Origin of the sequence: Streptomyces termitum, assembly GCF_014650175.1 — a bacterium.
GTDB classification, from domain to species: Bacteria; Actinomycetota; Actinomycetes; order Streptomycetales; family Streptomycetaceae; genus Streptomyces; species Streptomyces termitum.
The window spans coordinates 57,672-112,296 of sequence record NZ_BMUL01000019.1; the positions used below are offsets into that span (position 1 = coordinate 57,672).

The 54,625-nt window shown below is 73.4% G+C and carries 57 protein-coding genes and 1 pseudogene (1 of these 58 running past the window's edge); 25 read left to right on the plus strand and 33 right to left on the minus strand.

The features are described from left to right. The first annotated feature begins 39 nt into the window (after positions 1–39). Positions 40–165: a hypothetical protein gene (locus IE219_RS32345; RefSeq protein WP_268256865.1), complete on the plus strand. Its 126-nt coding sequence runs from the start codon at positions 40–42 to the stop codon at positions 163–165. A 16-nt stretch (positions 166–181) separates the two neighbouring features. Here IE219_RS32345 and IE219_RS27410 read toward each other — a convergent pair whose 3' ends face one another. Both IE219_RS27410 and IE219_RS27415 read right to left on the minus strand, forming a co-directional pair. Beyond that, positions 182–850 (minus strand): LppU/SCO3897 family protein, encoded by a 669-nt coding sequence (locus IE219_RS27410; protein WP_189982281.1) that lies wholly within the window; start codon positions 848–850, stop codon positions 182–184. Positions 851–985: 135 nt separating this feature from the next. After that, the gene (locus IE219_RS27415; RefSeq protein WP_189982283.1) at positions 986–2,536 is read right to left on the minus strand and encodes a FadD3 family acyl-CoA ligase; all 1,551 of its coding nucleotides are present in this window, start codon (positions 2,534–2,536) and stop codon (positions 986–988) included. A 90-nt stretch (positions 2,537–2,626) separates the two neighbouring features. On the opposite strand from IE219_RS27415, the gene IE219_RS27420 reads away from it, so the two are divergent. Genes IE219_RS27420 through IE219_RS27430 form a run of 3 tightly spaced genes read left to right on the plus strand, consistent with a single transcriptional unit; the run spans position 2,627 to position 4,993 of the window. After that, positions 2,627–3,769 carry a lipid-transfer protein gene (locus IE219_RS27420; RefSeq protein ID WP_189982284.1) on the plus strand — a complete coding sequence of 381 codons (1,143 nt, stop codon included), beginning with the start codon at positions 2,627–2,629 and terminating at the stop codon, positions 3,767–3,769. A gap of 4 nt (positions 3,770–3,773) precedes the next feature. Next, positions 3,774–4,199, plus strand: a complete 426-nt coding sequence (locus tag IE219_RS27425) for a Zn-ribbon domain-containing OB-fold protein (RefSeq protein WP_189982286.1) — start codon at positions 3,774–3,776, stop codon at positions 4,197–4,199. After that, complete coding sequence (locus IE219_RS27430) at positions 4,196–4,993, plus strand: enoyl-CoA hydratase/isomerase family protein (RefSeq protein WP_189982288.1); 798 nt, start codon at positions 4,196–4,198, stop codon at positions 4,991–4,993. Before IE219_RS27425 ends, IE219_RS27430 begins: the two co-directional genes overlap by 4 nt. A gap of 12 nt (positions 4,994–5,005) precedes the next feature. Here the strand turns inward: IE219_RS27430 and IE219_RS27435 are convergent, their stop codons facing one another. Beyond that, on the minus strand, positions 5,006–5,551 hold the full coding sequence (locus tag IE219_RS27435) for a hypothetical protein (RefSeq protein ID WP_189982290.1): 546 nt from the start codon (positions 5,549–5,551) through the stop codon (positions 5,006–5,008). 145 nt (positions 5,552–5,696) lie between these two features. On the opposite strand from IE219_RS27435, the gene IE219_RS27440 reads away from it, so the two are divergent. Beyond that, positions 5,697–6,296: a hypothetical protein gene (locus IE219_RS27440; protein WP_189982291.1), complete on the plus strand. Its 600-nt coding sequence runs from the start codon at positions 5,697–5,699 to the stop codon at positions 6,294–6,296. 52 nt (positions 6,297–6,348) lie between these two features. On the opposite strand, the gene afsK is transcribed toward IE219_RS27440, so the two are convergent. Both afsK and IE219_RS27450 read right to left on the minus strand, forming a co-directional pair. Next, the gene (afsK, locus tag IE219_RS27445; RefSeq protein WP_189982294.1) at positions 6,349–8,715 is read right to left on the minus strand and encodes a protein serine/threonine kinase AfsK; all 2,367 of its coding nucleotides are present in this window, start codon (positions 8,713–8,715) and stop codon (positions 6,349–6,351) included. 348 nt (positions 8,716–9,063) lie between these two features. Further along, a pseudogene (locus IE219_RS27450) lies at positions 9,064–9,840 on the minus strand (VOC family protein); the annotation flags it as partial. Positions 9,841–10,038: 198 nt separating this feature from the next. Between IE219_RS27450 and IE219_RS27455 the strand changes: the two are divergent. After that, complete coding sequence (locus IE219_RS27455) at positions 10,039–10,686, plus strand: TetR family transcriptional regulator (protein ID WP_189982299.1); 648 nt, start codon at positions 10,039–10,041, stop codon at positions 10,684–10,686. Positions 10,687–10,817: 131 nt separating this feature from the next. Here IE219_RS27455 and IE219_RS27460 read toward each other — a convergent pair whose 3' ends face one another. Then, a complete protein-coding gene (locus IE219_RS27460) occupies positions 10,818–11,297 on the minus strand; it encodes a nitroreductase family deazaflavin-dependent oxidoreductase (RefSeq protein WP_189982302.1) in 480 nt (159 codons plus the stop codon). Then, on the minus strand, positions 11,297–12,706 hold the full coding sequence (locus IE219_RS27465) for an acyl-CoA dehydrogenase family protein (RefSeq protein WP_189982304.1): 1,410 nt from the start codon (positions 12,704–12,706) through the stop codon (positions 11,297–11,299). The genes IE219_RS27460 and IE219_RS27465 overlap by 1 nt, the downstream gene beginning before the upstream one ends. A 106-nt stretch (positions 12,707–12,812) precedes the next feature. Here IE219_RS27465 and IE219_RS27470 point away from each other — a divergent pair, with 106 nt between their 5' ends. Further along, the gene (locus IE219_RS27470) at positions 12,813–13,991 is read left to right on the plus strand and encodes a thiolase C-terminal domain-containing protein (protein ID WP_189982306.1); all 1,179 of its coding nucleotides are present in this window, start codon (positions 12,813–12,815) and stop codon (positions 13,989–13,991) included. Positions 13,992–14,247: 256 nt separating this feature from the next. Further along, the gene (locus IE219_RS27475; RefSeq protein ID WP_189982309.1) at positions 14,248–14,913 is read left to right on the plus strand and encodes a pyridoxine/pyridoxamine 5'-phosphate oxidase; all 666 of its coding nucleotides are present in this window, start codon (positions 14,248–14,250) and stop codon (positions 14,911–14,913) included. A gap of 19 nt (positions 14,914–14,932) precedes the next feature. On the opposite strand, the gene IE219_RS27480 is transcribed toward IE219_RS27475, so the two are convergent. From IE219_RS27480 to IE219_RS27505, 6 genes are all read right to left on the minus strand, one after another. After that, entirely contained in the window at positions 14,933–16,783 is a 1,851-nt protein-coding gene (locus tag IE219_RS27480) for an AMP-dependent synthetase/ligase (protein WP_229850058.1), read from the minus strand. Positions 16,784–16,936: 153 nt separating this feature from the next. Further along, positions 16,937–17,602, minus strand: a complete 666-nt coding sequence (locus IE219_RS27485; RefSeq protein WP_189982311.1) for a TetR/AcrR family transcriptional regulator — start codon at positions 17,600–17,602, stop codon at positions 16,937–16,939. Between the two features lie 78 nt (positions 17,603–17,680). Further along, on the minus strand, positions 17,681–19,015 hold the full coding sequence (locus IE219_RS27490; protein ID WP_229850060.1) for a dicarboxylate/amino acid:cation symporter: 1,335 nt from the start codon (positions 19,013–19,015) through the stop codon (positions 17,681–17,683). A 375-nt stretch (positions 19,016–19,390) separates the two neighbouring features. Continuing rightward, positions 19,391–19,582, minus strand: coding sequence for a DUF397 domain-containing protein (locus tag IE219_RS27495; RefSeq protein WP_189982315.1), 192 nt, complete (start codon positions 19,580–19,582; stop codon positions 19,391–19,393). A gap of 73 nt (positions 19,583–19,655) precedes the next feature. Then, a complete protein-coding gene (locus tag IE219_RS27500) occupies positions 19,656–19,859 on the minus strand; it encodes a DUF397 domain-containing protein (protein ID WP_189982317.1) in 204 nt (67 codons plus the stop codon). Further along, on the minus strand, positions 19,856–20,686 hold the full coding sequence (locus tag IE219_RS27505) for a helix-turn-helix domain-containing protein (RefSeq protein ID WP_189982319.1): 831 nt from the start codon (positions 20,684–20,686) through the stop codon (positions 19,856–19,858). Before IE219_RS27505 ends, IE219_RS27500 begins: the two co-directional genes overlap by 4 nt. Positions 20,687–20,776: 90 nt before the next feature. On the opposite strand from IE219_RS27505, the gene IE219_RS32010 reads away from it, so the two are divergent. Then, positions 20,777–21,271 (plus strand): hypothetical protein, encoded by a 495-nt coding sequence (locus tag IE219_RS32010; RefSeq protein ID WP_229850062.1) that lies wholly within the window; start codon positions 20,777–20,779, stop codon positions 21,269–21,271. 259 nt (positions 21,272–21,530) lie between these two features. Further along, positions 21,531–22,025 carry a GNAT family N-acetyltransferase gene (locus IE219_RS27515; protein WP_229850072.1) on the plus strand — a complete coding sequence of 165 codons (495 nt, stop codon included), beginning with the start codon at positions 21,531–21,533 and terminating at the stop codon, positions 22,023–22,025. Here the strand turns inward: IE219_RS27515 and IE219_RS27520 are convergent. Further along, positions 22,022–22,288 (minus strand): DUF4229 domain-containing protein, encoded by a 267-nt coding sequence (locus tag IE219_RS27520; RefSeq protein WP_189982323.1) that lies wholly within the window; start codon positions 22,286–22,288, stop codon positions 22,022–22,024. The two genes, IE219_RS27515 and IE219_RS27520, sit on opposite strands and share 4 nt — an antisense overlap. 121 nt (positions 22,289–22,409) lie before the next feature. On the opposite strand from IE219_RS27520, the gene IE219_RS27525 reads away from it, so the two are divergent. After that, the gene (locus IE219_RS27525; RefSeq protein WP_189982325.1) at positions 22,410–22,943 is read left to right on the plus strand and encodes a GNAT family N-acetyltransferase; all 534 of its coding nucleotides are present in this window, start codon (positions 22,410–22,412) and stop codon (positions 22,941–22,943) included. Between the two features lie 74 nt (positions 22,944–23,017). Here the strand turns inward: IE219_RS27525 and mqnE are convergent, their stop codons facing one another. Further along, complete coding sequence (gene mqnE, locus IE219_RS27530; RefSeq protein ID WP_189982327.1) at positions 23,018–24,181, minus strand: aminofutalosine synthase MqnE; 1,164 nt, start codon at positions 24,179–24,181, stop codon at positions 23,018–23,020. Between the two features lie 90 nt (positions 24,182–24,271). Continuing rightward, positions 24,272–24,727, minus strand: a complete 456-nt coding sequence (locus IE219_RS27535; RefSeq protein ID WP_189982328.1) for an Lrp/AsnC family transcriptional regulator — start codon at positions 24,725–24,727, stop codon at positions 24,272–24,274. Between the two features lie 124 nt (positions 24,728–24,851). Here IE219_RS27535 and IE219_RS32350 point away from each other — a divergent pair, with 124 nt between their 5' ends. Next, positions 24,852–24,977, plus strand: coding sequence for a hypothetical protein (locus IE219_RS32350; protein ID WP_268256866.1), 126 nt, complete (start codon positions 24,852–24,854; stop codon positions 24,975–24,977). Here the strand turns inward: IE219_RS32350 and IE219_RS27540 are convergent. From IE219_RS27540 to IE219_RS27550, 3 genes are read right to left on the minus strand one after another with little or no spacing between them, the layout of a single operon-like run. After that, a complete protein-coding gene (locus tag IE219_RS27540; RefSeq protein WP_189982330.1) occupies positions 24,974–25,657 on the minus strand; it encodes a UbiX family flavin prenyltransferase in 684 nt (227 codons plus the stop codon). The genes IE219_RS32350 and IE219_RS27540 overlap by 4 nt on opposite strands. Positions 25,658–25,678: 21 nt before the next feature. After that, positions 25,679–26,581: a menaquinone biosynthesis prenyltransferase MqnP gene (gene mqnP, locus IE219_RS27545; protein ID WP_189982333.1), complete on the minus strand. Its 903-nt coding sequence runs from the start codon at positions 26,579–26,581 to the stop codon at positions 25,679–25,681. After that, entirely contained in the window at positions 26,581–28,038 is a 1,458-nt protein-coding gene (locus tag IE219_RS27550) for a menaquinone biosynthesis decarboxylase (RefSeq protein ID WP_189982335.1), read from the minus strand. The genes mqnP and IE219_RS27550 overlap by 1 nt, the downstream gene beginning before the upstream one ends. A 90-nt stretch (positions 28,039–28,128) precedes the next feature. On the opposite strand from IE219_RS27550, the gene IE219_RS27555 reads away from it, so the two are divergent. Continuing rightward, positions 28,129–28,554: a PLDc N-terminal domain-containing protein gene (locus IE219_RS27555; RefSeq protein ID WP_189982337.1), complete on the plus strand. Its 426-nt coding sequence runs from the start codon at positions 28,129–28,131 to the stop codon at positions 28,552–28,554. Further along, positions 28,554–29,426: a LysR family transcriptional regulator gene (locus IE219_RS27560; RefSeq protein WP_189982338.1), complete on the plus strand. Its 873-nt coding sequence runs from the start codon at positions 28,554–28,556 to the stop codon at positions 29,424–29,426. The genes IE219_RS27555 and IE219_RS27560 overlap by 1 nt, the downstream gene beginning before the upstream one ends. Here the strand turns inward: IE219_RS27560 and IE219_RS27565 are convergent. Beyond that, positions 29,338–30,258 carry a DMT family transporter gene (locus IE219_RS27565; RefSeq protein WP_189982340.1) on the minus strand — a complete coding sequence of 307 codons (921 nt, stop codon included), beginning with the start codon at positions 30,256–30,258 and terminating at the stop codon, positions 29,338–29,340. The two genes, IE219_RS27560 and IE219_RS27565, sit on opposite strands and share 89 nt — an antisense overlap. A gap of 199 nt (positions 30,259–30,457) precedes the next feature. Between IE219_RS27565 and IE219_RS27570 the strand changes: the two genes are divergently transcribed. The 3 genes from IE219_RS27570 to IE219_RS27580 all read left to right on the plus strand — a co-directional run bounded on the left by IE219_RS27570 (position 30,458) and on the right by IE219_RS27580 (position 34,768). Beyond that, on the plus strand, positions 30,458–31,075 hold the full coding sequence (locus IE219_RS27570; protein ID WP_189982342.1) for a flavodoxin family protein: 618 nt from the start codon (positions 30,458–30,460) through the stop codon (positions 31,073–31,075). Positions 31,076–31,171: 96 nt separating this feature from the next. Next, a complete protein-coding gene (locus IE219_RS27575; RefSeq protein ID WP_189982344.1) occupies positions 31,172–33,232 on the plus strand; it encodes a hypothetical protein in 2,061 nt (686 codons plus the stop codon). A 3-nt stretch (positions 33,233–33,235) separates the two neighbouring features. Then, a complete protein-coding gene (locus IE219_RS27580) occupies positions 33,236–34,768 on the plus strand; it encodes an ABC transporter substrate-binding protein (RefSeq protein WP_189982346.1) in 1,533 nt (510 codons plus the stop codon). A 92-nt stretch (positions 34,769–34,860) separates the two neighbouring features. On the opposite strand, the gene ccsB is transcribed toward IE219_RS27580, so the two are convergent. The 7 genes from ccsB to hemL form a co-directional block, all read right to left on the minus strand. Then, entirely contained in the window at positions 34,861–35,940 is a 1,080-nt protein-coding gene (ccsB, locus tag IE219_RS27585; RefSeq protein WP_189982348.1) for a c-type cytochrome biogenesis protein CcsB, read from the minus strand. After that, complete coding sequence (resB, locus tag IE219_RS27590; RefSeq protein WP_189982350.1) at positions 35,937–37,697, minus strand: cytochrome c biogenesis protein ResB; 1,761 nt, start codon at positions 37,695–37,697, stop codon at positions 35,937–35,939. The genes ccsB and resB overlap by 4 nt, the downstream gene beginning before the upstream one ends. Positions 37,698–37,700: 3 nt before the next feature. Then, positions 37,701–38,438 (minus strand): cytochrome c biogenesis CcdA family protein, encoded by a 738-nt coding sequence (locus IE219_RS27595; protein WP_189982352.1) that lies wholly within the window; start codon positions 38,436–38,438, stop codon positions 37,701–37,703. 4 nt (positions 38,439–38,442) lie between these two features. Next, positions 38,443–39,060, minus strand: coding sequence for a TlpA family protein disulfide reductase (locus tag IE219_RS27600; protein ID WP_189982354.1), 618 nt, complete (start codon positions 39,058–39,060; stop codon positions 38,443–38,445). Positions 39,061–39,258: 198 nt separating this feature from the next. Continuing rightward, complete coding sequence (locus IE219_RS27605) at positions 39,259–40,548, minus strand: polysaccharide deacetylase family protein (RefSeq protein ID WP_189982356.1); 1,290 nt, start codon at positions 40,546–40,548, stop codon at positions 39,259–39,261. 228 nt (positions 40,549–40,776) lie between these two features. Continuing rightward, entirely contained in the window at positions 40,777–41,466 is a 690-nt protein-coding gene (locus IE219_RS27610) for a histidine phosphatase family protein (protein ID WP_189982358.1), read from the minus strand. Further along, complete coding sequence (hemL, locus tag IE219_RS27615) at positions 41,463–42,770, minus strand: glutamate-1-semialdehyde 2,1-aminomutase (RefSeq protein ID WP_189982360.1); 1,308 nt, start codon at positions 42,768–42,770, stop codon at positions 41,463–41,465. Before hemL ends, IE219_RS27610 begins: the two co-directional genes overlap by 4 nt. A gap of 280 nt (positions 42,771–43,050) precedes the next feature. On the opposite strand from hemL, the gene IE219_RS27620 reads away from it, so the two are divergent. Together IE219_RS27620 and IE219_RS27625 are read left to right on the plus strand one after the other, a co-directional pair. Beyond that, entirely contained in the window at positions 43,051–43,650 is a 600-nt protein-coding gene (locus IE219_RS27620; RefSeq protein WP_189982361.1) for a hypothetical protein, read from the plus strand. A gap of 203 nt (positions 43,651–43,853) precedes the next feature. Then, positions 43,854–44,246 carry a MerR family transcriptional regulator gene (locus IE219_RS27625; RefSeq protein ID WP_189982438.1) on the plus strand — a complete coding sequence of 131 codons (393 nt, stop codon included), beginning with the start codon at positions 43,854–43,856 and terminating at the stop codon, positions 44,244–44,246. 117 nt (positions 44,247–44,363) lie between these two features. Here the strand turns inward: IE219_RS27625 and IE219_RS27630 are convergent, their stop codons facing one another. Continuing rightward, the gene (locus IE219_RS27630; protein ID WP_189982363.1) at positions 44,364–45,275 is read right to left on the minus strand and encodes a substrate-binding domain-containing protein; all 912 of its coding nucleotides are present in this window, start codon (positions 45,273–45,275) and stop codon (positions 44,364–44,366) included. Between the two features lie 158 nt (positions 45,276–45,433). Beyond that, positions 45,434–46,027 (minus strand): TIGR03086 family metal-binding protein, encoded by a 594-nt coding sequence (locus IE219_RS27635; protein WP_189982365.1) that lies wholly within the window; start codon positions 46,025–46,027, stop codon positions 45,434–45,436. 121 nt (positions 46,028–46,148) lie between these two features. On the opposite strand from IE219_RS27635, the gene IE219_RS27640 reads away from it, so the two are divergent. Then, entirely contained in the window at positions 46,149–47,039 is an 891-nt protein-coding gene (locus IE219_RS27640; protein WP_189982367.1) for a helix-turn-helix domain-containing protein, read from the plus strand. A gap of 9 nt (positions 47,040–47,048) precedes the next feature. Here the strand turns inward: IE219_RS27640 and IE219_RS27645 are convergent, their stop codons facing one another. Then, complete coding sequence (locus IE219_RS27645; protein ID WP_189982369.1) at positions 47,049–47,489, minus strand: GNAT family N-acetyltransferase; 441 nt, start codon at positions 47,487–47,489, stop codon at positions 47,049–47,051. 111 nt (positions 47,490–47,600) lie between these two features. Between IE219_RS27645 and IE219_RS27650 the strand changes: the two genes are divergently transcribed. Further along, positions 47,601–48,338, plus strand: coding sequence for a Mut7-C RNAse domain-containing protein (locus tag IE219_RS27650; protein ID WP_189982371.1), 738 nt, complete (start codon positions 47,601–47,603; stop codon positions 48,336–48,338). Positions 48,339–48,476: 138 nt separating this feature from the next. On the opposite strand, the gene IE219_RS27655 is transcribed toward IE219_RS27650, so the two are convergent. Beyond that, positions 48,477–48,977 carry a hypothetical protein gene (locus tag IE219_RS27655; RefSeq protein ID WP_229850065.1) on the minus strand — a complete coding sequence of 167 codons (501 nt, stop codon included), beginning with the start codon at positions 48,975–48,977 and terminating at the stop codon, positions 48,477–48,479. Positions 48,978–49,099: 122 nt separating this feature from the next. Here IE219_RS27655 and IE219_RS27660 point away from each other — a divergent pair, with 122 nt between their 5' ends. Then, on the plus strand, positions 49,100–49,855 hold the full coding sequence (locus IE219_RS27660; RefSeq protein WP_189982373.1) for an SDR family NAD(P)-dependent oxidoreductase: 756 nt from the start codon (positions 49,100–49,102) through the stop codon (positions 49,853–49,855). Between the two features lie 53 nt (positions 49,856–49,908). On the opposite strand, the gene IE219_RS27665 is transcribed toward IE219_RS27660, so the two are convergent. Next, the gene (locus IE219_RS27665; RefSeq protein ID WP_189982374.1) at positions 49,909–51,102 is read right to left on the minus strand and encodes an RtcB family protein; all 1,194 of its coding nucleotides are present in this window, start codon (positions 51,100–51,102) and stop codon (positions 49,909–49,911) included. 185 nt (positions 51,103–51,287) lie between these two features. Between IE219_RS27665 and IE219_RS27670 the strand changes: the two genes are divergently transcribed. From IE219_RS27670 to IE219_RS27680, 3 genes are all read left to right on the plus strand, one after another. Further along, positions 51,288–52,241 carry a DUF3558 domain-containing protein gene (locus IE219_RS27670; protein WP_189982377.1) on the plus strand — a complete coding sequence of 318 codons (954 nt, stop codon included), beginning with the start codon at positions 51,288–51,290 and terminating at the stop codon, positions 52,239–52,241. Between the two features lie 114 nt (positions 52,242–52,355). Beyond that, positions 52,356–53,111 (plus strand): DUF3558 domain-containing protein, encoded by a 756-nt coding sequence (locus IE219_RS27675; protein WP_189982379.1) that lies wholly within the window; start codon positions 52,356–52,358, stop codon positions 53,109–53,111. A 152-nt stretch (positions 53,112–53,263) separates the two neighbouring features. Next, positions 53,264–54,424, plus strand: coding sequence for a DUF2637 domain-containing protein (locus IE219_RS27680; RefSeq protein ID WP_189982381.1), 1,161 nt, complete (start codon positions 53,264–53,266; stop codon positions 54,422–54,424). A gap of 74 nt (positions 54,425–54,498) precedes the next feature. Here the strand turns inward: IE219_RS27680 and lysS are convergent, their stop codons facing one another. Beyond that, positions 54,499–54,625: the end of a lysine--tRNA ligase gene (lysS, locus tag IE219_RS27685; RefSeq protein WP_229850068.1), read on the minus strand. 1,595 nt of this gene lie beyond the right edge of the window; 127 of the gene's 1,722 nt are visible here — the last part of the coding sequence; the start codon falls outside the window, past its right edge — the gene reads right to left on this strand; the stop codon is at positions 54,499–54,501.

Genomic DNA, 54,625 nt, shown 5'->3' on the forward strand with positions numbered 1-54,625 from the left:
CGTTCCGCCCGCTCGTCCCGATGTCCCGAGGAGTCCGCCATGCGCGCCACGAAGCGCCTCTTCGCCCTCGCGGCCGTCGCCGCCGCCCTCACCCTCGGCGTCGCGGCCCCCGCCTCCGCCAACGTCCACGTGACCGGCACCGTCTCCTCCGGCTGGGGCAGCTGAATCCGGTGGGCGCCGCCTAGTTCCGGGCGTAGGAGCCCAGGCCGACGAGGCAGTAGACGTACTCGTTGATGGTGGTGCCGTTCATCGTGTAGCGGTGCGAGAAGGCGTACTCGGTCTTCGGGTTGGCGCCGCACTTGTTCATGTCGGACGTGAACGGGAAGGTCTGGATGACCTTGTAGTGGGCGTCGGCGGCCGAGCAGGAGACCTCGTCGACGCCGCTGACGCTCTGCGCGGTCTCGGAGTCGGGGAGCGTGCCGTTGAGGCAGGTGCCCTTCTCGTACGGGTCGGGCTCCTCCCGCGTGGGGGTGCCGCCGGTGCCGGGGAGGTCCAGGTCGAGGCTGGGGAAGGGCGAGACCGAGAAGGTGGGGACGACGGGCCGCGCGATGTCGGGGTTCTCCTTCTCGCCGCTGCCGAAGAAGTGGACGCCGGCCGCGATGGCGCCGATGACGGCGAGCGGGACGAGGCAGCCCGCCAGGCCGGACGTGCCGGAGCGCGCGGCCTGCGGGGCGGTGACGGTGATCCGGAGCAGGACGGTCGCGTCGCCGGCCTGCGCGCGGACGAGGTCGCCGTGGCGGCAGGGCGGGATCCTGAGCTGGGTGCGGCCGGTGGGCAGGTCGATCGGGATGACGACGCCGGTGGCGGCCTGTTGCGGGGTGAGGGCGAGGGGGATCTCCTGCGTGGACACTGCTGCTCCTCGGAGGGGGCTCGGAGGGGGCGGCGCGGCGGCGGGCGCCGCGCCGGGGGCGCCCCGGGGGCGTCCGCTGCCCTATGACGTGTACACGCACTCTCCCGGTTGCGTCCCGCGCGCCCCGGGAAGACCTCAACTCCGTTTGCGCAGCTCGCCCTTGACGACCTTCCCGCCGGCGTTGCGCGGGAGCTCGGGCACGAATTCGACCTGCCGGGGCACCTTGTAGTTGGCCATCTCCCGCCGCGACCAGGCGATCAGGTCGTCGGCGGTGAGCCGCGCGCCCGGCCGCCGGACCGCGAACGCCTTGCCGACCTCGCCGAGCCGGGGGTCGGGGACGCCGACGACGGCGACGTCGGCGATGTCCGGGTGGAGGCCGAGGAGTTGCTCGATCTCGGCCGGGTAGGCGTTGAAGCCGCCGACGATGAACATGTCCTTGAGCCGGTCGGTGATGCGGAGGTTGCCCGCCTCGTCGAGGACGCCGACGTCGCCGGTGCGCAGCCATCCTTCGGCGTCGACCGCCTCGGCGGTGGCGGCCTCGTCCTCGAAGTAGCCGCGCATCACGTTGTGCCCCCGGACCAGGACCTCGCCGGTGGCGGAGATCCGGACCTCGGTGCCGGGGACGGGGCGGCCGGAGGTGGTGGCGACGGTCTCGGCGGGGTCGCCCCGGCGGCACATGGTGACGAGGCCGCTCGCCTCGGAGAGGCCGTAGGCGGTGAGGACGGTGCCGACGCCGAGTTCGGAGCGGAGCCGTTCGACGAGGAGGAGCGGGACGACGGCCGCGCCGGTGACGACGAGGCGGAGGCTGGACAGGTCGTGGGCGGCGCGGGCCGGGTGGTCCAGGAGCGACTGGTGGAGGGTGGGCGGGCCGGGCAGGACGGTGATCCGCTCGGCGGCGATGTTGGCGAGGACGGTGTCGACGGCGAAGACGGACTGGGGCACGATCACCGCGCCGCGCATGAGGCAGGCGAGGACGCCGGCCTTGTAGCCGAAGGTGTGGAAGAAGGGGTTGACGATCAGGTAGCGGTCGCCTTCGGCGAGTCCGGCGATGTCGGCCCAGTCGTGGTAGCAGCGCAGGGTCTGGGCGTGGGTGATGACGGCGCCCTTGGGGCGGCCGGTGGTGCCGGAGGTGTAGACGACGTCGGAGGGGCTGTCGGGGTCGACGGCGTCGGCGCGGGCCCGGACCCGGTCGGCGGGGATCCGGTCGCCCTCGGCGAGGAACTCCTTCCAGGTGGTCCACTCGGCCTCGTCGGGGGCGGTGTCGCCGAGGACGACGGTCCGCTCCAGGTGCGGCAGGGGGACCCCGGCGCGGCGCAGCGAGGCGACGTAGGAGGTGCCGAGGAAGGTGCCGGTGACGAAGAGGAGGCGGGCCCGGGAGCGGGCGAGGACGTCGGCGGCCTCGGTGCCCTTGAAGCGGGTGTTGAGGGGGACGAGGACGGCTCCGGCGGTGACCGCGCCGAGGGCGGCGGTGATCCAGTCGAGGCTGTTGGGCGCCCAGAGGGCGACCCGGTCGCCGGTGCGGACGCCGGCGGCGATACAGGCGGCGGCGGCCCGTTCGACGCGGGCGGCGAGTTCGGCGTACGAGACGCGGACGCGGCCGTCGGCGACGGCCTCCCGTTCGCCGTACCGCAGTGCCGCCGCCCGGACGAGTCCGGGGATGGTGCCCCACTCCAGGTCTCCGCGCATCGCTTCCTCCGCCCTCCCGTTAGCTGACTATCCGTCAGATTAGTTGTAGCCTGACGCGCTGTCAGCAGTGCTGCCCCATGAGGAGGTCCGGTGCTCAAGGACGCCACGGCCATCGTCGGAATCGGACAGACGGCCTTCGCGAAACAGCTCCCCGAGTCCGAGAGGACCCTCGCCTGCCGGGCGATCCTCGCCGCCCTCGACGACGCGGGGATCGCCCCCTCCGAGGTGGACGCCTTCGCCTCGTACACCATGGAGGAGACCGACGAGGTCGAGGTCGCCAAGGCCATCGGCGCCGGGGACGTCACCTTCTTCTCCAAGGTCGGCTACGGCGGCGGCGGTTCCTGCGCCACCGTCGCCCACCTCGCCGCCGCCGTCGCCACCGGCCAGGCGACCGTCGGCGTCGCCTGGCGCTCCCGCAAGCGCGGCTCGGGCCCCCGCCCCTGGAAGAACACCGCCGTCCAGCTTCCCACCCCCGGCCAGTGGACCCGCCCCTTCGGGCTGCTCCGCCCCGCCGACGAGATCGGCATGCTGGCCCGCCGCTACATGCACGAGTACGGCGCCACCCGCGACCACCTCTTCAACGTCGCCCTGGCCTGCCGCAACCGCGCCAACCAGAACCCCGACGCGATCATGTACGAGCGCCCGCTGACCCGGGAGATGTACATGACCTCCCGCTGGATCAGCGAGCCCCTCTGCCTCTTCGACAACTGCCTGGAGACCGACGGCGCGCTGGCCTGCGTGATCGTCTCCGCCGAGCGCGCCCGCGACTGCCGGCGGCGGCCGGTCTACGTGCACTCCGCCGCCCAGGGCCTGCCCGCCCAGCACCACGGCATGGTCAACTACTGGAACGACGACCCGCTCTCCGGGCCCGCCTGGACCGCCGCCCGCCACCTGTGGAAGACCGCCGACTTCGGCCCGCAGGACGTGGACGTCGCCCAGATCTACGACGCCTTCACCCCGCTGGTCCCGCTCTCCCTGGAGGGCTACGGCTTCTGCGGGCGCGGCGAGGGCGCCGCCTTCACCGAGGGCGGCGCCCTCGAACTCGGCGGCCGGCTGCCCCTCAACACCGGCGGCGGCGGCCTCTCGGAGGCGTACGTGCACGGCTTCAACCTCATCAACGAGGGCGTGAAGCAGCTCCGCGGCACCTCGACGGCCCAGGTGCCGTCCGCCGCCACCTGCCTCGTCACCGCCGGCGAGGGCGTCCCCACCTCGGCCCTACTCCTGAGGAGCTGACCGCATGCTGAACCCCGTCATCGACGAAGACGGCGCCCCCTTCTGGGAGTACGCGGCGCGCGGCGAGCTCCGGATCCAGGCGTGCGCCGCCTGCGGCGAGCTGCGCTTCCCGCCCCGCCCCTGCTGCCCGCACTGCCAGAGCTTCGACAGCGAGTGGCGGCTCATGTCCGGCCGGGGCCGGATCTGGTCCTACGTGCTGCCGCACCCGCCGCTGCTGCCGGACTACGCCGAACAGGCGCCGTACAACGCGGTCCTGGTCGAGCTCGCCGACGCGCCCCGCGTCCGGCTCGCCGGGAACGTGGTGGCCTCCCCCGGCGCCCGCCTCGACTCCGTCGACCCGGCCCGGCTCCGCATCGGCGCCGCCGTCCGCGTCGCCTTCACCGAGGTCGACGGCCTGGCCGTGCCCCGCTGGCTCCTGGAGCGCGGATGAGCGCCCCCGGCGGCCCCTCCCACGTCTCGGTCGAGCGCGACAAGGAGACCGGCGTCGCCGTCGTCACCCTCGACCGCCCCGAGAAGCACAACGCGCTGACCCTCGCCATGGCCGCCGAACTCGCCGCCGTCTGGCGGGGGTTCCGGTACGAGGACGGGGTCAGGGCGGTCGTCCTCACCGGCGCCGGCGGCCGGGCCTTCTGCACCGGCGTCGACCGCGAGGACGCCGGGCGGGTGCCGCAGCCGTCCTCCCCGTACACGATCGACGACCCGCTGGTCGCGATCGGACCGAAGGCGAACGACCTGTGGAAGCCGGTGGTCGCCGCCGTCGAGGGGATGGCCTGCGGGGGCGCCTTCTATCTGCTGGGCGAGGCCGAGTTCCTGATCGCGGGCGAGACCGCGTCCTTCTTCGACCCGCACACCACCTACGGCATGGTCAGCGCCTTCGAGACCGTCCACATGGCGCGGCGGATGCCCTTCGGGGAGGTCGCCCGGATGGCGCTGATGGGCTCCGCCGAGCGGGTCTCCGCCCGGCGGGCGTACGAGATCGGGCTGGTCAGCGAGGTCACGGAGGCGGGCGGGGCGCTGGCGGCGGCCACCGCCGCGGCCGCCGTCCTCGCCTCCTGCCCGACCGCCGCCGTGCAGGGCACGGTCCGGGCGCTGTGGGCGGCCAAGGAGGCCACCCGCTCCCAGGCCCTCGCCCTGGCCCCCCACCTGGTGACGCTCGGCAACCTCCCGGCGGACCGGCAGGCCGAGCTGTTCGAGAGGCGGGCGGGGGGGCACCGGCTGCGGTGAGGAGCGGGGCGGCTACGCCTCGCGGACGTCGTACACCCAGCAGTTGCGGACGCGGTCGACGGTCTTCGGGGCCTTCATCGCCACCTCGAAGGTCTTCGTCTCGTTCGGTTCGACGGTCACCCCGGCGTCGACCGTGTCCACCGCCGAACCGGCGGCGTTCTTGAACTCCAGCTTGATCCGGTAGACGGTCCGGGCCGCCGCGTGCGAGGTGATCCGGAGGGTCGCCGTGGTGTCCGCCGAGCGGGCGGGCCGGCCCTTGGCCTTCTTCTGGGCGGGCTTCACGCAGTCGACGACGACGACCTCCACCTCGGCGGAGGGGCTGGGCGTCGGCGTGGTGGACGAGCCGGAGCCCGAGCCGCCGAAGTCGCCGGACGAGTCGTCGTCGTAGTCGTGGTTGCTCTTCTTGGAGCTGGAGCAGCCGCCCCCGCCGCCCTTGCTCTTGCTCTTGCCGCTCTTGCCACTACCGCTGCCGCTGCCGCCGGTGCTCGTCTGGAAACCGGTCAGCGCGAGCACCACCACCGTGAGCGTGGCGGCCATCTTCAGCCGGGTCCGTACCATCGCCGTCTCCCCCGTACGTGTATTGGGCATGTTCGCGCCACACCCTAGCGGGGGCGGCCGGGGCCGCGTGGCGGGGGCCGCGGACCGGGCGTAGCGTCGGCAGGGAGGGATCCCGGACCGCGCGCGACCGCGAGGAGGCCGATCGATGATCCGCAACGTGGCCGGCTCGGTCCTGGCCCTCGTCGGAGCGACGGCCGCCGTCTGGAGCCCCTTCCGTGCCTGGTACGACGGCCGTCACGGCAGCACCTACCGGATCGGGGACCTCTTCACCGGCGTCACCGACGCGCGGGCCGGCGTCCTCGGTTCGGTCCTGCTCCCCTTCGCCTTCGCCGCCCTCGTCACCCTGGTCGGCGTCGTCCTGCGCTCCCGGCTCCTGGTCGCCCTCGCCGGGCTGGTCGTCCTCGGCTTCACCGTGCTGTGGATGGTGCGGGTCGGGCAGGCCGAGGGGAGCCTGGCGGTCTCCGGGGACGGGCACGGCCTGGGCGACGGCGTCGCGAACGCCCTGGGCGGCGGCGTGCTCCTGCTGATCGGCGCCCTGGTGATGTCCGGGCGGCCCCGCAGCCACCGGCTCCCGCCGGAACCGCCGCCCACCCGCCCGACGCTCGACGGCCCGCCGCTCACCGGCCCGCCGCCCGCGGGCGACGCCGAGACCCGGTCGATGCCGTACGCCGCCCCGGGCCGCTTCGACGTCCCGGTCGAACCCCCGAGGGAGCGCACCGACCGGAACGCGCCCCCGGGGCCCTAGACCGGCACGGCACCCCGGGACCTGGACCGGCACGGCCCCGGGACCCGGGCGCCTAGGCGGGCGCGGCGCCCCGGCCGCCGGAGGTGGCCGTGCCCTTCGCCGCGTCGAGGGCGTAGACGCAGCGGTCCTTGCTGCACGCGTACACGACCCCGCCCCGGACCACCGGCGAGCCGGTGATCTCGCCGCCGGTGGCGAGCTTCCAGCGGAGCTGCCCGCCGGTCGCGTCCAGGGTGTAGAGGACGTGGTCGGCGGAGCCGAAGTGGACCCGGCCGTCGGCGACGACGGGGGTGCCGACCAGTTCGGCACCGGCCGCGAACCGCCAGCGGGGGGTGCCGGTGACCGCGTCCAGGGTGTAGAGCGCGCTGCCGCTGCCCACGTGCACGTTGCCGTGCGCGACCAGGACCGGTTCGGCGGACTGGCGCTGCTCGGTCGCGATCCGCCAGCGGTCCTGGCCGGTGGTGGCGTCGAGCGCGTACACCGTGCCGAGGTGGTCGGCGAGGTAGACGCCGCCGCCGGTGACGGCCGGGCCGGGGGCGAAGACCGGCGGCGAGAGGAAGACGGCGGGCGCCTCGAAGTGCCAGCGGACGTGCCCGGCGGCGATGTCGATCGACAGCACCCGGGTGCCGGCGGCGACGTACACGCAGCCGTCCTCGGCCGGGGCGACCCGGACCGGGACGTGCCCGCAGGAGGCGGCGTCGCCGATCGGGTACGACCAGCGCTCGGTGCCCGTGCGGGCGTCCAGCGCCTTCAGCCGGGCGTCCCGCCACACGTAGACCGTGTCGCCGTGGACCGCAGGGCCCGCCTCCGGGGTCTCGAAGTCGGTCTGGCAGCCGGTGAGCTCCCACAGCTTGGCGCCGTTGGACGCCTCCCACGCCTGGACGCCGCCGCCCCGGGTGCCGGTGACGACGGTGCCCCGGTCCACCCGGAGGGAGTACACCCAGGCGTCGGTGGACAGCCGCCAGCGCTCGCCGCCGTCGGTGGCGTCGAGGGCGTAGAGCGTCGGCCCGTCGGAGGCGTGGATGCGGCCGCCGGCCACCGCCATCGACCAGGCGACGTCGCGGGTCTTGAACTGGCGCCGGCCGCTGCCAGTGTCCAGGGCGTGCACCTCGAAGGAGGTGACGTAGAGCAGGTCGCCGTCGACGACGGGGGTGCCCCACACGTCGTTCGACATGCGGAAGCGCCACGGCCGCCACCGGCCGGGCTGCTCGGGGGCCGGCCGCTGCTGCCCCTGCTGCGGGACGGGCGCGGGCGTCGGCTCGCCGCCCGGCGGGCGGACCCAGCCGGTGGCGTGCGGGTCGGCGGCCTGACCGACGGCGATGGCCGCCCGGGTGTCGGCGACCCGGGGGCCGGGGCCGATCGGCACGGTCGCGCCGCCGAGCCGGACCGGTCCGCCCTGGTCGGCGGGGCCGGCGTGGCGTCCGCCGCCGACCCCGGCGGGTTCGGGGGCGCGCGGGTCGCCGCCGTCGTACGGGCGGGGCGGGCGGGGCGGCATCGGCGGCGGGGCGACCGGCGGCGGCGGGTTGGGCCGGCCGCCCCGGCGGGCCTCGATCATGCCGACGGCGCTGGCCGGGAGCCACGCGGAGGCGGTGCCGCTGTCGTCGCTGCCGGGGCCGAAGAGGTGCGGGGCGAGCATGGCCTGGAGGTCGGCGGGGGTGGGCCGCTGGGCGACGTCCCGCTGCATGCACGCCTCGATGAGGGGCCGCAGCTCCTCGGGCATGCCCTCCAGGTCGGGGCCCTCGCGCAGCAGCATGAAGACGGTCTCGACCGGGTTGGCGCCGTGGAAGGGCGCGTGGCCGGTGGCGGCGAAGACCAGCATGGAGCCGAGCGAGAAGACGTCGCTGGCGCCGGTGACGCTGCGCGAGTCGCGAGCCTGCTCGGGCGACATGTAGGCGGGGGTGCCGACGGCGACGTTGGTCATGGTCAGCCGGGTGTTGGAGACGCCGGACGCGATGCCGAAGTCGATCACCCGGGGGCCGTCCTCGACGACGAGGACGTTGGACGGCTTGAGGTCGCGGTGGACGAGCCCGGCGCCGTGGATGGACTGGAGGGCCTCGGCCACGCCCGCGGCGAGCCAGCGGACCGCCTGGGCCGGGAGCGGCCCGCACTCGTTCACTATCTCTTCGAGCGAGGGCGCGGGAACGTACGCGGTGGCCAGCCACGGCACGGCGGCGCGCGGGTCGGCGTCGACGACGGCGGCCGTGTAGAAGCCGGAGACCGCCCGGGCGGCCTCGACCTCCCGGGTGAAGCGGACCCGGAACAGCTGGTCCTCCGCGAGCTCCGTGCGCACGGTCTTGATCGCCACGCGCCGGCCGGACGCCGAGCGCGCCAGATAGACCAGGCCCATGCCGCCCGCGCCGAGCCGGCCCAGCACCTCGAAGGGCCCGATGCGTCTCGGGTCGTGCTGCGTCAGCTGTTCCACTTGCCTGCCACCTCCCCGTACGGGCCATGACGGTACGGCCCGGGCCCCTGATTCTTCCTGTCCGGAGCCCTGATTACGAACCCGGGGGCGAATCTGGGTGTCGCGCCTCATACGGAGCGGATCAGGTCACCCTTCCGGGGGCGGCGGTTCCGGATCCCGCTCCGTGCGGGTCCCGGGCTTCGCTCCCGGCTCAGGCCCGGGTCCGGTCCCGGGTCCCGGGGACCGCTCGGGCTCCCGCGAAGGCTGCGGCTCGGGCTCCCGCGACGGCTCCCGGGGCGGCCGTTCCTCGGTCGCCCGGGGCGGCTCCGGCTCGGGGGCCGGTGCGGGCTCCGGCTCGGGGGCCGGTGCGGGCTCCGGTTCCGCGAGGACGGCGAAGCGGGCGCCCTGGTCGTCGTGGAGGACGGCCATCCGGCCGTAGGGGGTGTCGGCGGGGGGTTCGGCGATCCGGCCGCCGAGCCGGACGGCGGTGGCGCAGGTCGCGTCGCAGTCCCGGACGGCGAAGTAGACGAGGACGTGGCCGGGCATCTCGGCGGGGAAGGCGTCGGTGATGACGGCCCGGCCGCCGAAGGCGCTGTCGTCGCCGGGGCGGGCGCCGGGCGGGGACCAGACGCGGTAGTCGAAGCCGGGGGCCTTGCCCTCGGCGGCGGGGTCGGCCTGGTGGCCGAGCCAGCCGAGGACGGAGGCGTAGAAGGTGTCCACCGGGCCGGGGCTGCGGGTGTAGACCTCCATCCAGCAGAAGGAGCCGGGCTCGTTCACCACCTGGAAGCCGTCGTCCCGGGCGGTCTGGCGCAGGCCGAGGACGGCGCCGCCGGGGTCGGCGGCGAGGGCGAGGACCTCGGCGGGCCCGGCCGGGTAGGGCTCCATGACCATGTGGCCGCCGGCCGCCCGGACCCGGCCGGCGACGGCGGCGGCGTCGCGGGTGGCGAGGTAGACGGTCCAGGTGGTGGGCATCCGGCCGTCGCGCTTGGGCAGCAGTCCGGCGGCGCGGCGCCCGCGCAGCAGCGCCTCGGCGCGGTCCGCCGCGAAGGTCCAGCCGAACAGCTCGCCGTAGAAGCGCTTGCCCGCCTCGACGTCGGGGAGCTGCGCCTCCACCCAGCAGGGGGTGCCCTCTGTCCATGCCGCCATGGCTCCACGCTAGGGCGGCGGGGGCGGCGGCGCGCCCCGGCGTGCGCCGTCCGTGCGGGAGGTCCCCCGGTCGGGCCCGTGGCGCGTTCCGTTCCCCGGGACGCGCCGGGGACACCCCCGCCGACCTCGGGGAACGGGGTGCACCCCATTTGCAGTCGGCCGAATCGCGCGCTGATCCGCCCTCGGTAAGCTGACGGCATGACAGGACAAGTACGCACCGTCGACGGCCGCGTGGCCGGACGACGCGGCCAGGCGACGCGGCAGAAGCTGCTCGACTGCCTCGGTGAGATGCTGAGCTCCTCGCCGTACCGGGACGTCAAGGTGATCGACGTGGCCCGGAAGGCGGGTACTTCGCCCGCGACGTTCTATCAGTACTTCCCGGACGTCGAGGGCGCCGTCCTGGAGCTCGCGGAGGAAATGGCGAAGGAGGGCGCCGGGTTGACCGAGCTGGTCTCCGGCCGCTCCTGGGTCGGCAAGGCGGCCTGGCAGACCTCCGAGGACCTCGTCGACGGCTTCCTCGACTTCTGGCGGCGGCACGACGCGATCCTGCGGGTCGTGGACCTGGGCGCCGCCGAGGGCGACAAGCGGTTCTACAAGATCCGTATGAAGATCCTGAACTCGGTCACCAACTCCCTGACGGACGCGGTGAAGGAGCTCCAGGCCAAGGGCAGGGTCGACAAGGAGGTCAGCGCGGCGGCGATGGCGGGCTCGCTGGTGGCGATGCTGGCGTCGGTCGCCGGCCACCAGAAGGGTTTCACCACCTGGGGCGTGAAGCAGGCCGAACTGAAGCCGAACCTGGCCCTGTTGGTCCACCTGGGCATCACCGGCAAGAAGCCGGTGAGATAGCGCGGACGAGCCCTCTCCGCCCGTCCTGTCGTCGACGCCGACGCCGGTCCGGTCCCCCGTGCGGGGGCGGGCCGCCGTCGGCGTCGTCGTGTCCGGGGGCGTGCGCGGGTACGGCTCCGGGCCCCCGGGCGTCATCTGCGGGTGAGCCGGAAGAGGCGGATCTCGCGCTCGATCCTGGCCTGGTAGGAGGCGTACGGCGGCCAGAAGGCGAGGGCCGCCGTCCAGGCCGCCGCCCGCTCCTCCCCCGTCAGCCGTTCGGCCCGCACCGCGATGGTCTCGCCCTTCCAGCTGATCTCGGCGTCCGGGTGGGCGAGCAGGTTGGCGGTCCAGGCGGGGTGGCCGGGGCGGCCGAAGTTGGAGCCGACGAGGAGCCAGGTGCCCCGGTCGGGCTCGGGCATGCAGGCGAGCGGCGTGGTGCGCGCCTGCCCGCTGCGCGCGCCCTTGGCGGTGAGCACGACGCCGGGCAGCATCTGGGCGCTGAGCAGCGTCTTTCCCCGGCTGAGGCGGTGCACGGCCTTGTCGAGGGCGGGGATGAGGTGCGGCGCGATCTTCGCGAAGGTCCGGGTGGAGGAGACCTTCTGGACGATTCTCCGGCCGGTCGAGGGGGACATCAGGCGGCCGCCTCTCCGGGGAGTCCGGTCCGTTCGGCGGCGCGGGCGCGGAGGCGTCCGGCGGGGCCGAAGAGGAGTTCGTCGGCGGCGGCGCGGCGGAAGTAGCGGTGGGCGCCCCGGTCCCGGCCGGGGGCGCCGGGCCGGGCGGTCTCGGCGCGGACGGCCTCTCCGGCGGCGGCGCGCAGGGCGTCGAGGGCCTGGGCGAGGGCGAGGGGGCCGGCGGCGGGTCCGGGGCCGGGTTCGAGGGCGGCGCAGCGGGCGAGCGTGCGGGCGGTCTCGACCTGGACGGCCAGTTCGGCGAGCCGGTGCCGGGCGGCCGGGCCGTCGGGGCCGGTCCGGGGGGAGCCGGGGCCTTCGGCGAGGCCGAGGGTGTGTTCCAGGGCGCCCCGGGCGGCTCCGGCGGCCTCGGCGGCGAGGAGGACGGCGGCGGTGCGGCCGGTGGCGGCGAGGGCGGTGAGGACGGCGGCCGGGTCGGCGGGGTCCTCGCCGAGGAGGACGGCGGGCACGTCGCGGAGCTGGACGGTGGCGGGGGCCCGGGTGGGGTCGAGGCCGGGGTCGGGGAGCCGGACCAGGCCGGGGCCCGCGTCGGCGGCGCGCACCAGGTAGAGGAGGGTGCGGCTGCGGGCGAAGCCGCCGGTGTGGGCGGCGACGAGGAGGAGTCCGGCGCTGTGTCCGTCGAGGACCTGTCCGGCCTCGCCGTAGAGGAGCCAGCCGTCGCCGTCGCCGTCGGGGCGGGCCTGGATGCCGCCGGCCCGGCCGTCGCCGGACCAGGCGCCGGTGGTGTTGTCGCCGGTGAGGCCGAGGGCGTGGGCGAGGGAGCCGCCGGGGGCGGCGAGCGCGCAGGTGAGGTCGCCCCCGGCGATGCGGGGCAGCAGGTCGGCGCGCTGGGCGGGGGTGCCGAGGGCGGCGATGAGGGGGGCGGCGAGGACGCGGGTGGCGAGGAGCGGGGAGGCGGCGAGGGCGCGGCCGGTCTCCTCGCAGGCGAGGACGAGGGCGGGGGTGCCCCGGCCGGTGCCGCCGTACTCCTCGGGGAGGCCGAGCCGGGCGAGCCCGAGCTCGCGGGCCATCCGCGCCCAGAGTCCGGCCTCGCGGCCCCCGGGCCCGGCGTCGCCGCCGTCCGGGGCCCCGGCACCTGCGGCCCGGCCATCGGCGGACCCGTCGGCAGCGGACCCGGCAGCGGCGGACCCGGCAGCGGACCCGTCGGTGGCGGTCCCGGCGGCGGACCCGGCAGCGGACCCTGCGGCGGCGGCCCCGGAGCCTGCGGACCCGGAGCCTGCGGACCCGTCGGTGGCGGTCCCGGCGGCAGGGGTGCGGGTGGTGTGCCGGGCGAGCAGGGCCCGCAGGGTGCGGCGGATCTCCCGCTGTTCCTCGGTGAGCGCGGCGGCGTCCGCGTCTTCGGCGGTTTCCATGGGGCTCCCTCCGTATCTGACGGTCCGTCATGCTAGGGCGGCGGAAGGCGCGTTGCCCAGAGAGACGCGGGTCCCGATCGAAAGAATCTGATGTACCGTCAGATCTATGACCGTCCACGGCACCACCCCGCCCCCGCCCGCCCGGCGCCGGGTCGCCGTCGCCGGCGTCGCGCTCTCCGACTGCGGCCGGGTCGACGAGGCCACCCCGTACGCGCTGCACGCCCAGGCCGCCCGCCGGGCCCTCGCGGACAGCGGCCTCGACCGCTCCCTGATCGACGGCCTCGCCTCCGCCGGACTCGGCACCCTGGCCCCCGTCGAGGTCGCCGAGTACCTCGGCCTGCGCCCCACCTGGACCGACTCCACCGCCGTCGGCGGCGCCACCTGGGAGGTGATGGCCGCGCACGCCGCCGACGCCATCGCCGCCGGGCACGCCAACGCGGTGCTGCTGGTGTACGGCTCCACCGCGCGCGCCGACATCAGGGCCCGGCGCCGCACCTCCAACCTCTCCTTCGGCGCGCGCGGCCCGCTCCAGTTCGAGGTCCCCCACGGCCACACCCTGGTCGCCAAGTACGCGATGGCCGCCCGCCGCCACATGCACGAGTACGGCACCACCCTGGAGCAGCTCGCGGAGGTCGCCGTCCGGGCCCGCGCGCACGCCGCCCTCAATCCCGAGGCCATGTTCCGCACGCCGGTCACCGTCGACGAGGTCCTCTCCGGGCCGATGATCGCCGACCCCTTCACCAAGCTGCACTGCTGCATCCGCAGCGACGGCGGCTGCGCGGTGCTGCTGGTGGCGGAGGAGTACGTGCCGGACACCCGCAAGGCGCCGGTCTGGGTGCTGGGCACCGGCGAGCACGTCTCGCACACCACGATGTCCGAGTGGGAGGACTTCACGGTCTCCCCCGCCGCCGTCAGCGGCCGGCTCGCCTTCGAGCGCGCCGGGCTGACCCCGGCCGACGTGGACGTCGCCGAGATCTACGACGCCTTCACCTACATGACCCTGGTCACCCTGGAGGACCTGGGCTTCTGCGCCAAGGGCGAGGGCGGGGCGTACTTCGCGGAGAAGGACGCGGTGCCGGTCAACACCGACGGCGGCGGGCTCTCCGCCTGCCATCCCGGCATGCGCGGCCTCTTCCTGCTGGTCGAGGCGGTCCGCCAGCTACGCGGCGAGGCCCCCGGCCTCCAGGTCCGCCGCCCGGACGGCGGCCTCCCCGAGGTGGCCCTGGCCTCCGGCACCGGCGGCTGGTTCTGCTCCTCCGGCACGGTCCTCCTCGGCCGCACCTGAGACCGCCCGCGCCTGCCCCCGTACGAGGAAGCGGCGTCCGGCACCGCCCGCCCCGGCCCGGACACCCCCGCCCGCCTGCCCCGCCCCCGGCCCGGGCGTTCCCGCCCGGCCGGCCCCGGCCGCACCCGGCCCGCCCGCGCCGCCCCGGGGCGCACCGCACCCACCCGGCCGCGCCGGAAACGGACACGCCCACCCGCGCCCGCCCGCGCCGCCCCGCCCGCCCGCCCCCGGAACCGGCACCCCCTAGGCTCGCCCCATGAGTGACTTCCACGAGGTCCTGCGCGGGCTGCGGGTCTGGGACACCGAGCTGCCCGCGTTCGATCCGGCGACCGCGCCCGGGGACCCGCTGCCGCTGTTTCGCGCGTGGTTCCTCGACGCGGTGGCGGCCGGGCAGGCCGAGCCGCACACGCCCTCGCTCGCGACGGCGGGGGCGGACGGCCGGCCGGACGTCCGCACGGTGATGCTGCACGACGCGGACGACCGGGGCTGGCACTTCGCCTCGCACGCCACCAGCGCGAAGGGCCGTCAGCTCGCGGCCCGGCCGGAGGCGGCACTCGGCTTCTACTGGCCGGTGCGGGGCCGCCAGGTCCGGGTGCGCGGCCGGGTCGTGACCGCGAGCCGCGCGGAGGCGTACGCGGATCTGCACGCCCGCACCACCGGCGCGCTCGCCGCCGCGCTGACCGGCCGCCAGAGCGAGGTCCTGGACTCCCCCGCGACCCTGGCGGGGGCGAGCGAGGCGGCCTGGGCGCGGGCCGGGGCCGAGCCGGACGCGGACGTGCCGACCTGGACGCTGTACGTGGTGGAGCCGGACGAGGTGGAGTTCTTCCAGGGCGACGCCCGCCGCCGCCACGTCCGCCTCCGCTACCGCCGCCCCCGGGAGGACGGCGACACCTCCTGGGTCCGCGAACTCCTCTGGCCCTGACGCCTGTTCGGCTGTTCGGCTATTCGGCGTACGCCCCGTACATCTCGTCGATCTCCCGGGCGTAGTCCCGCAGCACCGCGCGCCGCCGGAGCTTCAGGGACGGCGTGAGGTGGCCGGAGGATTCGGTGAAGCCGGTGGTGAGGACGCGGAAGGCGCGGATCGACTCGGCGCGGGAGACGAGCCGGTTGGCGTCGTCGACGGCCTTCTGGACGACGGCGAGGAGTTCGCGGTCGCGGGTCAGTTCCCACAGTGCCAGGTGGTCCTTCTGCCGCATCCGCCGCCAGTGGGCGAGGCCCTCGTGGTCGAGGGTGACGAGGGCGGAGACGTACGGCCGGTCGTCGCCGACCACCATGCACTGGGCGACCAGCGGGTGGGCCCGCAGCCGGTCCTCCAGCGGCCCGGGGGCGACGTTCTTCCCGGCGGAGGTGACGAGGAGGTCCTTCTTGCGGCCGGTGATGGTGAGGTAGCCGTCGTCGTCGAGGGAGCCGAGGTCGCCGGTGGGGAACCAGCCGCCGTCGGTGTACGGGACGGAGGCGCCGCGCGCGCCGTCCCAGTAGCCGGCGAAGACGTGCGGGCCGGCGAGCCAGACCTCGCCGTCGTCGGCGACGCGGACGGCGGTGCCGGGCAGCGGCAGGCCGACGGTGCCGGTGCGCGGGGCGAGCGGCGGGGTGACGGTGGCGGCGGCGGTGGTCTCCGTCAGGCCGTACCCCTCGAAGACCTCGACGCCCGCGCCGCGGAAGAACTCGGCGAGCCGGACGCCCAGCGGGGAGCCGCCGCAGATGACGTACCGCACCCGGCCGCCGAGGGCGGCCCGGATCCGGCGGTAGACGAGCGGGTCGTAGAGGGCGCGGGCGGCCCGCACGGAGAGCGAGGGGTCTCCGGTCCGGCCGAAGCGGCGGGCGGTGCGGGCGGCCCGGTCGAAGGCGGCGCCCTTCCCGGCGCGTTCGGCGGTGGCGCGGGCCCGGTCGTAGACCTTCTCCATGACGTGGGGGATGGCGAGGAGGAAGGTGGGGCGGAAGGCGGCGAGGTCGTCGAGGAGGGCGTCGCCCTCGACGGCGGGGGCGTGGCCGACGCGGACCCGGGCCCGGACGCAGCCGATGGAGACCATCCGGCCGAAGACGTGCGAGAGGGGCAGGAAGAGGAGGGTGGAGGGGGGTTCGCCGCCCTCGGGGGCGAAGACGGGGTGGAGGAGCTTGACCGCGTTGTCGACCTCGGCGAAGAAGTTGGCGTGGGTGAGGGCGCAGCCCTTGGGGCGGCCGGTGGTGCCGGAGGTGTAGACGAGGGTGGCGAGGGCTTCGGGGGCGAGGAGGCCGCGGCGGGCGGTGACGGTCTCGTCGGGGACCCGCTGTCCGGCCCTGCGGAGCTGTTCGACCGCGCCGGCGTCGAGGACCCACAGGTGGGCGAGGCCGGGGACGTGGCGGCGCTCGGCGGAGAGCAGGCGGGCCTGGTCGGCGTCCTCGACGACGCAGGCGACGGCGCCGGAGTCCTGGAGGATCCAGCGGACCTGGAAGGCGGAGGAGGTGGGGTAGACGGGCACGGTGACGAGTCCGGCGGCCCAGGCGGCGAAGTCGAGGAGGGTGAACTCGTAGGTGGTGCGGGCCATGACGGCGAGCCGGTCGCCGGGGCGCAGTCCGTGGGCGACGAGTCCCTTGGCGACGGCGTGGACGTCGGCGGCGAAGCGGGCGGCGGTGACGTCGTACCAGGTGCCGTCGGGGTTCTTGCGGGAGAAGACGGCGGCGTCGGGGTCCTGGCGGGCGTTGTCGTACGGGAGGTCGGCGAGTGAGCCGCGGGCGACGCGGGGGACGAGGGCGGGGACGGAGACCTCGCGGACCCGGCCGTCGGCGCGGGTGAGCAGGGGGGCGGACGGCACGAGTGGCTCCTCGGTCGGCGCGATGAACGAAAAAGGTCGTACGTCGTGGAGCTGAGGTGCGGAAACGCGAAGGGACCGCCGGGCGAGGACGGCGGAAACCCGTCTTGACCGGCCGGTAACTTTACTGGCGGTAACCTTACTGTGCCGTACGGGTCAGCGGGGAGACCAGCGCTCGTTTTTCATGAGGTTCCCGAGGCCGGACCAGGCGAAGTTCATGAGGGTGGCCGCGGCTTCCCGGGCGGTGACGTCCGGTGTCCCGTTGGCCCAGGTGGCGAGGGACTCGGCGGAGCCGACGAGGGCCTCGGCGAGGGCGGCGACGTCCCGGCCGACGAAGTCGGCGGGCCCGTGGGCGGCGCGCGCCGCCTCCCCGATGAGGTCCGCGACGAAGGCGGTGATCTCGTCCCGCATCCGGAACGCCTCGGTCGCGAAGGGTTCGCCCTGGGTGCGGGCGTGCCGGCTGAGCACCGCCCAGGCGTCGGGGTGCTCGGCGGCGTGCCCGAAGAAGGCGAGCAGCCCGGCCCAGAGCCGCTCGTCGGGCGGGGCGGCGGTGTCGGTGACGGCCTCCGCGACGGCGGCGAGCAGGGCGTGCGCCTCCCGCCGGATGCAGGCGGTGAAGAGGTCTTCCTTGGAGTTGAGGTACAGGTACACCAGGGGTTTGGACACCCCGGCGAGTTCGGCGATCTCGTCCATGGAGGCGGCCTGGTAGCCGTGCCGGGCGAAGCAGGCCACGGCGGCGTCGAGCATCTGCCGCTCCCGCACGGCCCGCGGCAGTCTCCTGGTCCCCGCCACGCGCACCCTCCGCCTTCCAAGATCATCCATCGGCCCCGGGAAAGCCTACGTGCCCCCCGCCCGGACGGGGGCGAGGGGCACGGAGGGGCACCGGGGTGCGGGAGGGGGTCAGGCCGCGGCCGCGACCGCCTTCTCCTGGACGGCGGCCGGCTGCTTCTCCTCGATGGGGGAGGCGGAGGCGTTCTCGTACGCGGTCAGGTCGAGGATCTTCTCGCGGGCGGAGACGAGCACCGGGACGAGCGCCTGGCCGGCGACGTTGGTGGCGGTGCGCATCATGTCGAGGATCGGGTCGATCGCCATGAGCAGGCCGACGCCCTCCAGCGGGAGGCCCAGGGTGGAGAGGGTCAGCGTCAGCATGACCGTCGCGCCGGTCAGACCGGCGGTGGCCGCCGAGCCGATGACCGAGACGAAGGCGATGAGCAGGTACTCCTTGATGCCGAGCTGCACGTCGAAGATCTGGGCGATGAAGATCGCGGAGATCGCCGGGTAGATCGCGGCGCAGCCGTCCATCTTGGTGGTGGCGCCGAACGGGACGGCGAAGGAGGCGTACTCCTTCGGGACGCCGAGGCGCTCGGTGACCCGCTGCGTGACCGGCATGGTGCCGACGGAGGAGCGGGAGACGAAGGCCAGCTGGATCGCGGGCCAGGCGCCCTTGAAGAACTGGACCGGGTTGAGCTTGGCGACCGTGGCGAGGAGCAGCGGGTAGACGCCGAAGAGGACCAGGGCGCAGCCGACGTAGATGTCGATGGTGAAGGTCGCGTACTGGCCGAGCAGGTCCCAGCCGTAGTTGACGATGGCGCGGCCGATGAGGCCGGCGGTGCCGATCGGGGCGAGGAGGATGACCCACCACAGCGCCTTCTGGAGGAGCTCCAGGATCGACTCGGAGAGGGTGAGGATCGGCTGGGCCTTCTCGCCGAGCTTCAGGGCGGCGATGCCGGCGACGGCGGCCATGAAGACGATCTGGAGGACGTTCAGCTCGGTGAAGGGCGTGATGACGTCGGTCGGGACGATGCCCGTCAGGAAGTCGATCCAGCTGCCCTGGTGCTCGGGCGCCTTGCCGTCGGCCGGGGTGAGGCCGCTGCCGGAGCCGGGGCTGGTGATGAGGCCGATCGCGAGGCCGATGGCGACCGCGATCAGCGAGGTGATCATGAACCAGACGAGGGTCTGCGCGGCCAGCCGGGCCGCGTTGTTGACCTTCCGCAGGTTGGTGATCGAGACGAGGATCGCGAAGAAGACGAGCGGGGCGACGGCCAGCTTCAGGAGCTGGATGAAGATCCCGCCGACCTGGCCGAGGGTCTCCTTCAGCCAGCCGATGTCCTGGCTGCGGGCGAGCCAGCCGAGGAGGACGCCGAGGACGAGACCGGCGACGATCTGGGCCCAGAAGGGGATCTTGGGTATCCGGGACGAGGGCTTGGCCTCGGTGGCGGACGCGGACGCGGACACGGACACACTCCACTGGTGCGTATCGGGGGGAATACGGGGGACGGGGGTGCGGCACCACGAGACGCGCGCTCGCGCGCGGGGCCGCTGCATGCTGCCGGAAGGGCGGCAGACCTCAGGAAGCGCGGCGACAACAGGCCGCGGACATACAGCGGCAGAGGTCGACGTGCAGGCGCGCCACGAGCGGGATGCCCGGGGCGTCGGAGAGGCGCTCTGCTGTCGTCATGGCCGATACGTTAACACTTGAACTTTGAGAACCTCAAAGGTGTTCTTTGAGATCGATTACCGGCCAGCCCCAGCGAGGGCTGGCCGGATCGTGAAAAGCCCCTGGCCGGAGCGGTGGCGCTCCCGCCAGGGGCGGATGATCTGTGAGGAACCTTACGCAGCCCTTACGCCCCGGACGAAGGAGGCGAAGGCGCCGGCGCCGACGGTCAGGACCGGTCCGTCGGGCACCTTCGAGTCCCGGACGGGCACGATGCCGCGCGCGGCGGCGAGATTGAGGGCGACCTGAACACATGCGCCGCCGTTGTTGCTGTACGAGGACGTGAACCACTGCGGTGAGTCGGTCATGCGAAAAAGGCTAGGCCCCCGTCCCCTTCCGGAGAAGGGGGCGGGGGCCGCCGCAATCAGCCATTCGAGAGGGTCAGACGAACATGCCGTTCTTGACACCTTCGAGGAAGGACGCGAACGCGGGGGCGCCGACGGTCACGACCGGGCCGGCCAGAACCTTCGAGTCGCGGACCGGGACGACGCCGTGCGAAGCGACGAGGTTGGCAGCGGTCTCCACGCACTGGCCACCGTTGTCGCTGTAGGAGGACTTGAACCACTGCGGAGAGTCGGTCGTCACTGGTGGGCCTTTCGTACCTCGCGGATCAGATCCACCGAGGCCGCGTGAGGGAGGGCTTCGGCTTGAAGCTGATGGTAGTCCCTCAACAGGTCCAGCACGGACGCAGTTTCACGCTCCAGGTACCCGCGAATCTGCGACTCGCCGTACGCCAGAACCGACAGGTCCGGCAGCGTCAGCAGGGTCACGGGGAGGTTGAATGTGCGGCGTTCCCCTATCGAGAAGGGGGCGATCTGGAGCACGGTGTTCGGCTGGTCGGCGAACTCCAGCAGCCGGTCGAGCTGGGCACCCATGATCTCCGGACCGCCCACCTCCCTGCGGATGCAGCTCTCATCCATGACGACCAGCATCACCGGGGGCTTGGGGCGCATGAGGGCCTTCTGCCGGTCCTCCACCACCACGACTCGATCGTCCGCCTGCCTGGACGTGATCGACCCTCGCCGTGCGGCACTGTCTGCGAGGCAACGCGCGTACTCCGGCGTCTGGACGAGCCCCGGAATGATCCCGATCTCGTACAGCCGGATCTCCACGGCCTTGCCCTCGTGCTGGACGAAGTCCGGGAAGTCCTCCAGCAGGATGCCGAAGCGCAGCTTTCTCCACTCGTTCTGGAACTTCTCCCCGGTGCCGAGCGCGGTGTCCGCCATGCGCGAGAAATGCAAGGTCGGCATTTTGCGGGCGGTTTCCACGGACGAGACGTGGGTGGAGGAGTACCCCATACGGCGGCCCAGTTGCCCCTGGGAGAAGCCCTGTTCGTCCCGATGCTTCCGCAGAAGTGCCCCGTAGGCGGCCCGGGGAGAGGAGCTGGGGTCCAGCTCCTTGATGTTCGCCAACTTTTCGTCCTTCCCTGGAACGTTGAAAGGATCACTGACTCCCAGTCACCCTGAGAGCTCCTGGTCGGAATGCTACGGAGAGGAGCGGTCGTGCGGGACGAGACCGAGCAGATCCAGCAGATCGAGTGCGTCGAACAGACGAATCAAGTCCTCCCGGACGTAGGCGTGTTCGTGATCGACACACGCTTCTCGGGGGCGCGGGCGGGCAGGGTCACGGCGCACGAGGCGGGGACGGTGCGCCTGGTGCCGCCGGGCGGCGGGGGCTGGTGGCACGCGCCGGGGGACGGACTGCGGCCGCCGACACCGGAAGAGTGGGAGCGGATCCGGGTCCTCAGCACGCCGGTGCGGCCGCTGCGACTGGACGGCGACGCGCACCAACTCCGCCCGGACCCGGGCCCGGTGGTCCTGACGGCCGGGACGGACGCCGACCCCGCCCCGGCCGAGGGCTGCACCCCCTGCGCCCTGCTGGCCCGCCGCCGCGCCGAACTCCGCGAGGGCCCGTCCCCGGACTGGTCGGCGGCGACGGACTGCTCGGTGGAGATCAGGAACCACCCCCACACCCCGCCCAAACTCCCCCACCCCTGAGGACCCGCCCCATGGAGACGCCGGCCCCCGACCCCTCCCCCACCGACCCCCACCGAACCACCCCCGCACCCCCGGCACCGACCCCCCGGGACCGCTCCCCGGCCGGATGGCGAAAGTTCCTGGACCTCTGGTTCGAGGAATGGGAGAACTCCCGACCCACCCCACCCCCTCACGACCGGGAGCACCCATGACCGGCACGGACCCCGACCTCTGGCTCACCACCCCGACCTGCGGCCTGGGGCCCTATCGGGGGGATCTCGTGGAGACGTACTGGCGCTGGGAGCAGGACCCGGTGGCGATGGTCGGCCAGGGCCGCCAGGTCCCCGCCTCCCTGGAGTCCCGTACCGAGGGGATGGCGCACCAACTGCGGGGGGCCAACATCCGGTTCACGGTCTACGACCTGGCCGGGGGCGGGCCGGTGCCCGCCGGGGTGAGCACGCTGCTGCCCGACGACGCCGTCCGCACCGCCGAGTTCGCCGTCCTGATCGGCGGCGGGGCGCGCGGGCGCGGCCTCGGGACGGCGGCGGCGCGGCTCACGCTCGACTACGCGTTCCACGTGGCGGCGCTGCGGATGGTGTGGCTGAGGGTGCTCGCGCCGCACGCGGCGGCCGTGACGGCGTACGAGCGGGCCGGCTTCCGGCACGCCGGGAGGCTGCGGGAAGCCGGCTACTGGTTCGGGGAGGTGTGCGACGAACTGCTGATGGACGCGACGGCGTCCGGGTTCGCCGGGCCCTCGGGAGTGAGCGGAGCCTAGGCCGCGTCCTCGCTCGCGCGGTTGGCGTCCAGGCGGCCCTTGGCGCGGTCCACCTTCTCGACGATCTCGGCGCTCAGGGCGTCGCGCTGCTTGCGCAGCAGCACGAAGCTGAGGGGGGCCGAGACCACGATGGAGAGGACGAGGACCCACAGGAGGTTGGAGTCGCCGAGGCCGCGCGGGAGCGCGCCGACGTAGACGAGGCCCCAGAGGGCGAAGAAGCATCCGGCGAAGATGCCGAGCCGCATCAGCGAGTAGCGGAGCATGACCCACTCTTCCGTTCCGACGTTCCGAACCTTCTCAAACGGGACGAGAGCCCCGTCCAGTGAAACACGCGACGGCCGCCCCGCCTTGAGCACCCCCAGAGGTAATAGATAAAATAGAAGAATGACCCTTACCTTCGAGGTCGACCCGGCGGTCGACCGGTCCCTGACCGACGGCGTGCTCGCCCTCTGGGCCGACGTCTCCAACGCCGGCGGCGCCGTCGGCTTCGTCCCGCCCGTCACCCCCGACGCCATCCGCCCCGCCCTGCTCCGGCACCTCACCGGCATGGTCCAGGGCACCCACCGCCTCCTCGTCGGCCGCGACGAGGAGGGTGAGGTCGCCGCCACCGCCTTCTACGCCTTCAACGACCACCCCCTGATGACCCACTGGGTGTGGCTCTACACGGTGATGGTGCACCCCAAGCACCAGGGCCGGGGGTACGGCCGCGACCTCATGGCCGCCGTCGAGCACACCGCCCGCACCGCCCCCGGCTTCGGGGAGATCGAGGCCATCCGCCTCGGCGTCCGGGGCGGCACCGGCGTCGACGCCTTCTACGCGAAGGCCGGGTACAAGGAGGTCGGCCGCATCCCCGACGCCCTCCGCGTCGCCCCCGGCGACGACCGCGACGAGATCCTCATGCTGCTGCCCCTGCGCTGACCCCGCACCGGGACGCGCGCAGGGCCCGGCGGGGGTCTCCCGCCGGGCCCTGCGGCCGTACGACAAGGCGCGCGTCAGACGCGCATCGCCTGGGGCGACTCGCGGCGCTCCGGGTCCGGACCCGGGTACTCGCGGATGATCTCGTACCGGGTGTTCCGCTCGACCGGCCGGAAGCCCGCGTCCCGGATCAGCTCCAGCAGGTCGTCACGGGTCAGCTTGTTCGGCGTCCCGTAGTTGTCGGCGTCGTGCGTGATCTTGTACTCGACCACCGAGCCGTCCATGTCGTCGGCGCCGTGCTGGAGCGCGAGCTGGGCGGTCTGCACGCCGTGCATGACCCAGAAGACCTTGACGTGCGGCACGTTGTCGAAGAGGAGCCGGGAGACCGCGAAGGTCTTCAGGGCCTCGGCGCCGGTCGCCATCGTGGTGCGGGCCTGGAGCTTGTTGCGGACCTTGCCGTCCTTCACGTCCACGAAGTCGTGCTGGTAGCGCAGCGGGATGAAGACCTGGAAGCCGTTCGTCTCGTCCTGGAGCTCCCGCAGCCGCAGCACGTGGTCCACGCGGTGGCGCGGCTCCTCGATGTGCCCGTACAGCATCGTCGCGGGGGTCTTCAGCCCCTTCTCGTGGGCGAGCCGGTGGATCCGGGACCAGTCCTCCCAGTGGGTGCGGTGGTCCACGATGTGCTGCCGGACCTCCCAGTCGAAGATCTCGGCGCCGCCGCCGGTCAGCGACTCCAGGCCCGCCTCGATCAGCTCGTCGAGGATGTCGGAGGCCGACAGCCCGGAGATCGTCTCGAAGTGGTGGATCTCGGTGGCGGTGAACGCCTTGAGCGAGACGTTCGGCAGCGCCTTCTTCAGCTCGCTCAGCGACCGGGGGTAGTACCGCCACGGCAGGTTGGGGTGCAGGCCGTTGACGATGTGCAGCTCGGTGAGGTTCTCGCCCTCCATCGCCTTGGCGAGGCGGACGGCCTCCTCGATGCGCATCGTGTACGCGTCCTTCTCGCCCGGCTTGCGCTGGAACGAGCAGTAGGCGCAGGAGGCGGTGCAGACGTTGGTCATGTTCAGATGCCGGTTGACATTGAAGTGGACCACGTCGCCGTTCTTGCGGGTCCTGACCTCGTGGGCCAGCCCGCCGAGCCAGGCGAGGTCGTCGGAGTCGTAGAGCGCCACGCCGTCCTCGCGGCTCAGCCGCTCACCGGCCAGCACCTTCTGCTCCAGCTCCCGCTTGAGCCCAGCGTCCATCTCCGGCCGCCTCCCATGTATCCGAAATCAGACTTCCCCCACCGTACTCCCCCACCCTCCGGGCGGGGGGACCCCCATTGACGCTTCGCGTCAGCTTTCTTCCGGCAGCTCTCCGACCCGGTTCTCCCACTTGGTGGAGAGCACGATCGTGGTCCGGGTGCGGGAGACGCCCCGGGTGCCGGAGAGACGGCGGATCGTCTTCTCCAGGCCGTCCACGTCACTGGCCCGGACCTTGAGCATGAACGAGTCGTCACCGGCGATGAACCAGCAGTCCTCGATCTCCGCCAGGTCCTTCAGACGGCGGGCCACGTCCTCGTGGTCGGCGGCGTCGGAGAGGGAGATGCCGATGAGGGCGGTCACGCCCAGGCCCAGCGAGGCGGAGTCGACGGTGGCGCGGTAGCCGGTGATGACCCCGGCCGCCTCCAGGCGGTTGATGCGGTCGGTGACGGAGGGGCCGGAGAGCCCGACCAGCCGGCCCAGCTCGGCGTACGAGGCGCGGCCGTTCTCGCGCAGGGCCTGGATGAGCTGCCTGTCCACGGCGTCCATAGGTATACGACCTTCCATTGTCCAGCGATACCGCAAGTTTAGGTGTAGAATCTAAGGCATGCAGGGGAAACACCCTGCGAATCTTTCAGCAGATCAAAGACGATCTTTCAGGAGTGAGAACACCGTGTACACGATCGAGATGGCCTACGCCCGTATGCGCGAGCTGCAGGACCTGGCCAACCGCTCGCGTGCCCACCAGTCCGCCTCCGCCTCCGAGCGGGCCGCCAAGAAGGCCCCCAAGAAGCGCTAACCGGCACGGGGAACCCCCGGAGCTCCTCCTCCGATCTCCCCCCGCCACCGGCGGTACAGCTCGTGCGGCACCCCCGCCGCGTCGAGCGCCCGCCCCGCGACGAAGTCCACCAGATCCTGGATGTGCGTCGCCCCCGCGTAGAACGCCGGAGAGGCGGGCAGCACCACCGCGCCCGCCTCGTCCAGCGCCACCATCTGCTTCAGCGTCTGCCCGCTCAGCGGGGTCTCCCGCACCGCGACCACCAGCGGACGCCGCTCCTTGAGCGTCACGCTCGCCACCCGCTGCAAGAGGTCCTTCGACAGGCCCAGCGCCACTCCCGCCACCGCGGCGGTCGAGGCCGGCACGATCAGCATCCCCTTCGCCGGGTACGACCCCGACGAAGGACCGGCGGCCAGGTCCCCGGCCGCCCAGTACCGCACCCCGCTCACATCCACCCCGGCAAACGCGTCCGGCTTCCCGTCCGCGCCCCGCGCCAGCCACGCCGCCAGGTCGTCGCGCCAGTGCGCGTCCCGGAAGGCGAGACCCGTCTCGTCCAGCAGCGTCAGCCGCGAGGCCCGCGACACCACCAGGTCCACGCTCTCCCCGGCGGCCAGCAGCCCCCGCAGCACCGAAGCGGCGTACGGCGTCCCCGACGCCCCGGAGACCCCCACCACCCAGGGAGTGCGCGTGCCGTCCTCCATGCCGTCCTCCATCTCGCGGAACTACGGGGTCAGCCCGCGGACCAGCAGGTCGAGCAGGGCGCACACGAAGAGGCTGATGCCGATGAAACCGTTCGTCGTGAAGAACGCCCGGTTCAGCCGCGACAGGTCGTGCGGCTTCACGATCGAGTGCTCGTAGCAGAACGCCGCCACCACGATCACCAGACCGATCCAGAAGAACGCGCCCGCGTCCGTCGCCAGCGCGTACCAGACCAGCAGGCCCGTGGTGACGACCGCCGAGGCACGCGCCCCCCACAGCGCCGCCGGAATGCCGAACCGGGCCGGCACCGACATCACGCCGTGCGCCCGGTCCGCCCGCACGTCCTGGCAGGCGAAGATCAGGTCGAAGCCGCCGATCCACACGCCGACCGCCAGACCCAGGATCACCGCGTCCCAGGACCACTCCCCCGTCACCGCCAGCCAGGCGCCGACCGGGCCGATCGCCTGCGCCAGGCCCAGGATCGCGTGCGGGAAGTTCGTGAACCGCTTGCCGTACGGATAGACCACCATCGGCACCACCGCCAGCGGCGCGAGCGCCAGGCAGAGCGGGTTCAGCAGCGCGGCGGCGCCCAGGAAGACCACCACCGCGATGCCCGCCCCGGTCCACGCCGAGCGCACCGACACCGCGCCGGTCACCAGCTCCCGGCCGGCCGTGCGCGGGTTACGCGCGTCGATCTCCCGGTCGATGATCCGGTTGCAGGCCATCGCGAAGGTCCGCAGCCCCACCATGCACACCGTCACCAGGAACAGCGTCCACCAGTGGATCTCCCGGTCCAGCTGGAACATCGCCGTGAGCGCGGCGATGTACGCGAAGGGCAGCGCGAAGACCGAGTGCTCGATCATCACCAGCCGGAGGAAGGCTTTCGTGCGGCCGGGCTGCGCGCCCGGCACCGCGGCCGTGGTCATCAGAGTCCGTATTCCTTCCAGCGGCGGTCCACCAGGGCCGCCGTCGCCGGGTCGGACTCCACCATGTCCGGCCAGCCGCCGTCCCGGGTGTAGCCCTCCTCCGGCAGCTTCTTCGTCGCGTCGATGCCCGCCTTGCCGCCCCAGAACTGCTGGTAGGAGGCGTGGTCCAGATGGTCGACCGGGCCCTCGACGACCGTGAGGTCGCGCGCGTAGTCGGTGTTGCCCAGCGCCCGCCAGGACACCTCGTGCAGGTCGTGCACGTCGCAGTCCTTGTCGACCACGATGATCAGCTTGGTCAGCGACATCATGTGCGCGCCCCAGATGGCGTGCATCACCTTCTGCGCGTGCTTCGGGTACTTCTTGTCGATCGACACGATCGCGCAGTTGTGGAAGCCGCCCGACTCCGGCAGGTGGTAGTCCACGATGTCCGGCACGATGATCTTGAGGAGCGGCAGGAAGAAGCGCTCCGTCGCCCGGCCCAGCGGCCCGTCCTCGGTCGGCGGCCGGCCGACCACGATCGACTGGAGCAGCGGACGCCTGCGCATCGTCACGCAGTCGATCCTCAGCGCGGGGAACGGCTCCTGCGGCGTGTAGAAGCCCGTGTGGTCGCCGAAGGGGCCCTCGGGCAGCATCTCGCCCGGCTCCAGCCAGCCCTCGATCACCACCTCGGCCTGCGCCGGGACCTGGAGCGGGACCGTCTTGCAGTCCACCATCTCGATCCTCTTGCCCTGCACGAAGCCCGCGAAGAGGTACTCGTCGATGTCGCCCGGCAGCGGCGCCGTCGAGGCGTACGTCACGGCCGGCGGGCAGCCGAAGGCGATGGCGACCGGCAGCCGCTCACCGCGCGCGGCGGCGACCGCGTAGTGGTTCCGGCTGTCCTTGTGGATCTGCCAGTGCATGCCGATGGTGCGCCTGTCGTGGCGCTGGAGCCGGTAGAGGCCCAGGTTCCGCACGCCGGTCTCGGGGTGCTTGGTGTGGGTGAGGCCCAGGTTGAAGAAGGAGCCGCCGTCCTTCGGCCAGGTGAAGAGCGCGGGCAGCCGGTCGAGGTCCACGTCGTCACCGGTCAGGACGACCTCCTGGACCGGGGCCGCCTCCTGCTTCACCTTCTTCGGCGGCACGTGGACCATCGAGCCCAGCTTGCCGAATGCCTCCCGGACGCCCACGAAACCGTGCGGCAGCTCGGGCTTGAGCAGACCGCCGATCTTCTCGCCGATCTCCGCGTACGACTTCAGACCCAGCGCCTTGAGCAGGCGCCGGTCCGTGCCGAACACGTTCATCGCGAGGGGCATCGAGGAGCCCTTCACGTTCTCGAAGAGGAGCGCGGGCCCTCCCGCCTTGTTCACCCGGTCGACGATCTCCCCGACCTCCAGGTACGGGTCGACTTCGGCCTTGATGCGCTTGAGGTCGCCTTCACGCTCCAGAGCCCTGAGCAGCGAGCGGAGATCGTCGTAAGCCATACGGGCAAGTATCGGTCACCGGCTAGGCTGGGCATGTCACCGGGGCCGCCTCGACGCGCCCCCGCCACCGCTTCCAGGGGGCTGTCCCACATGCTCAGGGCGCTGATGTTCATCCTGCCGCTGGCGCTGCTGATCTATGCCTTCATCGACTGCCTGAACACCCCCGAGGACGAGGTCAAGCACCTCCCCAAGGTGGTCTGGGTGCTCGTCGTCCTCCTCTTCCCGCTGGTCGGCTCCATCGGCTGGCTCGCCGCAGGCAAGGAGCGCCGCCGCGCCGGGCGGGGCGGCTGGGTCGCCCCCGACGACAACCCCGAGTTCCTGAAGTACCTCTCCGAGGAGAAGCGGAAGCGCGACGGGAACGCCCCCGGGGCCGGGGACTCCCCCCGGGACCAGGACGCCCCCAAGGACGAGGACGTCCTCAAGGACTGGGAGGCCGACCTGCGCCGCCGCGAGGAGGAGCTCAAGCGGCGCGAGGGCGGGGAGGCCCGGGAGGACGGCGAGGAGAAGGGCGCCTGATGGAGCTGCGCCTCCTCGCGACCTTCGAGAAGGTCGCCGAGGTCCTCTCCTTCACCCGCGCCGCCGCCGAACTCGGCTACGCCCAGTCCAGCGTGACCGCCCAGGTCAGAGCCCTGGAGACGTCCCTCGGCGCCGAACTCTTCGACCGGCTCGGCGGCCACATCCGGCTCACCCCCGCCGGTGAGCGGCTGCTGCCCTACGCGCGCCGCATGGCCGAGCTCGCCGGGGAGGCCCGGGAGGCGGTCACCGCCGGGGAGGCGGCCGGGACGATCTCCGTCGCCACCATGGAATCCCTCTCCACCTACCGGCTCCCGCCGCTCCTGGAGTACGTCCACCACCGCCACCCGGGCATCCGGCTCTCGCTGCGCCCCACCCTCGGCGACGCGGCCCGGGAGGCGCTGCGCCGGGGCACCTACGACCTCGGGTTCCTGATGGAGGCCGAGACCTCGTACGAAGGACTGGAGACCGAGGTCCTGGGGCCCGAACCGCTCGTCCTGGTCGCCGCCCCCGGCCACCCGCTCGCCGCCCGCACCGCGCTGACCACGGCCGACCTGGCGGGCACCGCCCTCGTCGGCACCGAGCCGGGCTGCGCCTACCGGGACCTCTTCGAGGCCGAGCTGGCCCCGTGGCGGCCCGGCTTCCTGGAGTTCGGCACCGTCGAGGCGAGCAAGCGGGCCGTCGCGTCCGGGCTCGGGATCGTGCTGCTGCCCCGCGTCGCCGTCCGGGAGGAACTGGCCGCCGGGACCCTTGCGGCCCTCGACTGGGAGCCGCCCTTCACCCTCTTCACCCAGCTCGCGTGGCGACGGGGGAAGCGGCTTCCGGCCCACGTGCGGCTGTTCGTGGAGCAGGCGCGGCGGCTCGCCCGAGAGTGACCCGCAGGCTCGCCAGCACGATCAGCGGCACGCCCAGCGCCTGCACGAGCCCGATGTGGTGCCCGTACACCGCCCAGTCGACCAGCATCGCGACCGCCGGATAGGTGAAGGCCAGGACCGCGATCTTCGCGGTGGGCAGCTCGGCGTACGCCGCGTACATGAGGACGTACATCAGGCCGGTGTGGATCAGGCCCAGACCGGCCAGCCAGCCCCAGCCCGCGCCGAGCCCCGAGACCGCGCCCGGGTCGGCGAAGGGCAGCAGCAGCGGCACCCCCGCCGCCACCTGCACGAGCGCGATCAGGTGCGGCCGCACCCCGGTGATCCTCCGGGTGACGACCGTGGCCAGCGCGTACAGGACGGCGGCGGCCAGCGCGTAGCCGAGGCCGGTCAGCGAGGCCGCGTCGCCCGGCCGGACCCCCGACACCAGCACCAGCCCGGCGAAGGCCACCGCCAGCCAGCCCAGCTTCCCCGCCGGGATCCGCTCCCGCAGGAACAGGGCGCTCAGCAGCACCAGGAAGAACGGCTGCGTGTGGTAGACGACCGTGGCCAGCGAGATCGAGGTCGCCGCGTACGCCTCGAAGAGGAGGACCCAGTTGAAGACGACGAACGCCCCGCCGAGGACCGCCAGGCCGAAGGTCCGGCGGGTGAAGCCGTGCCCGGTGAGGTAGCCCCGCGCCAGGCTGTACAGGCCGAGCGCCGCCGCGCCGAAGAGGCAGCGGAAGAACACCACCTCGAAGGGCGACGCCCCGGACTCCACGACGAAGACGCCGAGGGTGCCCGACAGCACCATGGCGAGGGTCAGTTCGACGGTTCCCCTGGTCTCGTTTCTCATGCCCCCGACGCTACGAACGGGCCCCGGGCCCGGTCCACGCGCCGCCGGGGCGTCCTGCCGATGCCCCCATCGGCGGAACCGATCGGGCCGGTCCGACCGGAAAGAAAACGGGAGCGGAATACCCGCGCGCGACGGGCAGTTGGCACGGGGGCACCCGCCGTCACACGCGCCGCCGCGCGCCCAGCAGACCGGAGCAGACATGACCACCGACACCGGAAGCGGCGCGGACCGCTCCTTCCTCTTCGTCCTCGGCAGCTCCCGCTCCGACGGCAACTCCGAACTCCTCGCCCGCGAGGCCGCCGCCCACCTCCCCGCCGGTGTCCCCCGCCGCTGGGTCGACCTCAACCGGCTCGACCTGCCCGACTTCCAGGACGGCCGGCACGAGGACGGCCACCGGCTCGGCGAGGTCGAGGAGGAGCTGCGGCGGGCCACCGTCGAGGCCACCGACGTCGTCATCGTCTCCCCCCTCTACTGGTACACCCTCTCCGCCCAGACCAAGCGCTACCTCGACCACTGGTCCGGCTGGCTCAACGTGCCGGACTCCGACTTCAAGGAGCGGATGGCCGGCGGCACCCTGTGGGGCGTCACCGCCATGGCCCACGACGAGCACGTCGTCGCCGACGGCCTGACCACCGCCCTCCACCACTCGGCCGCCTACCTGCGGATGCGCTTCGGCGGCGTCCTCACCGGCACCGCCTCCCGCCCCGGCCGCATCCGCGCCGACGAGGCCGCGCTGACCCGCGCCCGGACCTTCTTCCAGCGCGACGCCCCGCTCGCCCTCTTCCCCTACGAGGAGACCGCCGGCCTCGCCGTGTGACCCGGGACCGCAACACCTCCGCAACGAAGCCCGCACACCCCTCCAGTTCCCAACTCGCCCCGGATATTCTTGAGTTGACTGCGACGGGGGTGGCGGGTGGACAGAGAGCTGTACGGCCGCGAAGCGGTGCTGGAACCGGGCGGCCTCGCCGCCCGCCTCATCGGCCTCGGGCCGTACGGCCACGGGCGGGTGCCCTTCGAACACGGCGAGGACCCGCCCGTCACCGTCTTCACCGGCGGCCGCGGCATGGGCAAGACCGTCCTCCTCAAAGAGGTCCGCAACCGCTACCGGGGCTTCACCCCGCTCGCCCTCCTCGACTGCGCCGCCGTCGAGGAACCCGCCGACCACGGGCCCGGCTGGACCCCGCTCACCGGCGCCCTCGCCGAACTCGCCGTCCAGCTCGGACAGCGCGGCGAGGCCGTCCGGCCCGTCCCCTTCCCCCGGCTCTCCCTCGCCCTCGTCGCCGTCGCCTCCGTCGGCTGGACCCGCGAGGACGACGAGCGGGCCCGCCGCGACCTCCAGCGCCTCGGCCCCCTCCTCGCCACCGTCGACGCCGGCCGGGCCGCCGCCGCCTCCTGGGTCGGTAAGGTCCTCGCCAAACTCGCCGGCACCGCCGCCGACGCGGGCGTCCCCTTCGCCGGACTCATCGCCGAGGCCACCGTCGAAACCGTCGTCGAGGAGTTCTTCAGCCGCTTCAAGAAGGCCCCCGAGGACTGGTTCGGCGGCTACCGCACCGCCGGTGGCCGGGGCCGCGCCGGACTCCAGCAGCTCGCCGTCGACTTCGGCCAGGGCGGCCCCCGCCGCGAGGAGGCCGAGTCCTTCCTCGTCCTCACCCTCACCGAGGACCTCCACCGCGCCTACACCGGACTGCGCCGCGGCACCCGCGTCGGCAGGCCCCTCATCCTCCTCGACAACGCCCACGCGCCCGTCGGCCGCGCCCTCGTCGAACCGGTCCTGCGGGCCCGCGCCACCGGCCGCCGCGACCACACCGTCCTCCTCACCGCCTCCCGCGCCCGCGACCACGAGGCCCTGCGCCACGCCACCCGCGCCCGGCTGCCCGAGACCGCCCACCAGGCACCCTGCCCGCGCACCGACCGCGTCGGCTCCGGCCTCCTCGCCGTCGAACTCCCCCCGCTCACCCCCACCCAGACCCGCGCCGCCCTCGACCGCCACGACCCCGCGGGCCGCACCCCCGCCACCCTCTCCCGCGCCGTCCACCGGCTCACCGGCGGCCGGCCCCTCGGCGTCGACCTCCTCGCCCGCGCCGCCGGCGAGGCCCCGCCCGCCGCCCGCGCCACCCTCACCCCCGGCGACCTCCTCGACCTCACCGTCGAACTCCGCGAGGACGCCGCCCCCGTGCCGGTCGCCCCCGCCCTCCTCGCCGCCCTCCTCCCGGTGCCCCGCACCGGCCCCTACACCGTCCTCGCCGCCGCCCACGACGAGGAGTCCGCCCGCCGCCTCGCCCAGGCCCGCCTCCCCGGCGAATCCCTCGACGGCGACGTCGCCCTCCGCGTCCGCGACCTGCTGCGCGCCGAGCACTGGACCGAGCACCCCGGCCACTTCGTCGGCGACCCGCTGCTGCGCGCCCTGCTCCTGCACCGGCTCCGCTTCGAGGACGACGACCACCCCCACCACGCCGCCTGGCGCGCCGTCCACGAGACCCTGCGCCGCCACTACGGCCCCCAGCCCGGCCCGTACCGGCTCCACCACGACCTCGCCCTCGGCACCACCGCCGAGGCCGTCGCCCACCTCCGGCTCACCTTCCCCGAACCCGACGTCCTCGGCTGGCTCGGCCGCCTCCGCTTCATCGCCGCCGCCCCCTACCCCCGCGACAGGGGCCGCACCGGACCCGACCCGCGCCGGGCCGTCGCCCTCGGCCAGACCCCCGCCCCCGACCTCCCCGGCGGCCTCGACCCCGACGCCGCCGAACTGCACCTCTCCCTACGGCGCCTGCTGCACGCCGTATGGCTGCTCACCGATCCGCTCGCGCTGCCCGACGAGGAGGTCGCCGACCGGCTGGCGCACGAACTGCGCCGGCTCTCCGGCCGCCACCTCACCGGCAGCGGTCCGCTGTGGGACGCGGCCGGACAGTGGCCGCGGGACATCCGCGCCTGGCGGGAGCTGTCGCTGCCGCCCGGCCGCGAGGACGGAGACTGACCCATGCTCGACCGGCTGCGCCGCCGCCTCTTCTGGACCCCGCGGCAGAAGTTCCTCACCCTCTTCGTCGCCCTCGCCCTCGTCGCCGGCCTCGGCGGCTACGGCCTGAGCCGCTACCTGGCCCCCGAGGACCGCTCCTGCGCGCCCGGCGTCGCCCGCCCCTCCGGCAGCACCGAGTGCGTCGGCGTCAACGGCACCGGACACGACTTCCGCGTCCCGTCCCTCACCGCCGTCACCGCCGCCATCGGCCGGGAGAACGCCTCCCTCAAGGACGGCGAGTACGCCACCGTCGCCCTGCTGCTGCCGATCACCGCCGCCGACCACGGCACCCAGGTCAAGATCCTCCGCGAACTCCAGGGCGCCCACGCCTACCAGTACCGGGCCAACCACGAGTCCAACAGCGAGACCCCCAAGATCCGGCTCGTCCTCGCCAACACCGGCAACCGCAACGCCCACTGGCGCACCGTCGTCGACCGGCTCACCGCCATGACCGGCGCCCCCGACCGGCTCCGCGCCGTCTCCGGCGTCGCCACCTCCTCCGGCGAGGTCCGCGACGCCGTCACCGCCCTCACCGGCGCCGGGATCGCCGTCGTCGGCACCACCATCACCGCCGACGACCTCGCCAACGGCCCCGGCCGCGACCGCTACCCCGGCCTCGCCCGGGTCTCCCCCACCAACGGCGACGAGGCCGACGCCCTCGCCCACTTCGGCAAGGTCGACGCCGCCCGCGCGATCCTCGTCCAGGACTCCCGCACCGGCGACCACTACATCGACACCCTCCGCTCCGCCTTCGCCGCCTCCCTCAAGGGCGCCCCCTACGAACCGCAGCTCTACACCTCCCCCGCCGACAACACCCAGGAGGGCACCACCGCCAACACCTTCCGCCAGATCACCCACCTGATCTGCGACACCCGCGCCGAGACCGTCTTCTTCGCCGGCCGCCACACCCAGCTCCGCCAGTTCATCAACGCGCTCGGCGCCCGCGGCTGCACCGAACGCTCCTTCACCGTCCTCACCGGCGACGAGGGCTCCTACCTCGGCACCGACGACAAGCTCGACCGCACCGTCCTCGGCAAGCGCCTCACCGTCCGCTACGCCGCCCTCGCCCACCCCGACGCCTGGCAGCCCGCCCCCGGCCGGCCCGTCCCCGCCACCGGCGGCTCCACCGTCGCCTACCGCACCTTCCTCACCGACATCGCCCGCGCCGACCCCAAGCCGGTCCCGCTCCACGACGGGCAGGCGATCGTCGCGTACGACGCCATGGCCACCGCCGTCCACGCCATCCGCCAGGCCACCCCCGCCGACGCCCCCTACCCCGCGCTCGCCGACGTCGGCACCCAGTGGCCGCAGGTCAAGGGCTCCCTGCGGGTCCAGGGCGCCAGCGGCTGGATCTGCCTCGACAACCACGGCAACCCCTACAACAAGGCCGTCCCCATCGTGGAGCTCGCCCCCGACGGCACCCAGCGCTTCGTCCAGATCGCCTGGCCCCGGGGCACACCCCCCGCCACCTCCTGCCTGCCGCCCAAGAAGGACTGACACCGCGTCCGGGAGGGGACCGGTGGAACCGCCGCCGCCCCCGGCCCGGGAGGGGACCCGGGGCGGGGGCGGCGGCGTGGTGCGGGCCGGGGCTAGACGCCCGCGTAGGAGTGCTTGCTGTTCACGAAGATGTTCACGCCGTAGTAGTTGAAGAGGAAGCAGCCGAAGGCGATGAGCGCGATGTACGCGGCCTTGCGGCCCTTCCAGCCGGCGGTGGCGCGGGCGTGCAGGTAGGCGGCGTAGCCGACCCAGGTGATGAAGGACCAGACCTCCTTGGCGTCCCAGCCCCAGTAGCGGCCCCACGCGTCGCCGGCCCAGATGGCGCCCGCGATGATCGTGAAGGTCCACAGCGGGAAGACCGCCGCGTTGACCCGGTAGGCGAACTTGTCGAGGGTCGCGGCGGCGGGCAGCCGCTCCAGGACCGAGCGGGCGAAGCCGCTGGGCGTGCCGCCGCCGGCCAGCTTGCTCTCGTACGAGTCGCGGAACAGGTAGAGCAGGGTGGCGACCGCGCCGAGGTAGAAGACGGCGCCGCAGAAGATGGCGGTGGAGACGTGGATCCACAGCCAGTACGAGTCGAGGGCCGGGACGAGCTGGTCGCTGTCGCTGTAGAGCCAGGTGGTGGCGAGGCCCAGGTCGAGCAGGACCGTGGTCACCAGGGGCAGGCCGATCCAGCGGACGTTCTTCTTCGCGACCAGGAAGCCGAGGTAGGCGCCGACCGCCACCGTGGAGAAGGTGGTGGAGAACTCGTACATGTTGCCCCAGGGGGCGCGCTGCACGGCGATGGCGCGGGAGATCACGCCGGCCGCCTCGATCAGGAAGCCGAGGGCGGTGAGGGAGACGGCGATCCGGCCGTACAGGTCGCCCTTGACGGTGCCGCCGGCGGCACCGGGGCCGTCCGGGACGTCGCGGGTGCCGGCGGCGGACCGGGTGATGACCTCGGGCCGGTCCAGGACGGCGGTCCCGCCGGCCTTCTTGACCTGGACGGACACGGTGGCGGGCGCGGTCTTCGACGGCGTCAGCGCGGCGGCGGTGCGGCCGACCTTGCTGCGGCTGCCGAACACCCACTCGGCGATGTGGGCGAGGAAGGCCAGGGTGTAGACGGCCATCGAGGAGTAGACGAGCGTATTGCTCATCTGCGCCAGGCTCGCGTTGGTCTCGGCGGCGAGGATCACTTCTCGGCCCCTTCTGATGCTTCTGCTTCGGCAGGTTCGGGCGCCGGGGGCGCCTGGGCGGTGAGCGCGACCGCGAGATCGGCGAGCTCCTCGGGCAGCTTGGCGGACTCGCTGCGGCCGAGGCCCGCCATCTCGACGACGGTCGTGCCGTCGTCACCGCGGACGGCGCGGACCCAGACCCGGCGCCGCTGGATGAAGAGGGAGCCGGTGAGGCCGGCGATGGCGGCGACGGCGCCGGTGAGGGCGAGGCCGTTGCCGGGCTGCTGGGAGACCTGGAAGCTCGCCCACTCCTTGATCTCCTTCTCGAAGGTGATCGAGCCGGCGCCGTCGGGCAGGGTCATCGTCTCGCCGGGCAGCAGCCGCTTGGCGACCCCGGTGCCTCCGTCGACCTTGTACTGGGTCATCTTGGAGGTGTCGAGCTGGTAGACGTTCTGCGGCAGGCCGGAGTCGACGCGCAGGTCGCCGTGGAAGCCGGTGAGGGCGAGGACGGGGAAGTCGAGCCCGGGGAACTGGGACACCATGGTGCCCTTCCCCGCGCCGGCGAAGGTCGGCACGAAGAAGGCCGTGAAGCCGAGCTGCTCCCGCTTGCCGTTCTTGTCGCGGTAGCCGTCCATGACCTTGACCGCGCCGGTCGAGGTGATGTTGTTGTCGACCGGCAGCATGGGCACGGCGCCGTTGAAGACGACCTTGCCGCGGCCGTCCTTGACGGTGAGGACGGGGGCGTAGCCGTGGGAGATCAGGTAGACCTTGGAGTCCCCGACCTTCAGCGGCTGGTTGACCCGGATGACGGCCTTCTCGTCCTTGCCGTCGCCGCGCGTGTAGGTGACGTCCGCCTCGAAGGTGCGGGGGGTGCCGCGCTGCGGGCCGGTCTTCTCGTAGGTGCCGGTGAAGCTGTTCAGGGTGAAGCCGAACGGTTCCAGCTCGTCGGTGGCGAACTGGGAGCCGGACTTGAAGTCGTCGTACTGGGTGAGCGTGTTGGAGAAGCCGTCGCCCTCGACGATCAGCTTGCCGCCCTCGGACTTGAAGAGGACGCCCCAGGCGAAGGCGACCAGCATGACGATGAGCGCGATGTGGAAGACCAGGTTGCCGACCTCCCGCAGGAAGCCCTTCTCGGCGGCGACCGCGTCGTCCACCGTGTGGGCGCGGAAGCGGCGGCCCTTGAGGAGGGCGCGGGCGGCCTCGCGGACCTGCTCGGGCTCGGCCTCGGTGCGCCAGGTGGTGTAGGCGGGGAGGCGGGTGAGCCGCTTGGGGGCGCCCGGCGGGCGGCTGCGGAGCTGGCCGACGAACTGCCAGGTGCGCGGCACGATGCAGCCGATGAGCGAGACGAACAGCAGGATGTAGATCGCGGAGAACCACACCGAGCCGTAGACGTCGAACAGCTGGAGCTTCTCGTAGAGCGGGGTGAGGGTCTCGTGCGCCTTCTTGAAGTCGGCGACCTTGAGCTCGTCCACGCTGTTCTGCGGGATGAGGGAGCCGGGGACGGCGCCCAGGGAGAGCAGGAACAGCAGGATGAGCGCCACCCGCATGGAGGTGAGCTGGCGCCAGAACCAGCGGATCCAGCCGACGGCCCCGAGGGTGGGGCCGCCGGGGGCGGGCCCGGCCGGGTCCTCCTTGGGCGCGGTGGACAGGTCCGCGCCGGCCGCCTCGTCCCCCGGGGACGTGTCGGCCGCGCCGGCCGCGTCGGTCGCGGAGGGCGTGTCGGCCTCGTCGGCCGCCGGGTGCTCGCCGGTCGTGCCGGTCGTGTCGGTCGTGCTCATGGATCAGATTCCCACCGTGAAACCGCTGGACCAGCCCTGCATCGTGGAGACCATGCTGTCCCAGATGCCCGTGAGGAGCAGGATGCCGGTGACGACCATCATGGCGCCGCCGATCCGCATCACCCAGACGTAGTGCTTCTTCACCCAGCCGAACGCTCCGAGGGCCTTGCGGAAGGCGACGGCGGCGAGGACGAAGGGGACGCCGAGGCCGAGGCAGTACGCCAGGGCGAGGATCGCTCCCCGGCCGGCGCTGGCCTGTTCGAGGGCGAGGGCGTTGACGGAGGCGAGGGTCGGACCGATGCAGGGGGTCCAGCCGATGCCGAAGAGGGCGCCGAGGACGGGGGCGCCGAGGAGGCCGGTGACGGGCTTCCGGTGGAAGCGGAACTCGCGCTGGGTGAACCAGGGCATCAGCCCGGCGAAGAACAGCCCCATGAGGATCATGAAGACGCCGAGGACCGTGCTGAGCGTCCCGCTGTACTCCTGGAGGGTGGCGCCGAAGAAGCCGAAGAGGGCGCCGCCGGAGACGAAGACGGCGGTGAAGCCGGCGACGAAGAGGAGCGATCCGGCGGCCATCCGGCCGCGCCGGTTCTCGGCGAGGTCGGTGCCGGTGACGCCGGTGACGTAGCTGAGGTAGCCGGGGACGAGCGGGAGCACGCACGGCGAGAAGAAGGAGACCAGCCCGGCCAGGAGGGCGACGGGGAAGGCGAGCAGCAGGGCTCCGCTGGTGACGGTCTCGTTCACCGGCTCACTTCTCCTGGAGCAGCGGGTCGATCATGGACCGGAGCTTGGTCTCGTCGAGGGCCATCAGGGCGCGGGCCGCGATCTTGCCCTCCTTGTCGAGGACGACGGTGGAGGGGATGCCCTTGAGGCTGAGGGTGCCCTTGGGGAAGCCGAAGAGGATCAGCTTGCCGTCGGGGTCGTACAGGCTCGGGTAGGGGACCTTGTAGTCCTCTTCGAAGGTGAGGGCCTGCTGCTTGTTGAAGTCGCGGGTGTTGAGGCCGACGAAGGCGACGTCCTTGCCCTTGTACGCCTCCGCCGCCTTGGCGAAGTGGGGGGCCTCGGCGCGGCAGGGGCCGCACCAGGAGCCCCAGGCGTTGAGGACGACGACCTTGCCCTTGAGGTCGGCGACGTCGAGCTTCGTGCCGTCGAGGGTCTCGCCCGCGATGGTGTCGATGTCGGCGCGCTCGCCCTTGGCCGCGGTGGAGATGCCGCCCTTGCTGGTGACGAAGTTGGTGTTGCCGCCGCCCGAGGTGTCGTCGGCGTCCCCGCCGCCGCAGGCGGAGAGCACGAGGGCGGCGGACAGCGCGCCGGCGGTCGCGAGGACGCGCCGGGGGGCAGGACGGAGGCCACGGCTAAGGCTCATGTGAAAAGTTTCGCATGGGCGTTTGGGGGATCTTGGGCACCCCCCTACGTGCCCGTGATGCCCCTTGTCAAGATCGCCTAAGCCGCCCGCCGGAATCGGCCCGGCCCCGGCCCCCGGCGGGGGGGCCGGTCACGGCGCGGCGGGACGCCCGGGGGGGCGGCGGTCACGGCGTGGCGGGATGCCGAGGGGCGGCGGCGGTCACGGCGTGGCGGGGGTGCCCGAGGCGGTGCCGGTCGCGGCCGGCCGCAGGTAGGAGTTCCAGCCGCCGGCCGGCTTCTGGCCGACGCCGAGGCCGCGCAGGCGGTCCAGGACCAGCGGGTCCTGCACGTCCATCCAGTCGGTGAACTGGCGGAACGAGACCAGCCGGACGTCCTTCTTCCCGGCCATCGCCTTGAGTGCCTCCTCGACGGCGTCCATGTAGATGCCGCCGTTCCACTGCTCGAAGTGGTTGCCGACGAAGAAGGGCGCGCGATTCGTCTCGTACGCGCGCGTGAAGCCCGCGATCAGCGCCTCGGTGGCCTGCTTGCGCCAGCCCGGGTAGCGGGAGGGCATGCCCTTGGTGCTGTTCTTGGACTGGTTCGCGAGGATGTTGTAGTCCATGGACAGGACCTCGAAGGAGTGGCCGGGGAAGGGCACGGCCTGGAGCGGGAAGTCCCAGATGTCCTGGCGCTTGACCGGCCAGGTCTGGATGCCGCCGGGCGAGCTGGCGTCGTAGCGCCAGCCGAGGCGCTTGGCGGTGGGCAGCAGGTTGTCCCGGCCGAGGAGGCAGGGGGTGCGGCCGCCGACGAGCTCCTTGGAGTAGTCGAAGGGCAGCGGGTCGAGGTCGGTCCAGCCGGTGTTCGTCTTCCAGCGGGTGACGAAGCCCATGGCCTGGTCGATCTCGCTCTGCCACTGGGCGGGGGTCCAGTTGGCGACGGAGCCGGAGCCGCCGCAGAAGTGCCCGTTGAAGTGGGTGCCGATCTCGTGTCCTTCGAGCCAGGCCCGGCGGACGTTCTTCAGCGTGTCCTTGATGTGGTCGTCGGTGAGGTAGCCGATGTCGGAGGCGCCGACCCGGTTGTTCGGCGGCCGGTAGAGGTCCTTCTTGGACTCGGGCAGCAGGTAGACGCCGGAGAGGAAGAAGGTCATGGCGGCGTCGTGGTTCTTCGCCAGGTCCAGGAAGCGGGGGAAGAGGCCGTTGCCGACCTCGCCGGCGCCGTCCCAGGAGAAGACGACGAACTGGGGCGGGGTCTGGCCGGGTTCGAGGGGGACGGGGGCGTCGGGCTGGTGGGGCTGCTTGCCGGTGTCGGCGGTGGAACCGTCGCCGATCGGACGCGCGTCCTCCTTGGTGGGGGCGGGCGTCACGGGCCCGTCGGTCCCGCTGCCGCCGCCCTGGGCCGGCCCGGAACTGCCCTTCTTCTCCGCGCCGTCCGTCCCGCATCCCGCGATGCCGAGTGCGGCGGCGGCACCGACGCCCGCTCCGAGAAGGCCCCTTCGACTGATCCCGCGCATGTCATCCCCATTCGCGCTGCTGTTTGACCCGAAACATCATCCAAACCGACAATGAGTGAGATGTGGGGATGAACACGGAGGTTCCAGTCAATCGCACAAAAATTTCAGAGCAATCGAATGACGGGGCGATCGAATGACATGTACATCATTCGACCGCCCCGCACTGTGCCCGGCCCCGCCCGCCCTGTCCAGCGCACGGGGGTCTCCCGCCGGGGCGGTCGCCGGAACCTAGGCCCCGAACGCCTTCGCCTTGCCCTTGACCGGCTTGGCGCCCGCCCGCAGGTGCACCGGCACCAGGTCGATCGCCGGCTCGCTGTAGCCGACCGACACGATCCGGTCACCGCGGTACGTGAACGAGGTCAGCGAGGCCAGCGTGCACTGCCGCCGCCGCGGGTCGTGCCACAGCCGGCGCCGCTCCACGAAGGACCGCACGATCCAGATCGGCAGCTGGTGACTGACCAGCACCGCCTCGTGCCCGCGCGCCGCGTCCCTCGCCGCGTCCAGCGCGCCCATCATCCGGACGACCTGCTCGATGTACGGCTCGCCCCAGGACGGCTGGAAGGGGTTGGTCAGGTGCTTCCAGTTGGCCGGGCGGCGCAGCGCCCCGTCGCCGACGCCGAAGGTCTTGCCCTCGAAGACGTTCGCCGCCTCGATCAGCCGCTCGTCGGTGGCCAGTTCCAGGCCGTGCGCCTTGGCGATCGGCGCGGCCGTCTCCTGCGCCCGCTCCAGCGGGGAGGCGACGACGTACGTGATGTCCCGCTCGGTCAGCGACTCCGCCACCCGGTCGGCCATCTTCCGGCCCAGCTCGGAGAGGTGGTAGCCGGGGCGGCGCCCGTAGAGCACGCCGTCCGGGTTGTGCACCTCGCCGTGGCGCATCAGGTGGACGACGGTGACGTCCTGCTTCGTGTCGGCGCTCATGCGGTGGCCTCCGCGGCGGCGCGGGCGGCGGCGGGCAGCGCGGCGGCGATCCGCTCGACCGCGCGCTCGTCGTGGGCGGCCGAGACGAACCACGACTCGAAGGCCGACGGCGGCAGGTAGACGCCGTCCGCGAGCATCGAGTGGAAGAAGGCGTTGAACCGGAACGCCTCCTGCCGCTTCGCCTCGTCGTAGTTCCGCACCTCGTCGGCGGTGAAGAAGACCGAGAACATGTTGGACGCGGTCTGGAGCCGGTGCGCCACGCCCTCCTTCGCCAGCGCCCCGGTGACCAGGCCCTGGATCTCCTTCGAGACCGCGTCCACCGTCGCGTACGCGGCCTCGTCGAGCAGCCGCAGCTGCGCGAGCCCGGCGGCGGTCGCGACCGGGTTCCCGGAGAGGGTGCCCGCCTGGTAGACGGGGCCCGCCGGGGCCAGGTGGCCCATCACGTCGGCGCGGCCGCCGAAGGCCGCCGCCGGGAAGCCGCCGCCCATGACCTTGCCGAAGGTCATCAGGTCGGGCTTCACGCCGTCCACGCCGTACCAGCCGGCCCGGCTCGTACGGAAACCGGTCATGACCTCGTCGGAGACGTACAGCGCGCCGTTCTCCCGGCACAGGTCCGCCAGGCCCTGGTTGAAGCCGGGCAGCGGCGGGACGACGCCCATGTTGCCCGGCGACGCCTCGGTGATCACACAGGCGATCTCGCCCGGGTGCGCGGCGAACGCCGCCCGCACGGCCTCCAGGTCGTTGTACGGCAGCACGATCGTGTCGCCCGCCTGCGCGCCGGTCACGCCGGGCGTGTCGGGCAGGCCGAAGGTGGCGACGCCGGAGCCCGCCGCGGCCAGCAGCGCGTCCACGTGGCCGTGGTAGCAGCCGGCGAACTTGACGACCTTCGCGCGCCCGGTGAAGCCGCGGGCGAGCCGGATCGCGGACATCGTGGCCTCGGTGCCGGAGGAGACCAGGCGGACCTGCTCGACCGGCTCGACCCGGGCGACGATCTCCTCGGCGAGCGCGACCTCGCCCTCACCGGGGGTGCCGAAGGAGGTGCCGCGCGCCACCGCGGCCTGCACGGCGGCGGTGACCTCGGGGTGCGCGTGGCCGAGAATCATCGGCCCCCACGAGCAGACGAGGTCGACGTACTCCCGACCGTCCGCGTCCGTGAGGTACGGACCCGTACCGGACACCATGAAGCGGGGCGTACCGCCCACGGCCCGGAAGGCACGCACCGGTGAGTTCACGCCGCCGGGCGTCACAAGGGACGCGCGGTCGAAAAGCGTCTGTGAGACTGGGGCTTCGTATGAATACGACACAGTGATCCTGACCTGCGAGTACGACGTCTGGTACAGAAGGACGGTGTGGACACCCCGCCGTGCGCTCCGTACCGGACGCCGAGGCGCCGGTTCCCCGCGTCTGCGAAACTGGGACGGCGGGGGCGTCATTGGGGATGGCCCACGCGATCCATGGTGTCAGAGGCCACGGCGTTTCTTGCGGACAGGTGTTTCACCGCTGTGACGCGGGGGAGGTCACTGACACGATGATCGGGTCGCGCGGCGGGTTCGTGTTGCCGAGAAAAAGCAGTCGGGTGGAGATATGCATCGCGGTGGCGGACCGGGCGAGGGGACGGACGACCTGGGTCCGGAGCCTGTCCGGCGGGGGAGGCACCGGCGGCGGCGGGCCGAGGACCCGGCCGCGCCGGAGCATCGCGCTTCCCCGGAGCAGCCCGGGGACGGCCCGCCCCTCGGGGGCCGCAGCTTGCGGGTGACCTACAAGTACTTCGGCGCGCCCGACGGCGCGACGGCGGCCCGCGTCCCCATCTCGATGCGCCCGGAGGAGCTGGGCGGCGACGAGCTGGGCATGGGCGGCATGTTCTCCAAGATCAAGCCCGAGACGATAGCCGCGATGGTCCTCACCGGCATCCAGGGCCTGCCCCTGCACAAGGTCCCCCCGCTGGAGCTGGTCGTCCTCCATCCCGACTACGCGGTGGTGAAGCTCCCCACGACCGTGGTGGACCCGCTGCGCGCGATCGGCGAGGAGTCCGTCGGCGCCGCCGCCTTCATCTGGTCCACCGTCCCCGACCGGGGCGGCCCGCGCGACGCGTTCGACGTCTACCAGCTCCTCCACGAGTGGCAGGACTTCTCGGTCCGCCTGCACGAGGCCGGCCACCAGCCGTACTGCCTGGTCTGGCCCTGACCCCTCCCCCTCTCCGGCCGTCTCCTTCTCGCCTTCTTCCAGATTTCCGAACGTCATAGCGCAATAAATTAGGACGAATCGGATCTAATGCTTGGAGGTCGGTTCCAGAGACGCCGTACGAGGAGGACCCCGCCATGACCGGAGTACGCACGTCCGCCCCCGCCGCCCGCATGCCCGGGGCGCGCGCCGCGACCTGCGAACCCATGCAGATCTCCGAGGTCGCCGCCCGCACCGGACTCCCCCTGCGCACCATCCGCCAGTACGAGGACCGCGGACTCGTCGTCCCCTCCGCCTCCTCCCCCGGCGGCTTCCCCCTCTACACCGACTCCGACGTGGCCCGCCTCATGGTGATCCGCCGCATGCAGCCGCTCGGCTTCGGCCTCGACGAGACCCGCGAACTCCTCACCTCCGTCGACCGCCTCGCCGCCGACCTCCCCGGCACCGACACCGAGCTCGACGAGGAGGAACGCGCCCTCCTCGTCGCCCGCGTCCGCCGCTACGAGGAAGCCGCCGCCGCCCGCGTCGCCGACCTCCGCGCCCAGCTCGCCCGCGCCGAGGAGTTCGCCGCCTCCCTCACCTCCCGCCTGACGACCTGACCCGGGGGCATCGGCCCCGGCGCGTCAGGCCCCGGAACATCAGGCCCCGGGCACGCCGAGGCCGGAAACGTCAGGCCCCGGGCACGCCGAGGCCGGGAAGGCCAGGCCCCGGACGCGTCAGGGCTCAAGGGCCCGGGCCACCGCGCGGAAGAAGCGGGCGTACGCGGCCGGACTCGGCGGCACCTCCGGACTCCACGGCACCAGCCGCGCCCCGGCCGGCACCCGCCCCACAGGGGACGTCGCGTGCGCCCGGTCGTCGTACAGGACAAGGTCCGGGCCCGCCTCGACGGCCCGCTCCCACCCCCCGGTCAGCCAGTTCGCCCCCGGACCCGGCCCCGGGTCCAGGAACCGCACCCCCAGCTCGGCCAGCCGCGCCAGCTCCGGCCACGCCCCCGGCCGCGCCAGGTGCACCTGCTCCGGCCCGCCCCCGGAGAGCGCCAGCACCCCCGGCCCCGCCGCCCCGGCCGCCGCCCGTACCGCCTCCTCCGCCGCCGCCAGCTCCCCGCCGCCGTCCCCCGCGGCCCCCGGTCCGGCGGACCGTGCGGGCGGTACGGCCTCCGGCCCGGCGAGCCCTTCCCCCGCCACGGCCTCCGGTCCGCCGAGGGCCGCGCCCAGCGCCCCGAACCGGCCGATGATCTCGCCCAGGGGCAGCTCGCCGCCGACCGAGAGCGCCACCAGCGGCACCCCCAGCCGTTCCGCGAGCCCCTCGTCGACGGCGTACGGACTCTTCCCGTCGTACGTGACGTCCACCACCAGGTCCGGCGCCACCGCCCGCAGCCGCTCCTCGTCCAGCGCCCGCCCCGGCCCCAGGTACGGCACCCCGGCCGCCGCGAGCCCGCCGTCCTTCGCGGGGTCCGGCTCCGGCCCGTCGTGCCCCGACCCGTACACCGCGACCGGCACCACCCCCAGGTCCAGCAGGGCCGCCCCCGCCCGGACGTAGGCCACCACCCGCGCCGGAACCGCCGGCGCCACCGCCTCCACACCCCTGTCGTCCGCGAATCCCCAACCGCGCGCACCCGCTCCGGACATGTGACCGCTCCTCCCCGGGCCGGAAACCGTCTCCGCCGCCACCTTCGAACGGTTCCCCGCCCCGCACAAGAGGGCCTGCCGCCACGCGCCGCCGTACCCGCGCGCCGCCGGCCGGCTCCGCCGACCGCGCGCCCCGCGGTCACGGCCCCGGTCCCGGCTCAGACCGCGGGGTGTTCCCGCGGGTCGCGGCCCGTCGTCACGAGCAGGCGCTCGAACGGGGTCGCCCCGGCCGGCGGGGTGACGGCCTCGCCGAAGACCTTCGCCTCGCGGGCCATCGGCGCCATCCGCTCCACCTCGCCGGCCAGCCCGGCCACCACCGCCGGGTCCGGCTCGAAGTCACGGCCGGTGGCCCGCGCCAGGTCCCAGGCGTGCACCGTGAGGTCGAGCAGCACCATCGCCCCGACCATGCGGGCCGGCAGCCCCATCGCCCCCGAGGTGCCCTCCTCGGCGCCCGGCTCCGCCCACGCCTCGACCAGGCGTCCGGTCTCCGCCGCGAAACCGGCCCGCCACCCGGCCCCGGCGACCCGGTCCGGGATCTCCGAGAAGTCGGCGTCCTCCTTCGCCGCCAGCGCCTGGAAGTTCACGACCACGGCGAACAGGTGGTTGAGCAGGGCGCGGACGTCGTACTCGGCACAGGGCGTGGGTGCGCCGAGGTCGGCGTCCGCGATGCCCTCGACCAGCGGGACGGCCCGGTCGGCGGCGAGGCGGAGCAGTTCGCTCACGCGGGGCTGGGAGGTCTCTTCGTACGTCATGCCCCCACGCTAGGGAAACGCCCCGGGCGGGTCTTGAAGAAACCCGCCACGCGCCCGGACGGATCCCTGATCCCCTCCCTCGGGGCGGCGCGGCCGGGGCTTTCCGGCCTACGATCAAAGGATGGCCGACCCCGCCCCGCGCCGGGACACCCGGGGCATCGTCACCCCCGGCGAGCTCTTCTCCCGGGTCCGCTTCCGCCGGCACCTGCCCGCGCCCGAATTGCGCCCCTGGCTGGAGCACTACTGGCTGATCGACTGGGCGCTGCCGGAGCCGTACGAGACCCGGGTCGTGCCGCATCCCTCGGTCAACGTGGTCTTCCAGCGGTACGGGCCGCTGGGCGACGCCTCCCGGAACCGGTCCTCCGCGGAGGTCTCCGGGATCGGGCTCGGGCTGTTCACGAAGCGGCTTGAGGGCACCGGCCGGGTGTGCGGGATCCAGTTCCGGCCCGGCGGCTTCCGGCCCTTCGCGCCCGCCCTGCCGGTGTCCGAGTGGACGGGGCGCCGCGTGCCGCTGGCCGACGTGTTCCCCCTCACCGAGGCGTTCCCGGGGGCGGGCGGCAGCGGCGGCGAGGAGGCCGTCCTGTCCTCCGTGCTCACGCCCGGGACCGACGAGGCGCGGGTAGCCGCCCTCGACGCGTTCCTCCTCGCCCACGGCCCCGCCCCCGATCCGGCCGCCGTACAGGCGATGGAGCTGGTGGAGCTGGTCCGGTCCGACCGGAGCGTGCGGCGGGTGGCCCGGCTCGCCCGTCTGTCGGGGCTCTCGCCCCGCTCCCTCCAGCGGCTGTTCGCCTCCCACGTCGGCGTCGGCCCGAAGTGGGTGATCCTGCGCTACCGCCTCCACGAGGCCCTGGAGCGGGCCGGGGAGGAGACCCGTCCGGCGGGCGCCCACCCGGACTGGGCCGGTCTGGCGGCCGAGCTGGGCTACAGCGACCAGGCCCACCTGGTCCGCGACTTCACCGCCACCGTCGGCCTCTCCCCCGCCGCGTACGCGCGGGCGGCGGCCGTGCCCTGAGGCGCCTTGTTACGAGGCGGCGGGAAGCGGCCGGGAGAAGTGGAAGGCGTCGATGTCGAAGCGTTCCCGCAGGTAGAAGCGGTGGGCGCTGGTGCGCTGGGTGCCGGAGTCCAGGCTCACCTCGGTGCAGCCGGCGGCCCGCGCGTGGCCTTCCACATGGGCGATGAGGGCGTGGCCGACGCCGGTGGAGCGCTCGGCGGAGGCGGTCACCAGATCGTCCACGTACAGCTTGCGCACCGCGCTGGTGTTGTCGACGATCCGCCATCCGGCGACGCCGACGCAGCGGCCGTCGTCACGGTAGGCGGCGGAGAAGCGCAGGCCCTGCGCGTGCCCGCGCGCGTACACGTCCCGGAACAGCTCCGGGGTGAGGTGCGGGCGCAGTTCGAGGAGGACCGGGAGGAGGTCGGTCTCCAGGCGCGGGTCGCCGGGGCCGAGTTCGATGATCTTCATGCGGGGGACGGTATCCCGGCCCCGGGCCTCCCGGGGAGCCCCGCCGGGCGCTCCCGCCGGGGCGGCCGGAAATCCGTGGCCCGGCCCCGGGGGCGGTGCCATCCTGTCCCCGTGAACGGACCCGAGATCCAGATCAGCTTCGCCCCCGGCCTCGCCGTCTTCGTCGCCGCCGCCCGGCGCGCCGGACGCACCGCCGTCACCACCGACGGCGTCTCCTCGCTGGGCCACGTCGTGGAGTCCCTCGGCGTCCCGCTCACCGAGGCCGGCCGGCTCCTCGTCGACGGCCGGCCGGTGGACACCGCGCACGTGCCGTCGGCCGGCGAGACCGTCGAGGTGGAGGGCGTCGTCCGCCCGCAGCGGGTGCCCGGCGCGCCGCTCCGCTTCCTGCTCGACGTGCACCTCGGCACGCTGGCCCGGCGGCTGCGGCTGCTCGGCGTGGACGCCGCGTACGAGAACGAGGACCTCGGCGACCCGGCCCTGGCCGCGCTCTCCGCGCGCGAACAGCGGGTCATGCTCTCCCGCGACCGGGGGCTGCTGCGCCGCCGCGAGCTGTGGGCGGGCGCGTACGTCTACAGCGACCGGCCCGAGGACCAGCTCCGCGACGTCCTGGAGCGCTTCGCCCCCGCCCTCGCCCCCTGGACCCGCTGCACCGCCTGCAACGGCCGCCTGGAGGAGGCCGACAAGGACGTCGTGCGCGAGCGACTGGAGCGGGGCACGGAGAACACGTACGACGTGTTCGCCCGGTGCGGGCGGTGCGAGCGCGTCTACTGGCGCGGCGCGCACCACGCGCGCCTGGAGGCGATCGTCGAGGAGGCGGTACGGGAATTCGGCGGCACCGCCGCCGCCTGAGAAACCGGATCCTGGATATCGGATCCAAGGTCCGGGATCCAAGGTCCGGGATCCAAGGTCCGGGATCCGGGATCCGGGATCCGAAGGCCAGGATCTCGGATCCAGAATCCAAGATCCCGGATCCCGGATCCCGCCCCCTCAGAAAACGTACGGATCCCCCGTAGCCAGCACCAGCACCCGATGCCGGTCGTTGACCGGGTTGCGGTCGATGCCACCGGCCCGCCAGGCGGTGCTGACGTCGACCGTGAGTTCCTGCGGGCGGCCGAGGGTCCGCAGCTCCAGGGACAGTTCGCCCGACTCACCGCCGGCGGGGAGGCCGCCGGTCCGGCAGGAGATCACGCGGGCGCTGCTCCACAGGCAGCCGGACGGCAGGTCGCGGCCGCCCTCCATGGGGGCGGAGAAGGCGAGCCGCACGGTGGCCTCGGCCACGTCGGCGGGGCCTTCGTTGCGGCTGGCCAGCCGTACGCCGACCCGGCCGTCCCACAGGGAGACCCGGCCGTGATGGGCCAGATCGGATTCGGTGCCGGCCACCACGGGACCGGCCACGCCGGAATCGGCCGAGGCGACAGCGGTCCCGGCACCCAGGAACACCAGCGCCGTGAGCGCGGCTCCCGTCACACCCTTCGACATCACACGCATAGGAGAAAAATACCCACGGAACATCCGATCGTCTGACAACCCGTCAGTCAGCGTGTCCCCCGCCCCGCCCTATCCTGGCCCTCACACCGACCGGACCGTCCACCTGTGCGAGGAGCCCCGCCATGTCCGCCCCCATCGCCGTCGTCACCGGAGCGAGCAGCGGCATCGGCGCCGCCACGGCCCGGCAGCTGGCCGCCGCCGGCTACCGCGTGGTCCTCACCGCCCGCCGCAAGGACCGCGTCGAGGCCCTCGCCGCCGAGATCACCGAGGCCGGCCACCAGGCGACCGCGTACGCCCTCGACGTCACCGACCGCGCCGCCGTCAACGAGTTCGCCTCCGCCTTCCGCACCCTCGCCGTCCTCGTGAACAACGCCGGCGGGGCCCTCGGCCTCGACCCGGTCGCCACCACGGACCCCGAGGACTGGCGCCGCATGTACGACGTCAACGTCCTCGGCACCCTCCACATGACCCAGGCCCTGCTGCCGGCCCTCACCGCGAGCGGCGACGGCACGGTCGTCGTCCTCTCCTCCACCGCGGGCCACGGCACCTACGAGGGCGGCGCCGGGTACGTCGCGGCCAAGAACGGCGCCCGGGTCCTCGCCGAGACCCTCCGCCTGGAGATCGTCGGCACCCCGGTCCGCGTCATCGAGATCGCCCCCGGCCTGGTGAAGACCGAGGAGTTCGCCACCACCCGCTTCCGCGGCGACACCGACCGCGCCGCCGCCGTCTACGCGGGCGTCGCCGAGCCGCTCACCGCCGACGACGTCGCCGAGACCGTCACCTGGGCCTGCACCCGCCCCCCGCACGTCAACATCGACCTCCTGGTCGTCCGCCCCCGCGCCCAGGCGTCCAACACCAAGCTCCACCGCGAGCCGTAGGACGCGCGCGGGGGCCGGCGCGCACCCGCGCGCCGGCCCCCGCGCCGTACCGCTCAGCCCTTCACGCAGATGACCTGCTTGAGCTTGGCGACGACCTCCACCAGGTCGGTCTGCTGCTCGATGACCTGCTCGATCGGCTTGTACGCGCCCGGGATCTCGTCCACGACGCCGGAGTCCTTGCGGCACTCGACGCCCCGCGTCTGCTCCTCCAGGTCCCGCGTGGTGAAGCGCCGCTTCGCCGCGCTCCGGCTCATCCGGCGGCCGGCGCCGTGCGAGGCCGAGTTGAACGAGGCCGCGTTGCCGAGGCCCTTCACGATGTACGAGCCGGTGCCCATCGAGCCGGGGATGATCCCGAACTCCCCGGAGCCCGCCCGGATCGCGCCCTTGCGGGTCACGAGCAGGTCCATGCCGTCGTACCGCTCCTCCGCCACGTAGTTGTGGTGGCAGGAGATCACCGGGTCGAAGGAGACCTTCGCCTTCCGGAACTCCTTGCGGACGACCTCCTGGAAGAGCGCCATCATGATCGCGCGGTTGTACTTCGCGTACTCCTGAGCCCAGAACAGGTCGTGCCGGTAGGCGGCCATCTGCGGCGTGTCCGCGACGAACACCGCCAGGTCGCGGTCGATCAGGCCCTGGTTGTGCGGGAGCGACTGCGCGATGCCGATGTGGTGCTCCGCCAGCTCCTTGCCGACGTTGCGGGACCCGGAGTGCAGCATGAGCCACACCGAACCGGATGAATCAACACAAAGCTCAACAAAGTGGTTTCCCCCGCCCAGCGTTCCCATCTGCAACGCAGCCCGTTCGCGGCGGAACTTCACCGCGTCCGCCACCCCGTCGAAGCGGGACCAGAAGTCGTCCCAGCCCGAGGTGGGGAACTGGTAGAGCCGCTTCGGGTCGACCTCCGCGCGGTGCAGACCGCGGCCGACCGGGATGGCCTGCTCGATCCGGGTGCGCAGGCGGGAGAGGTCGCCCGGGAGGTCGTTGGCGGTCAGGGAGGTCTTGACGGCGGACATGCCGCAGCCGATGTCCACGCCGACCGCCGCCGGACAGACCGCGCCGCGCATGGCGATGACCGAACCGACCGTGGCGCCCTTGCCGTAGTGGACGTCCGGCATGACCGCCAGGCCCTCGATCCACGGCAGCGTCGCCACGTTGTGGAGCTGTCGCATCGCGCCGTCCTCGACGGCGGCCGGGTCGGCCCACATCCGGATCGGCACCCGTGCCCCCGGCACCTCGACGTACGACATACTCCCTCGATTCCCCCGATAGATCCAGATAGACCCGATAACGCAAAAACCGGTGCCAAAGCCCGTACAAGTGAGGGCGGACCAGCATCAACGGCTGCGCGTGCGATAGACATTGTGTCCATCCGCCCTCTCCGGGCGGCAAACAGTTTTCTGGGAAACACTTCGGGAGAAGGGAGCCTGGGACCGTGCAGCGAAAGAGGTACGCCCCCGGCCGCGACGGCGCCTCGGGCACCCGCCCCACCCCCCTCGCCGTGCTCGCCGCGGGCCTCGGGCTCGCCGCCGGGCTGGGGCTCACCGGCTGCTCGGCCGGCGGGACCGCCGAGGACGTGGCGCTCGACGCGAAGGCCGGGTCCGGGACGACGCCCGTCGTCGCACCGGGCCGCTACCGCACCCTCTTCGAGCCCTGCGGCGCCGTCCCGCAGGCCACCCTCCAGGCCCTGCTGCCCGCCACCGCCGCGCTGACCGAGCCCGAGCGCGCCGAGATCCTCCGGGGCACGCACGCCGCCACGTACGACACCGACCGCCGCGTGGGCTGCTCCTGGAACGCCGACTTCGGCGGGGAGGCGCAGCGGCTGGTGCTCGACGTGGAGCGGGTGGTCTCCTACGACCCGGCGGTGAGCGACGCGACGCGGGCCCAGGAGGTGTTCGCCCGCAAGCAGCTCGCGGCGAAGATCCCGCTGCCGCCGGCGGAGCACCCGGACGGCGCCCCGAGCGGCGCCGCCGGCACGACCGCCGCGGCGCCGCCCCCGGGCACGCCGTCCGGTCCGGCCTCGCACCCGGCGCCGCCCCCCGGCTCGGACGCCGCTTCGCACGCTCCCGCGCACGACCCGTCGGCCCCCGTGTCGCCGTCCGCGCCGTCCGCGTCGGCCGGGGCGCCCTCCGCCTCCGCGACGACCGGTCTGGAGCCCCGGCAGCTGAGCGGCCTCGGCGACATCGCGTTCCTCGACGACGTCCCCGGCACGGCGGGCGGCAGCGGCCACCAGCGGGTCGTGAGCGTGGTGTTCCGCACATCGAACGTGCTCGTGACCGTCGAGTACCTGGGGCGGACGACGGGGGTGGAGACGCCTCCGGACAGCAAGGAACTGCAGGACAGGGCGCAGAACCTGGCCCGGCTGCTGGCCGACCGGCTGGAGGAGTAGCGGCCCGGGAGGCGTTTCGCGCGAGCCCCGGGGCGGCGGGGGGACCACGTAACGTGTCGGCGTACCCAGGGCCGCCCACCGGCGCCGGCCGTACGACAAGCGACTGAAGGAACCATGCAGCGAACAGCTTCGCGTCTCACCCGACTCCTCGCCTGCGCCGCCGTCCCGGTGATGCTCGTCGTCGCCGGCTGCTCCTCCGACGCGGGCAGCGGTGACGGCGGGGGCGGCAAGGCGAAGACCGGGGCGGGCGCGGACGCGGGCTCGGGCACGGGCGGGGAGGCGGCGACGCCGTCCCCGAAGCCGAAGCCGACGGTCGAGGCGGCGCGGTTCGCGAAGCTGCCGCAGGCGTGCCAGGCGGTCACGGAGAAGACGACGGGCGCCCTGGTGCCGAAGGCGAAGGCCCCGAAGGGCACGGCCGCCTCGTCGACGGACCTGGCGCTGCGCGGCGGCTGCTCGTGGAACGGCCTGGAGGACAAGGGCGTCAAGGGTTCGCAGTACCGGTGGCTGGACGTGTCCTTCTACCGGTACGACTCGGAGGCGTCCCTCGGCAGCGGCCAGGACCGGGCGCGGGAGAACTTCGAGAAGGAGGTCGCGAAGGTCCAGGCGACCGAGAACGCCCAGAAGGTGAGCACGGCGGCGACGCCGGGCATCGGCGACGAGGCGAAGACGGTCACGTACACGGTGCGGAAGACCGGCGAGGACTTCGTCTACTCGTCGGTGGTGGCGCGGACGGGCAACGTGCTGGTGCTGCTGACCTACAACGGCACGGGGTACTGGGGCGCGGCGGAGCCGGAGCTGAAGAAGGTCGTCGAGGGCTCGGCGACGGCGGCGAAGGAGGCCGTGGCCTCGGTGGCCGCGGCGAACAAGTAGCCGTACCTCCGGCGGTCGTACAAGTCTCAATCATCGCAAAGCACCACGGATCGCCAGGTCAGCGCGGAGCCCGTCCCTCCCCAGAGGGCCGGGCTTCGCTCATGTGTGCCACTCTGGGCGCGCGAACGTCGTAAGCACGGGAGGGGTCGCGGGTGGCCGCGATAGAACTGACACGGACACACCGCATACTCATCGGCGTCGTCATCGGCGGCGCGGTGATCATCGCGGGGATCGGTTTCGCGGGTTCGTACACGGCGGTGCGGGAGCTCGCCGTGCACAAGGGCTTCGGCACGTTCGCGTACTTCTTCCCGATCGGCATCGACGCGGGCATCTGCGTGCTGCTCGCCATGGACCTGCTGCTGACGTGGATCCGCATCCCGTTCCCGCTGCTGCGGCAGACGGCGTGGCTGCTGACGGCGGCGACGATCGCGTTCAACGGCGCGGCGGCCTGGCCGGACCCGCTGGGCGTGGGCATGCACGCGGTGATCCCGGTGCTGTTCGTGGTGGCCGTGGAGGCCGCGCGGCACGCGGTGGGCCGGATCGCGGACATCACGGCGGACAAGCACATGGAGGGCGTGCGGCTGACCCGGTGGCTGCTGTCGCCGATCCCGACGTTCCGGCTGTGGCGGCGGATGAAGCTGTGGGAGCTGCGGTCGTACGAGCAGGTGATCAAGCTGGAGCAGGAGCGGCTGATCTACCAGGCGCGGCTGCAGGCCCGGTTCGGCCGGGCGTGGCGGCGGAAGGCGCCGGTGGAGGCGCTGATGCCGCTGCGGCTCGCGCGGTACGGCGTGCCGCTGGCGGAGACCGCTCCGGCGGGGCTGGCGGCGGCCGGGGTGGACCCGGTGCTGCTGCCGCCCCACCCGCACCAGGACCTGTACGGGGCGGCGCCGGCGCAGCCGGTGGCCCCGGCGGCGGTGACGGCGGCCCCGGAGCTCGCGCCGGTGGTGACGGCTCCCGAGGCCCCGGCGCCGGCCGTGGAGCAGGCGCCCCCGGTGGCGCCGCCGGAGCCGAACCACGAGAGCCCGTGGTTCGACACCCCGCAGGTGACGCCGGAGGGGTACGACGGGGCGTACTACGACCCCCGGGCGGGCGAGCCGCAGGCGGAGGACGTGGAGGAGACCGGCTACAAGGCGGCCTACGGCCACGTGCAGGAGCACGGGGCCTTCCCCGATCCGTACGAGCTGGAGCAGCTGGTGTCGGCGGCGTACGGCTTCCAGCGGCTGCCGGAGCCGATGGCGGAGCGGCTGCGGCAGGCGACGCCCCGGATCATGGAGCTGATCCAGCAGGAGATGGCGGCGTACGACCCGTCCTGACCGGACGGTGGTGCGCGCGGACGGCCGAGGGCCGCCCCGGAGGTCCGGGGCGGCCCTCGGCCGTCTGTGCGGGGTTACGCGGCGAGCAGCTTGCGGACCCGGTCCGCGCCGACGGCGAGGAGGAGGGTGGGCAGGCGGGGGCCCGTCTCGCGGCTCACGAGGAGCTTGTAGAGCAGGGCGAAGAAGGAGCGCTGGGCGACC

Bases quoted from the DNA above. Each gene is read 5' to 3' on its own strand.
- IE219_RS27550 (WP_189982335.1), bottom strand. From the start codon at position 28,038: ATGGCTTACGACGATCTCCGCTCGCTGCTCAGGGCTCTGGAGCGTGAA.
- IE219_RS27665 (WP_189982374.1), bottom strand. From the start codon at position 51,102: ATGTCGTACGTCGAGGTGCCGGGGGCACGGGTGCCGATCCGGATGTGG.
- IE219_RS27485 (WP_189982311.1), bottom strand. From the start codon at position 17,602: ATGGATGATCTTGGAAGGCGGAGGGTGCGCGTGGCGGGGACCAGGAGA.
- mqnP (WP_189982333.1), bottom strand. From the start codon at position 26,581: ATGACCACGGCCGCGGTGCCGGGCGCGCAGCCCGGCCGCACGAAAGCC.
- IE219_RS27565 (WP_189982340.1), bottom strand. From the start codon at position 30,258: ATGAGAAACGAGACCAGGGGAACCGTCGAACTGACCCTCGCCATGGTG.
- IE219_RS27455 (WP_189982299.1), top strand. From the start codon at position 10,039: ATGACAGGACAAGTACGCACCGTCGACGGCCGCGTGGCCGGACGACGC.
- IE219_RS27425 (WP_189982286.1), top strand. From the start codon at position 3,774: ATGCTGAACCCCGTCATCGACGAAGACGGCGCCCCCTTCTGGGAGTAC.
- IE219_RS27440 (WP_189982291.1), top strand. From the start codon at position 5,697: ATGATCCGCAACGTGGCCGGCTCGGTCCTGGCCCTCGTCGGAGCGACG.
- IE219_RS27555 (WP_189982337.1), top strand. From the start codon at position 28,129: ATGCTCAGGGCGCTGATGTTCATCCTGCCGCTGGCGCTGCTGATCTAT.
- IE219_RS27645 (WP_189982369.1), bottom strand. From the start codon at position 47,489: ATGAAGATCATCGAACTCGGCCCCGGCGACCCGCGCCTGGAGACCGAC.
- IE219_RS27465 (WP_189982304.1), bottom strand. From the start codon at position 12,706: ATGGAAACCGCCGAAGACGCGGACGCCGCCGCGCTCACCGAGGAACAG.
- IE219_RS27630 (WP_189982363.1), bottom strand. From the start codon at position 45,275: ATGTCCGGAGCGGGTGCGCGCGGTTGGGGATTCGCGGACGACAGGGGT.
- IE219_RS27430 (WP_189982288.1), top strand. From the start codon at position 4,196: ATGAGCGCCCCCGGCGGCCCCTCCCACGTCTCGGTCGAGCGCGACAAG.
- IE219_RS27625 (WP_189982438.1), top strand. From the start codon at position 43,854: ATGCAGATCTCCGAGGTCGCCGCCCGCACCGGACTCCCCCTGCGCACC.
- IE219_RS27580 (WP_189982346.1), top strand. From the start codon at position 33,236: ATGCTCGACCGGCTGCGCCGCCGCCTCTTCTGGACCCCGCGGCAGAAG.
- IE219_RS27620 (WP_189982361.1), top strand. From the start codon at position 43,051: ATGCATCGCGGTGGCGGACCGGGCGAGGGGACGGACGACCTGGGTCCG.
- IE219_RS27655 (WP_229850065.1), bottom strand. From the start codon at position 48,977: ATGCGTGTGATGTCGAAGGGTGTGACGGGAGCCGCGCTCACGGCGCTG.
- IE219_RS27520 (WP_189982323.1), bottom strand. From the start codon at position 22,288: ATGCTCCGCTACTCGCTGATGCGGCTCGGCATCTTCGCCGGATGCTTC.
- IE219_RS27495 (WP_189982315.1), bottom strand. From the start codon at position 19,582: ATGACCGACTCACCGCAGTGGTTCACGTCCTCGTACAGCAACAACGGC.
- IE219_RS27675 (WP_189982379.1), top strand. From the start codon at position 52,356: ATGCAGCGAACAGCTTCGCGTCTCACCCGACTCCTCGCCTGCGCCGCC.
- IE219_RS27640 (WP_189982367.1), top strand. From the start codon at position 46,149: ATGGCCGACCCCGCCCCGCGCCGGGACACCCGGGGCATCGTCACCCCC.
- IE219_RS27415 (WP_189982283.1), bottom strand. From the start codon at position 2,536: ATGCGCGGAGACCTGGAGTGGGGCACCATCCCCGGACTCGTCCGGGCG.
- mqnE (WP_189982327.1), bottom strand. From the start codon at position 24,181: ATGGACGCTGGGCTCAAGCGGGAGCTGGAGCAGAAGGTGCTGGCCGGT.
- IE219_RS27600 (WP_189982354.1), bottom strand. From the start codon at position 39,060: ATGAGCCTTAGCCGTGGCCTCCGTCCTGCCCCCCGGCGCGTCCTCGCG.
- IE219_RS27435 (WP_189982290.1), bottom strand. From the start codon at position 5,551: ATGGTACGGACCCGGCTGAAGATGGCCGCCACGCTCACGGTGGTGGTG.
- IE219_RS27610 (WP_189982358.1), bottom strand. From the start codon at position 41,466: ATGAGCGCCGACACGAAGCAGGACGTCACCGTCGTCCACCTGATGCGC.
- IE219_RS32345 (WP_268256865.1), top strand. From the start codon at position 40: ATGCGCGCCACGAAGCGCCTCTTCGCCCTCGCGGCCGTCGCCGCCGCC.
- IE219_RS27560 (WP_189982338.1), top strand. From the start codon at position 28,554: ATGGAGCTGCGCCTCCTCGCGACCTTCGAGAAGGTCGCCGAGGTCCTC.
- IE219_RS27535 (WP_189982328.1), bottom strand. From the start codon at position 24,727: ATGGACGCCGTGGACAGGCAGCTCATCCAGGCCCTGCGCGAGAACGGC.
- IE219_RS27570 (WP_189982342.1), top strand. From the start codon at position 30,458: ATGACCACCGACACCGGAAGCGGCGCGGACCGCTCCTTCCTCTTCGTC.
- IE219_RS27540 (WP_189982330.1), bottom strand. From the start codon at position 25,657: ATGGAGGACGGCACGCGCACTCCCTGGGTGGTGGGGGTCTCCGGGGCG.
- IE219_RS27475 (WP_189982309.1), top strand. From the start codon at position 14,248: ATGAGTGACTTCCACGAGGTCCTGCGCGGGCTGCGGGTCTGGGACACC.
- IE219_RS27635 (WP_189982365.1), bottom strand. From the start codon at position 46,027: ATGACGTACGAAGAGACCTCCCAGCCCCGCGTGAGCGAACTGCTCCGC.
- IE219_RS27460 (WP_189982302.1), bottom strand. From the start codon at position 11,297: ATGTCCCCCTCGACCGGCCGGAGAATCGTCCAGAAGGTCTCCTCCACC.
- resB (WP_189982350.1), bottom strand. From the start codon at position 37,697: ATGAGCACGACCGACACGACCGGCACGACCGGCGAGCACCCGGCGGCC.
- IE219_RS27525 (WP_189982325.1), top strand. From the start codon at position 22,410: ATGACCCTTACCTTCGAGGTCGACCCGGCGGTCGACCGGTCCCTGACC.
- IE219_RS27605 (WP_189982356.1), bottom strand. From the start codon at position 40,548: ATGCGCGGGATCAGTCGAAGGGGCCTTCTCGGAGCGGGCGTCGGTGCC.
- IE219_RS27470 (WP_189982306.1), top strand. From the start codon at position 12,813: ATGACCGTCCACGGCACCACCCCGCCCCCGCCCGCCCGGCGCCGGGTC.
- IE219_RS27660 (WP_189982373.1), top strand. From the start codon at position 49,100: ATGTCCGCCCCCATCGCCGTCGTCACCGGAGCGAGCAGCGGCATCGGC.